At 71.0% G+C, this 53,846-nt stretch carries 60 protein-coding genes (1 of these 60 only partly in view); 20 read left to right on the forward strand and 40 right to left on the reverse strand.

The window, feature by feature from the left end; all coding sequences use genetic code 11:
• Nucleotides 1-569, reverse strand: the 5' portion of a protein-coding gene (locus AWB89_RS22110; RefSeq protein WP_241520563.1) for an S-methyl-5'-thioadenosine phosphorylase. Its footprint begins 208 nt before the window's first position; the window shows 569 of its 777 coding nt (coding positions 1-569); it begins with the start codon at nucleotides 567-569; the stop codon falls past the left edge of the window.
• Between the two features lie 34 nt (nucleotides 570-603).
• Between AWB89_RS22110 and AWB89_RS22115 the strand changes: the two genes are divergently transcribed.
• Nucleotides 604-1,476, forward strand: a complete 873-nt coding sequence (locus AWB89_RS22115; RefSeq protein WP_085176518.1) for a 1,4-dihydroxy-2-naphthoate polyprenyltransferase — start codon at nucleotides 604-606, stop codon at nucleotides 1,474-1,476.
• Between the two features lie 15 nt (nucleotides 1,477-1,491).
• On the opposite strand, the gene AWB89_RS22120 is transcribed toward AWB89_RS22115, so the two are convergent.
• Entirely contained in the window at nucleotides 1,492-1,845 is a 354-nt protein-coding gene (locus AWB89_RS22120) for a DUF4229 domain-containing protein (RefSeq protein ID WP_085176520.1), read from the reverse strand.
• A 47-nt stretch (nucleotides 1,846-1,892) separates the two neighbouring features.
• Here AWB89_RS22120 and AWB89_RS27120 point away from each other — a divergent pair, with 47 nt between their 5' ends.
• A complete protein-coding gene (locus tag AWB89_RS27120) occupies nucleotides 1,893-2,054 on the forward strand; it encodes a hypothetical protein (protein ID WP_096866246.1) in 162 nt (53 codons plus the stop codon).
• On the opposite strand, the gene AWB89_RS22125 is transcribed toward AWB89_RS27120, so the two are convergent.
• The 8 genes from AWB89_RS22125 to AWB89_RS22160 all read right to left on the reverse strand — a co-directional run bounded on the left by AWB89_RS22125 (nucleotide 2,051) and on the right by AWB89_RS22160 (nucleotide 9,792).
• Nucleotides 2,051-3,343 carry a MinD/ParA family ATP-binding protein gene (locus AWB89_RS22125; protein WP_085176611.1) on the reverse strand — a complete coding sequence of 431 codons (1,293 nt, stop codon included), beginning with the start codon at nucleotides 3,341-3,343 and terminating at the stop codon, nucleotides 2,051-2,053. The genes AWB89_RS27120 and AWB89_RS22125 overlap by 4 nt on opposite strands.
• A gap of 44 nt (nucleotides 3,344-3,387) precedes the next feature.
• A complete protein-coding gene (ccsB, locus tag AWB89_RS22130; RefSeq protein WP_085176522.1) occupies nucleotides 3,388-4,371 on the reverse strand; it encodes a c-type cytochrome biogenesis protein CcsB in 984 nt (327 codons plus the stop codon).
• Nucleotides 4,368-5,933 carry a cytochrome c biogenesis protein ResB gene (locus AWB89_RS22135; protein WP_142282607.1) on the reverse strand — a complete coding sequence of 522 codons (1,566 nt, stop codon included), beginning with the start codon at nucleotides 5,931-5,933 and terminating at the stop codon, nucleotides 4,368-4,370. Before AWB89_RS22135 ends, ccsB begins: the two co-directional genes overlap by 4 nt.
• A gap of 50 nt (nucleotides 5,934-5,983) precedes the next feature.
• On the reverse strand, nucleotides 5,984-6,775 hold the full coding sequence (locus AWB89_RS22140; RefSeq protein ID WP_085097491.1) for a cytochrome c biogenesis CcdA family protein: 792 nt from the start codon (nucleotides 6,773-6,775) through the stop codon (nucleotides 5,984-5,986).
• Nucleotides 6,772-7,371, reverse strand: a complete 600-nt coding sequence (locus AWB89_RS22145; protein ID WP_085176613.1) for a TlpA disulfide reductase family protein — start codon at nucleotides 7,369-7,371, stop codon at nucleotides 6,772-6,774. The genes AWB89_RS22140 and AWB89_RS22145 overlap by 4 nt, the downstream gene beginning before the upstream one ends.
• A 61-nt stretch (nucleotides 7,372-7,432) precedes the next feature.
• Nucleotides 7,433-8,038, reverse strand: a complete 606-nt coding sequence (locus AWB89_RS22150; protein ID WP_085097493.1) for a histidine phosphatase family protein — start codon at nucleotides 8,036-8,038, stop codon at nucleotides 7,433-7,435.
• Complete coding sequence (gene hemL / locus AWB89_RS22155) at nucleotides 8,038-9,390, reverse strand: glutamate-1-semialdehyde 2,1-aminomutase (RefSeq protein ID WP_085176524.1); 1,353 nt, start codon at nucleotides 9,388-9,390, stop codon at nucleotides 8,038-8,040. Before hemL ends, AWB89_RS22150 begins: the two co-directional genes overlap by 1 nt.
• A 60-nt stretch (nucleotides 9,391-9,450) precedes the next feature.
• The gene (locus AWB89_RS22160) at nucleotides 9,451-9,792 is read right to left on the reverse strand and encodes a hypothetical protein (protein WP_085097499.1); all 342 of its coding nucleotides are present in this window, start codon (nucleotides 9,790-9,792) and stop codon (nucleotides 9,451-9,453) included.
• A 78-nt stretch (nucleotides 9,793-9,870) separates the two neighbouring features.
• Here AWB89_RS22160 and AWB89_RS22165 point away from each other — a divergent pair, with 78 nt between their 5' ends.
• On the forward strand, nucleotides 9,871-10,266 hold the full coding sequence (locus AWB89_RS22165) for a nitroreductase family deazaflavin-dependent oxidoreductase (RefSeq protein WP_085176526.1): 396 nt from the start codon (nucleotides 9,871-9,873) through the stop codon (nucleotides 10,264-10,266).
• On the opposite strand, the gene AWB89_RS22170 is transcribed toward AWB89_RS22165, so the two are convergent.
• The 3 genes from AWB89_RS22170 to AWB89_RS22180 form a co-directional block, all read right to left on the reverse strand.
• Nucleotides 10,250-11,602, reverse strand: coding sequence for an amino acid permease (locus AWB89_RS22170; protein ID WP_085176528.1), 1,353 nt, complete (start codon nucleotides 11,600-11,602; stop codon nucleotides 10,250-10,252). The two genes, AWB89_RS22165 and AWB89_RS22170, sit on opposite strands and share 17 nt — an antisense overlap.
• A gap of 127 nt (nucleotides 11,603-11,729) precedes the next feature.
• A complete protein-coding gene (locus AWB89_RS22175; RefSeq protein WP_085097508.1) occupies nucleotides 11,730-13,070 on the reverse strand; it encodes an MFS transporter in 1,341 nt (446 codons plus the stop codon).
• Nucleotides 13,071-13,072: 2 nt separating this feature from the next.
• Nucleotides 13,073-14,218, reverse strand: coding sequence for an LLM class flavin-dependent oxidoreductase (locus tag AWB89_RS22180; protein WP_085176530.1), 1,146 nt, complete (start codon nucleotides 14,216-14,218; stop codon nucleotides 13,073-13,075).
• A gap of 213 nt (nucleotides 14,219-14,431) precedes the next feature.
• Here AWB89_RS22180 and AWB89_RS22185 point away from each other — a divergent pair, with 213 nt between their 5' ends.
• Together AWB89_RS22185 and AWB89_RS22190 are read left to right on the forward strand one after the other, a co-directional pair.
• Complete coding sequence (locus AWB89_RS22185) at nucleotides 14,432-15,292, forward strand: alpha/beta hydrolase (protein ID WP_193791122.1); 861 nt, start codon at nucleotides 14,432-14,434, stop codon at nucleotides 15,290-15,292.
• 10 nt (nucleotides 15,293-15,302) lie between these two features.
• A complete protein-coding gene (locus AWB89_RS22190) occupies nucleotides 15,303-17,462 on the forward strand; it encodes an acyltransferase family protein (RefSeq protein ID WP_085176532.1) in 2,160 nt (719 codons plus the stop codon).
• A gap of 227 nt (nucleotides 17,463-17,689) precedes the next feature.
• On the opposite strand, the gene AWB89_RS22195 is transcribed toward AWB89_RS22190, so the two are convergent.
• Nucleotides 17,690-18,379 (reverse strand): Rv0518 family GDSL lipase, encoded by a 690-nt coding sequence (locus AWB89_RS22195; RefSeq protein WP_085176534.1) that lies wholly within the window; start codon nucleotides 18,377-18,379, stop codon nucleotides 17,690-17,692.
• Nucleotides 18,380-18,538: 159 nt separating this feature from the next.
• Nucleotides 18,539-19,783, reverse strand: coding sequence for an acyltransferase family protein (locus AWB89_RS22200; protein ID WP_085176536.1), 1,245 nt, complete (start codon nucleotides 19,781-19,783; stop codon nucleotides 18,539-18,541).
• A gap of 286 nt (nucleotides 19,784-20,069) precedes the next feature.
• Here AWB89_RS22200 and AWB89_RS22205 point away from each other — a divergent pair, with 286 nt between their 5' ends.
• Nucleotides 20,070-20,501, forward strand: a complete 432-nt coding sequence (locus tag AWB89_RS22205; RefSeq protein ID WP_085176538.1) for an STAS domain-containing protein — start codon at nucleotides 20,070-20,072, stop codon at nucleotides 20,499-20,501.
• Here AWB89_RS22205 and AWB89_RS22210 read toward each other — a convergent pair.
• The 7 genes from AWB89_RS22210 to AWB89_RS22240 form a co-directional block, all read right to left on the reverse strand.
• Nucleotides 20,485-20,751, reverse strand: coding sequence for a hypothetical protein (locus AWB89_RS22210; protein WP_085176540.1), 267 nt, complete (start codon nucleotides 20,749-20,751; stop codon nucleotides 20,485-20,487). The two genes, AWB89_RS22205 and AWB89_RS22210, sit on opposite strands and share 17 nt — an antisense overlap.
• Nucleotides 20,748-21,266 (reverse strand): DUF3093 family protein, encoded by a 519-nt coding sequence (locus tag AWB89_RS22215; RefSeq protein ID WP_085176617.1) that lies wholly within the window; start codon nucleotides 21,264-21,266, stop codon nucleotides 20,748-20,750. Before AWB89_RS22215 ends, AWB89_RS22210 begins: the two co-directional genes overlap by 4 nt.
• Before the next feature lie 17 nt (nucleotides 21,267-21,283).
• Nucleotides 21,284-22,255 (reverse strand): porphobilinogen synthase, encoded by a 972-nt coding sequence (gene hemB / locus AWB89_RS22220; RefSeq protein WP_085097532.1) that lies wholly within the window; start codon nucleotides 22,253-22,255, stop codon nucleotides 21,284-21,286.
• A gap of 79 nt (nucleotides 22,256-22,334) precedes the next feature.
• Nucleotides 22,335-23,996, reverse strand: a complete 1,662-nt coding sequence (locus AWB89_RS22225; RefSeq protein ID WP_085097535.1) for a bifunctional uroporphyrinogen-III C-methyltransferase/uroporphyrinogen-III synthase — start codon at nucleotides 23,994-23,996, stop codon at nucleotides 22,335-22,337.
• A gap of 22 nt (nucleotides 23,997-24,018) precedes the next feature.
• Nucleotides 24,019-24,963: a hydroxymethylbilane synthase gene (hemC, locus tag AWB89_RS22230; protein WP_085097777.1), complete on the reverse strand. Its 945-nt coding sequence runs from the start codon at nucleotides 24,961-24,963 to the stop codon at nucleotides 24,019-24,021.
• Between the two features lie 13 nt (nucleotides 24,964-24,976).
• The gene (locus AWB89_RS22235) at nucleotides 24,977-26,347 is read right to left on the reverse strand and encodes a glutamyl-tRNA reductase (RefSeq protein ID WP_085176542.1); all 1,371 of its coding nucleotides are present in this window, start codon (nucleotides 26,345-26,347) and stop codon (nucleotides 24,977-24,979) included.
• A 98-nt stretch (nucleotides 26,348-26,445) separates the two neighbouring features.
• The gene (locus AWB89_RS22240; protein WP_085097541.1) at nucleotides 26,446-26,715 is read right to left on the reverse strand and encodes a glutaredoxin family protein; all 270 of its coding nucleotides are present in this window, start codon (nucleotides 26,713-26,715) and stop codon (nucleotides 26,446-26,448) included.
• Between the two features lie 71 nt (nucleotides 26,716-26,786).
• Between AWB89_RS22240 and AWB89_RS22245 the strand changes: the two genes are divergently transcribed.
• The 5 genes from AWB89_RS22245 to cmaA2 all read left to right on the forward strand — a co-directional run bounded on the left by AWB89_RS22245 (nucleotide 26,787) and on the right by cmaA2 (nucleotide 29,872).
• Complete coding sequence (locus tag AWB89_RS22245) at nucleotides 26,787-27,098, forward strand: WXG100 family type VII secretion target (protein ID WP_085176545.1); 312 nt, start codon at nucleotides 26,787-26,789, stop codon at nucleotides 27,096-27,098.
• Nucleotides 27,091-27,381: a WXG100 family type VII secretion target gene (locus AWB89_RS22250; RefSeq protein WP_085176547.1), complete on the forward strand. Its 291-nt coding sequence runs from the start codon at nucleotides 27,091-27,093 to the stop codon at nucleotides 27,379-27,381. Before AWB89_RS22245 ends, AWB89_RS22250 begins: the two co-directional genes overlap by 8 nt.
• Nucleotides 27,382-27,486: 105 nt before the next feature.
• Nucleotides 27,487-28,401, forward strand: a complete 915-nt coding sequence (locus tag AWB89_RS22255; RefSeq protein WP_085097550.1) for an HAD family hydrolase — start codon at nucleotides 27,487-27,489, stop codon at nucleotides 28,399-28,401.
• Nucleotides 28,402-28,445: 44 nt separating this feature from the next.
• Nucleotides 28,446-28,958, forward strand: coding sequence for an FAS1-like dehydratase domain-containing protein (locus AWB89_RS22260; RefSeq protein ID WP_085097553.1), 513 nt, complete (start codon nucleotides 28,446-28,448; stop codon nucleotides 28,956-28,958).
• Nucleotides 28,959-28,969: 11 nt separating this feature from the next.
• Nucleotides 28,970-29,872, forward strand: a complete 903-nt coding sequence (gene cmaA2, locus AWB89_RS22265; RefSeq protein WP_085097557.1) for a cyclopropane mycolic acid synthase CmaA2 — start codon at nucleotides 28,970-28,972, stop codon at nucleotides 29,870-29,872.
• 50 nt (nucleotides 29,873-29,922) lie between these two features.
• Here cmaA2 and AWB89_RS22270 read toward each other — a convergent pair whose 3' ends face one another.
• The 9 genes from AWB89_RS22270 to AWB89_RS22310 form a co-directional block, all read right to left on the reverse strand.
• Nucleotides 29,923-31,014, reverse strand: coding sequence for a lysophospholipid acyltransferase family protein (locus AWB89_RS22270; protein WP_139830665.1), 1,092 nt, complete (start codon nucleotides 31,012-31,014; stop codon nucleotides 29,923-29,925).
• Nucleotides 30,996-32,111 carry an SDR family oxidoreductase gene (locus tag AWB89_RS22275; protein ID WP_085097560.1) on the reverse strand — a complete coding sequence of 372 codons (1,116 nt, stop codon included), beginning with the start codon at nucleotides 32,109-32,111 and terminating at the stop codon, nucleotides 30,996-30,998. Before AWB89_RS22275 ends, AWB89_RS22270 begins: the two co-directional genes overlap by 19 nt.
• Before the next feature lie 71 nt (nucleotides 32,112-32,182).
• The gene (locus tag AWB89_RS22280) at nucleotides 32,183-32,284 is read right to left on the reverse strand and encodes a 30S ribosomal protein bS22 (protein WP_003402602.1); all 102 of its coding nucleotides are present in this window, start codon (nucleotides 32,282-32,284) and stop codon (nucleotides 32,183-32,185) included.
• Nucleotides 32,285-32,382: 98 nt separating this feature from the next.
• Nucleotides 32,383-32,640 (reverse strand): cell division/environmental response transcriptional regulator, encoded by a 258-nt coding sequence (locus AWB89_RS22285; protein WP_066966433.1) that lies wholly within the window; start codon nucleotides 32,638-32,640, stop codon nucleotides 32,383-32,385.
• A 140-nt stretch (nucleotides 32,641-32,780) separates the two neighbouring features.
• Complete coding sequence (proC, locus tag AWB89_RS22290) at nucleotides 32,781-33,653, reverse strand: pyrroline-5-carboxylate reductase (RefSeq protein ID WP_174627863.1); 873 nt, start codon at nucleotides 33,651-33,653, stop codon at nucleotides 32,781-32,783.
• 27 nt (nucleotides 33,654-33,680) lie between these two features.
• Nucleotides 33,681-34,508 carry a thioesterase family protein gene (locus AWB89_RS22295; RefSeq protein ID WP_085176551.1) on the reverse strand — a complete coding sequence of 276 codons (828 nt, stop codon included), beginning with the start codon at nucleotides 34,506-34,508 and terminating at the stop codon, nucleotides 33,681-33,683.
• A 30-nt stretch (nucleotides 34,509-34,538) separates the two neighbouring features.
• On the reverse strand, nucleotides 34,539-35,381 hold the full coding sequence (locus AWB89_RS22300) for a sugar phosphate isomerase/epimerase family protein (protein ID WP_085176552.1): 843 nt from the start codon (nucleotides 35,379-35,381) through the stop codon (nucleotides 34,539-34,541).
• A 30-nt stretch (nucleotides 35,382-35,411) separates the two neighbouring features.
• Entirely contained in the window at nucleotides 35,412-36,365 is a 954-nt protein-coding gene (locus AWB89_RS22305) for a hypothetical protein (protein ID WP_085176554.1), read from the reverse strand.
• The gene (locus AWB89_RS22310; protein WP_085097576.1) at nucleotides 36,362-37,378 is read right to left on the reverse strand and encodes a Ppx/GppA family phosphatase; all 1,017 of its coding nucleotides are present in this window, start codon (nucleotides 37,376-37,378) and stop codon (nucleotides 36,362-36,364) included. The genes AWB89_RS22305 and AWB89_RS22310 overlap by 4 nt, the downstream gene beginning before the upstream one ends.
• Before the next feature lie 18 nt (nucleotides 37,379-37,396).
• Here AWB89_RS22310 and AWB89_RS27355 point away from each other — a divergent pair, with 18 nt between their 5' ends.
• Both AWB89_RS27355 and AWB89_RS22315 read left to right on the forward strand, forming a co-directional pair.
• Complete coding sequence (locus AWB89_RS27355; RefSeq protein WP_158089845.1) at nucleotides 37,397-37,555, forward strand: hypothetical protein; 159 nt, start codon at nucleotides 37,397-37,399, stop codon at nucleotides 37,553-37,555.
• 10 nt (nucleotides 37,556-37,565) lie between these two features.
• Nucleotides 37,566-38,351, forward strand: a complete 786-nt coding sequence (locus tag AWB89_RS22315) for a DUF3109 family protein (RefSeq protein ID WP_085097579.1) — start codon at nucleotides 37,566-37,568, stop codon at nucleotides 38,349-38,351.
• Here AWB89_RS22315 and AWB89_RS22320 read toward each other — a convergent pair whose 3' ends face one another.
• Nucleotides 38,352-39,074 carry a FadR/GntR family transcriptional regulator gene (locus AWB89_RS22320; protein WP_085176556.1) on the reverse strand — a complete coding sequence of 241 codons (723 nt, stop codon included), beginning with the start codon at nucleotides 39,072-39,074 and terminating at the stop codon, nucleotides 38,352-38,354. It abuts the gene before it with no gap.
• 75 nt (nucleotides 39,075-39,149) lie between these two features.
• On the opposite strand from AWB89_RS22320, the gene AWB89_RS22325 reads away from it, so the two are divergent.
• The 4 genes from AWB89_RS22325 (at nucleotide 39,150) to AWB89_RS22340 (ending at nucleotide 42,860) form a co-directional block, all read left to right on the forward strand.
• A complete protein-coding gene (locus AWB89_RS22325; RefSeq protein WP_085176558.1) occupies nucleotides 39,150-40,106 on the forward strand; it encodes a hypothetical protein in 957 nt (318 codons plus the stop codon).
• Nucleotides 40,103-40,432 (forward strand): hypothetical protein, encoded by a 330-nt coding sequence (locus AWB89_RS22330; RefSeq protein WP_085097587.1) that lies wholly within the window; start codon nucleotides 40,103-40,105, stop codon nucleotides 40,430-40,432. Before AWB89_RS22325 ends, AWB89_RS22330 begins: the two co-directional genes overlap by 4 nt.
• Nucleotides 40,429-42,288, forward strand: a complete 1,860-nt coding sequence (locus AWB89_RS22335) for a GMC family oxidoreductase (RefSeq protein WP_085176560.1) — start codon at nucleotides 40,429-40,431, stop codon at nucleotides 42,286-42,288. The genes AWB89_RS22330 and AWB89_RS22335 overlap by 4 nt, the downstream gene beginning before the upstream one ends.
• A 98-nt stretch (nucleotides 42,289-42,386) precedes the next feature.
• The gene (locus tag AWB89_RS22340; RefSeq protein ID WP_085176562.1) at nucleotides 42,387-42,860 is read left to right on the forward strand and encodes an NUDIX hydrolase; all 474 of its coding nucleotides are present in this window, start codon (nucleotides 42,387-42,389) and stop codon (nucleotides 42,858-42,860) included.
• On the opposite strand, the gene regX is transcribed toward AWB89_RS22340, so the two are convergent.
• The 6 genes from regX to AWB89_RS22370 all read right to left on the reverse strand — a co-directional run bounded on the left by regX (nucleotide 42,857) and on the right by AWB89_RS22370 (nucleotide 48,888).
• Nucleotides 42,857-43,540 carry a two-component sensory transduction protein RegX gene (gene regX, locus AWB89_RS22345; protein ID WP_066917713.1) on the reverse strand — a complete coding sequence of 228 codons (684 nt, stop codon included), beginning with the start codon at nucleotides 43,538-43,540 and terminating at the stop codon, nucleotides 42,857-42,859. The two genes, AWB89_RS22340 and regX, sit on opposite strands and share 4 nt — an antisense overlap.
• Nucleotides 43,537-44,757 (reverse strand): sensor histidine kinase, encoded by a 1,221-nt coding sequence (locus AWB89_RS22350; protein WP_139830667.1) that lies wholly within the window; start codon nucleotides 44,755-44,757, stop codon nucleotides 43,537-43,539. Before AWB89_RS22350 ends, regX begins: the two co-directional genes overlap by 4 nt.
• A gap of 149 nt (nucleotides 44,758-44,906) precedes the next feature.
• Entirely contained in the window at nucleotides 44,907-45,656 is a 750-nt protein-coding gene (locus AWB89_RS22355; RefSeq protein ID WP_085097783.1) for a phosphoglyceromutase, read from the reverse strand.
• 13 nt (nucleotides 45,657-45,669) lie between these two features.
• A complete protein-coding gene (locus AWB89_RS22360) occupies nucleotides 45,670-46,188 on the reverse strand; it encodes a type III secretion system chaperone family protein (RefSeq protein ID WP_085097599.1) in 519 nt (172 codons plus the stop codon).
• Complete coding sequence (gene mshA / locus AWB89_RS22365; protein WP_085176564.1) at nucleotides 46,185-47,525, reverse strand: D-inositol-3-phosphate glycosyltransferase; 1,341 nt, start codon at nucleotides 47,523-47,525, stop codon at nucleotides 46,185-46,187. Before mshA ends, AWB89_RS22360 begins: the two co-directional genes overlap by 4 nt.
• A 52-nt stretch (nucleotides 47,526-47,577) precedes the next feature.
• Nucleotides 47,578-48,888 carry an ROK family transcriptional regulator gene (locus AWB89_RS22370; RefSeq protein ID WP_085097605.1) on the reverse strand — a complete coding sequence of 437 codons (1,311 nt, stop codon included), beginning with the start codon at nucleotides 48,886-48,888 and terminating at the stop codon, nucleotides 47,578-47,580.
• 175 nt (nucleotides 48,889-49,063) lie between these two features.
• Between AWB89_RS22370 and AWB89_RS22375 the strand changes: the two genes are divergently transcribed.
• Nucleotides 49,064-49,816: an SDR family NAD(P)-dependent oxidoreductase gene (locus tag AWB89_RS22375; protein ID WP_142280259.1), complete on the forward strand. Its 753-nt coding sequence runs from the start codon at nucleotides 49,064-49,066 to the stop codon at nucleotides 49,814-49,816.
• Here the strand turns inward: AWB89_RS22375 and AWB89_RS22380 are convergent.
• Both AWB89_RS22380 and AWB89_RS22385 read right to left on the reverse strand, forming a co-directional pair.
• A complete protein-coding gene (locus AWB89_RS22380; RefSeq protein ID WP_085176569.1) occupies nucleotides 49,797-51,164 on the reverse strand; it encodes a L,D-transpeptidase in 1,368 nt (455 codons plus the stop codon). The genes AWB89_RS22375 and AWB89_RS22380 overlap by 20 nt on opposite strands.
• 40 nt (nucleotides 51,165-51,204) lie before the next feature.
• Nucleotides 51,205-52,314, reverse strand: coding sequence for a UDP-N-acetylmuramate dehydrogenase (locus AWB89_RS22385; protein WP_085176571.1), 1,110 nt, complete (start codon nucleotides 52,312-52,314; stop codon nucleotides 51,205-51,207).
• Between the two features lie 26 nt (nucleotides 52,315-52,340).
• Here AWB89_RS22385 and AWB89_RS22390 point away from each other — a divergent pair, with 26 nt between their 5' ends.
• Nucleotides 52,341-52,865 carry a DUF2505 domain-containing protein gene (locus tag AWB89_RS22390; protein WP_085176573.1) on the forward strand — a complete coding sequence of 175 codons (525 nt, stop codon included), beginning with the start codon at nucleotides 52,341-52,343 and terminating at the stop codon, nucleotides 52,863-52,865.
• Between the two features lie 10 nt (nucleotides 52,866-52,875).
• On the forward strand, nucleotides 52,876-53,718 hold the full coding sequence (locus tag AWB89_RS22395; RefSeq protein ID WP_085176575.1) for a carbon-nitrogen hydrolase family protein: 843 nt from the start codon (nucleotides 52,876-52,878) through the stop codon (nucleotides 53,716-53,718).
• Nucleotides 53,719-53,846: the final 128 nt, after the last annotated feature.

The raw sequence follows: 53,846 nt of genomic DNA on the forward strand, positions 1-53,846 counted from the left end.
TAACATATTTCGAGTTCGCGGGCCAGCACCGCCTCCGGGTAGCCGGTCATGTTGACCAGGCTGAACCCGGCCGAGGCGAACCACCGGCTTTCGGCCCGGGTGGAAAATCGCGGGCCCTGGATCACCACCATGGTGCCGCCGTCGACCACGTCGGGCAGGCCGGTGGCCGCGGCCCGCAGGATCGGGCAGTACGGATCGGCGAAGTCGACGTGGACGGCGCCCGAGTCGAAGTAGGTGTCGGCCCGGCCGCTGGTGCGATCGACCAGCTGGTCGGGCACCACCACCGCGCCCGGGCCGTTGTCGGGGTTCAGGCTGCCGACGGCGCACGGGCCGAAGACCCGCCGCACGCCGAGCTTGCGCAGCGCCCACATGTTCGCCCGGTAGGGCACGGTGTGCGCCGAGAATTGGTGCGTCGCGCCGTGCCGGGGCAGAAAGGCGACCTCGTGGTCGCCGATGGCGCCCACCGTGACCGGCGCGCTCGGCGGGCCGTAGGGCGTGTCGACGTCGATGGTGCGGACCGACGATTCGAAGAACGTGTAGAAGCCGCTGCCGCCGATGACTCCGAGCATCCGCCCATTGTGGTGCATAGGGCAGGATGCCCTGGTGGCCAGTTTCGCGCAGTGGGTCGAAGGCGCCCGGCCCCGGACGCTGCCCAACGCGGTGGCGCCGGTGGTGGCGGGCACGGGCGCGGCCGCCTGGCTGGGCTCCGCGGTGTGGTGGAAGGCGCTGCTGGCGCTGGTCGTCGCGCTGGCACTGATCGTCGGCGTCAACTACGCCAACGACTACTCCGACGGGATCCGCGGCACCGACGACGACCGGGCCGGCCCGGTGCGGCTGGTGGGCTCGCGGCTGGCCACCCCGCGCTCGGTGCTGGCCGCGGCCGTCACGAGCCTGTCGGTGGGCGCGGCGGCCGGGCTGGTGCTGGCACTGCTGAGCGCGCCGTGGCTGATCGCCGTCGGCGCCGCCTGTATCGCCGGGGCGTGGCTCTACACCGGCGGGTCAAAACCCTACGGCTACGCGGGTTTTGGCGAGGTCGCGGTGTTCGTGTTCTTCGGGCTGGTCGCCGTGCTGGGCACCCAGTACACCCAGGCGCTGCGGGTGGACTGGGTCGGGCTGGTGTCGGCGGTGTCGATCGGGGCGCTGTCGTCGTCGGTGCTGGTGGCCAACAACCTGCGCGACATCCCGACCGACGCGCAGTCCCGGAAGATGACCCTGGCGGTGCGGCTGGGCGACGCCCGCACCCGGGTCCTCTACCAGGCGCTGCTGGCCACCGGCGCGGTCGCGACCCTGGCGCTCATGGCGGCGACCCCCTGGTGCGCCGTGGGATTCCTGGCGACGCCGCTGGCGTTGCGCGCGGTGGCGCCGGTGCGCTCGCGCCGCGGCGGGCGCGACCTGATCCCCGTGCTGCGCGACACCGGGCTGGCGATGGTCGTGTGGGCGATCGCGGTGGCGGCGGCGCTGGCGCTGGCCCGCTGACCGCACGCGGCGAAGCTAGGCCTCGGGCTGCTCCGGTCCGTCTTCCGGTACGGGCTCCCCGCGCAGCCGGGCCTGCAGCTGTTCGCGTTCCCGGCGCCGGCGCTCGCCGGCGACCGCCAGCCCGGCGGTGGCGCGCCGGCGCAGCGGGCCGAACAGCCAGATGCCCAGCGGCATCCCGATGATCAGAGCGAACAGCACCGCGACCACGACGGGGAACTGGGTGACCCCCAGCAACCGCGCGATCCCGTAGATCGCGCCGCTGAGCGCGGCGACGAGCGCCAACCGCGCCACCGCGTACAGCAACACGTCGGCCCATACGCGATTGCGTGACCGCTCCCCAGTGCTGTTGTCGCTAGGCCCTTCTGACACAAGCTCGAGCCTACGGCGCGGGTATATTCGCTCCAAGGAGGTGTTGAGTGCTCTACCTGCTGCTCGTCCTGATCCTGGGGACGCTGATCTACGTTGGCTGGCGCGCGGCGCGGTCACAGGCCCACCGACCCAAGACGCGCGTCATCGGACCCGACGACGATCCGGACTTTTTGCGGCGGCTAGGTCACGGGGACAACAACCCCCGCTAAGCCACTCCGGGGTTGCGCTGATCGCCGGGGAACCCATCGGCCACGACGGCCGCCAGCTCGGCGAGCGCCTCGCGGGTTCCGCGCCGCAACCGGTCCAGCTCGATCTCGGCGCCCTCTTCCAGGTGCGGGTCGAACGGGATCAGCCGCACCGCGCGGCAGCGCCGCGAGAAGTGATCGATCACCTTGTTCATGTCGACCTTGCCGGTGCGCGGCCGCACGGCGTTGATGACCGCGATCGAGTTGCGGACCAGCTCCTGGTGCCCGTGCGCGTCCAGCCAGTCCAGCGTGGCCGAGGCGCTGCGCGCGCCGTCGATGGACCCCGACGCCACCACCAGCAACACGTCGGCCTTGTCCAGCACCGACGACATCACCGAGTGCAGCAGCCCCGGGCCGCAGTCCGTGAGCACCAGGCCGTAGAACCGCTCCAGGATGTCCAGGACGCGGGCGTAGTCGTCGGCGCTGAAGGCCTCGGAGATGGCCGGGTCGGTTTCCGACGCCAGCACCTCCAGCCCGCTCGGGCCCTTCGACGTGTAGCGGCGCACGTCGCTGTAGCGCTCGACGGTCCCGGCGTCGTGCAGCAGCTGACGCACCGTCGCCGCCGTCTCCAGCGGGATCTTCTGGCTCAGGGTGCCGCGGTCGGGGTTGGCGTCGACGGCCACCACCCGGTCGCCGCGGATGGAGGCGAACGTCGACCCCAGCGTCGCGGTGATCGTGGTCTTGCCGACGCCGCCCTTCAGCGACAGCAGCGCCACCCGGTAGCAGCCCCGCAGGGGCCGGTTGACCTGGGCCACCAGGTTGTTATGGCGCAGGGCGCGCGGGCTCTCGCCGAGGTTGATCAGGTGACCGGACAGGTCGTAGACCAGCCGGCGCCAGCCCTCCGACGGCGGCGGCTTGACCGGCCGCAACAGCATCCCGGTGGACAGCTCCGGGTACGGCGTGTGCGGCAGGTGCTCGGGCCGGTACGGAGGCGCCTGGGCCTCCGCCGGCGGCGCCTCGGCGGGCCCGTTGTAGTAGGCGCCGTAGGCGGTCGGGTCGACGCGCGGGATGCCGGTGACCGGTGTGGAATCCCAGGGCGGCATCCCGCCGCGGGCGGGCGCGGGCCCCGCTGCCGTGGAGGCCGCCTCCCGCCGCTCGGCCGGGGGGACCCGCCGCTCGGTGCGGAACCCGGCGAAGGCGCGGGTGGGCGCGTCGCCCGAGTCCGCCGCCGGTTCAGTGGATTGCTGCGCCGGGGGCAGCTCCGTCGTCTGCGGCTCGGGCGCGCCCACGCCCGTCGTTGGATGGTCGGACACCTGCACTCCCCCTTGTTGCGATTATCTGGGTCGGTTGCTGTCTGTCAGCCCACGCCCGCATACGAATGCAGGCCCACGGTGACCAGGTTAACGAAGAACAGATTGAAGACCATGGCGACGAAACCCACGACGTTGATCCACGCCGCCTTCCTATCGCGCCATCCCGCCGTCGACCTGGCATGCAGATACGCGGCGTATACCACCCACGCGATAAACGAAACCGTCTCCTTGGGATCCCAGCCCCAGTACCGGCCCCAGGCTTCCTCGGCCCAGATGGCGCCGAAGATGACCCCGAACCCGAACACCGGAAACGCGAAGATCGTGGTGCGGTAGGCGACGCGGTCCAGGGTCTGCGCGTCGGGCAGGCGCTGCACCATCCGGGCCAGCGCGCTATCAGTGCCTTCCGGGTCTGGGTCCGCCCCTAGCCGCGACGTGCGCAGCAGGAACAGGATGCTGGAAATGCCGGCGACCATGAACACCCCGGAACCCAGGCTGACCACCGACACGTGGATGGGCAGCCAGTAGGACTGCAGCGCGGGCATCACCGGCGCGGCGTTGGTGTAGAGCCAGCGGCCGGAGACGGTCAGCAGGATCAGCACCGGCACCAGCAAGAACACCCACAGCGGGCGGTACTGCGGGCGGCGCAGCACGATCGCGCCGGCGACCAGGCCGCAGCAGCACGTCAGGTTGATGAACTCGTACATGTTGCCCCACGGCGGCCGCATGGTCGCCAGGCCGCGCAGCGCGATGCAGACCAGCAGCAGGCCGATGCCGAGGTAGACCACCGCCAGCCCGGCCCGCCCGACGCGCTCGTCGAACGGGCGCTCGTCGGCGTCGGCCACGATGCCGGGCACCGCGCTGTCGGCGGCCACCGAGCCGGCCAACACGCGCCGGTCCACGCGGCGGCTGCCGGCGTAGGCCAACTCGAACGCCAGCAGCATCATGGCGACCACCAGGGCCACCACCGCCGAGGTGAACGCCCAGTCGGAGTAGCGCGCCAGCCCGATGTTGACGTGCAGGGTGTTCATGTGACGTCCACCTGAGAACTCCTTCTGGACGCGGCGGACTCGCCCAGCCCGTCCAGTGTTTGCCCGGTCAACCGCTCGAACTCGTCGCCCCACCCGGAGTTGTCGGTGCGCGCCAGCCCGCCCAGTTCGACGTTCACCGTACCGGCCACCTCGCCGCCGGCCGCGGTGAGCCTGACCCACACCCGCCGGCGGCGCACCAGCAGCGACACCACCAGCCCCGCCATCATCGTGGCGGCGAAGACCAGCACCCACGTCTGGCCCGGGTCGTGGGAGACCTGCAGGTTGACGAACGGCACCGCCCCGTCGAAGCGCACGACCGTGCCGGCGGCCGGCCCCTGGTCGAGCCGGACCTCCTGGCCGGCGCGCAGGTTGACCCGCTTCTCCTTGGTCAGCCGGCCCTGCTCGATCAGCCGGTGATCCAGCGAGAACAACGACTGGGGCCGCCCGGTGTCCAGGCCGGTGTCGCCGCGGTAGATGTCGACGGCCACCGCGGGGGCGTTCAGCGCCGGGAAGCGCGACGACAGCAGCGTCCCGTCGAGTTGCTCGGTGGGCGCCAGCAGGCCCTGGATCGCGATCTCGTGCTGGCGGCGCTCCGCCGCGTTGGGATAGCTGCCGGCGGGCGGGTCGATCCGCGCCACCCCCGAGCTGAGCAGCGTCTGCGGGTTGTCGGGCCGCCATTGCACGGTCGACGTGCGCGTCTGGCCGTCCGGGAAGGTCACGGTGAACGTGGGCGCATAGCCGTGGCCCTGCAGGTACACCCGGTCGCCGCCGACGCGCAGCGGGTGGTTGACCTCGAGCAGGTAATGCCGCCAGCTGTTCGCGGCCAGGTCCCTGCCGGCCTGGTAGTCGATGTCGGCGGCGAACGAGGTGGCCTGCCCGGACGGCAGGTAGTGGGCCTGGAAGTCGTTGACGCGGATGCAGATCGGGTGCAGCGACGTGCCGTCGACGGTGTTGCCGGCGCGGAACGAGTCGAAGGCGGCCGGCGAGGCCGAGCAGAAGCCGGGGCCGCCGTCGGCGATGACGATGACGTTGCCCTCGTAGCCGAAGAGCTTGCCGACGGCCACGGCGACCAGCAGGCCCAGCAACGAGAAGTGGAAGACGATGTTGCCGAACTCGCGCAGGTAGCCCTTCTCCGCCGAGACCTCGACGACTTCGCCCTCGTGCCGGATGGCCGTGCGCCAGCCACGCAGTCGGCCGGTGATCGTGTTCGCCAGGGCGTTGAGGTCGGCCGGGTCGCCGGCCACCTCGGCGCTGGCGTGCTTGGGCAGCCGGGACAGGTTGCGCGGGGCGGGCACCGGGGTGGCGCGCAGGCTGCGCGCGTGCTCGATCATCCGCGGGGTCAGGCAGCCGACCAGCGAGACGAACAGCAGCACGTAGATGGCGGTGAACCAGAAGCTGGAGAACACGTCGAAGGCCTGCAGCCGGTTCAGCCAGGGTCCGATCACCCGATGGGTCGCCAGGTACTCGTCCACCTTGCCGGCGTTGAGGCTGCGCTGCGGCAGCAGCGCGCCCGGTATCGCGCCCAGCGCGAGCAGGAACAGCAGCACCAGCGCGGTGCCCATCGAGGTCAGCGCGCGCCAGGTGTTGCGGGCCCAGGCGGTGGCCTTCGCGATCAAATCGGCAGCCTCACGTCGGACACGAACGCGTCGCGCAGCCAGGAGATGAAGTCGTTCCACACGCCGGTCACCAGCAGGGCGCCGACGGCGATCAGCAGCGCGCCGCCGAAGACCTGGATGGCCCGGGTGTGCCGCCGCAGCCAGCCCAGCGCCCCCACCGCCCCCGCCGAGCCGAACGCCAGCAGCACGAACGGGATGCCCAGCCCCAGGCAGTAGGCGATCACCAACGCGACGCCGCGCGCGACGTTCGCGCCGTCGGTGGCCGAGGCGACGGTGATCACCCCGGTCAGCGTCGGCCCCAGGCACGGGGTCCAGCCCAGCGCGAACACCGCGCCCAGCACCGGCGCGCCGGCGACCGTCGTCAGCTGCCGCGGGCTGAACCGGGCCTGGCGCTGCAGCGCCGGAATCAGGCCCACGAACACCAGCCCCATCACGATGGTCAGCACGCCGCCGGCCCGCTGCAGGGCCAGCTGGTTGGTGATCAGCGTGGTGGTCATGCCGAGCACCGCGACGGTGCCGAGCACGAACACCGCGGTGAACCCGGCGACGAACAAGGCCGCCGACCCGGCCACCCGCCACCGGGCCGACCTCGCGGGGCGCCAAAAGGCGGAGTGCGCGCCGGGGGGCGGCTGCTCGTCGACCCCGACGACCGCCGCCAGATACGACAGGTAGCCCGGCACCAGCGGCACCACGCACGGCGAGGCGAACGACACCAGGCCCGCCAGCAGGCACGCCCCCAGCGCCAACAGCAGCGGGCCGGCGGCGGCGATGTGGGTGAAGCCGTTCACTCCTTGGCCACCCGTTGCACCACGGGCTGCAGGTCAGAGGCGAGCAGCTCGCGCAGGAACACCGCCGCGACCCGGTGCTGGCGGTCCAGCACCAGCGTGGACGGGATGACGGTGGTGGGGTACTTGCCGCCGAACGCGATCAGGGTCCGCATCGCCGGGTCGTAGAGGGACGGGTAGCTGACGTGGTGGTCGTCGACGAAGTCCAGGGCGGCCTGGCGGTTGTTGTCCCGGACGTCGATGCCCAAAAACGCCACCCCGGCGGCGCGGGTGGCGTCATACACCTGCTGCAGCTGGCTGACCTCGGCGCGGCACGGCCCGCACCACTGCCCCCAGACGTTGATGACGACGACCTGGCCGGCGAAGTCGTCGAGCGATCGCGTGTGCGCCGGATCGGCCAGGTCGGGTCCCGACAGCGGTCCCGGGCGCCCGCGGCTGGCGGGCGGGTCGTAGTAGATGTCGGTCTTGCCGCCCGGCGACACGAATTCGAAGGTGCCGCCCTGGGCCACGGCGTCGCGACCGGTGCAGCCGGCCACCAGGGTCGTCAGCACGACCCCGGCCATCGCCAGCCGCCACCCGGTTCCTGCGCCGCTCCTCATCGCTTCGTCCCCCTCGCCGCTGCGCGGCTGGGGGTGCCCCCACTGCATCGTCGCGGCGCCGTCATGGCGCGGGTTCGGAGTACTCGATGTCGACCAGCCGGTCGCCGTCGTAGATCAGCGTGGTGATCGAGCAGAGCCCGCATTCGCGCCGCCGCGGGTCGTGCCAGAGCCGCTTGCCGCTCAGGTGCAGCCGCAGCGTCCACACCGGCAGTTGGTGGCTGACGCACACCGCCTCCTGGCCGGTGGCGCGGGCGCGCGCCTTGTCGACCGCGGTGGTCATCCGGTTCGCGATGTCGGCGTAGGGCTCGCCCCACGACGGGGTGAACGGGTTGCGCAGCTGCCACCAGAACCGCGGGTCGCGCCACGCGCCGTCGCCGGGCCCCACGCGGCGACCCTCGAAGAAGTTGGCCGATTCGATCAGGTCGGGGTCGGTGTCGACTGCGAGGCCGTGCCTGGCGGCGATGGGCCCGGCGGTCTCCTGGGCCCGCTGCAGCGGGGACGCGACGACGGCGACGATGTCGCGCCCGGCGAGCGCCTCGGCGACCGCGTCGGCCTGCGCCCTGCCCTTCTCGGACAGGTGGAACCCGGGCAGCCGCCCGTAGAGGACGCCGCTCGGGTTGTGCACCTCGCCGTGGCGCACGACGTGCACCCTGGTCTCGTCGGCCATCAGCGCTTGCCCTCCGCGACGGCTTGGGCGGCGCGGCGGGCCGCGTCCAGCAGCGCCGCCGCGATCCGGTCGAATGCGGCGTCGTCCAGGGCGGTCGAGACGAACCACGCCTCGAAGGCGCTGCACGGCGGGTACACGCCCGCGTCCAACAGGGCGTGGAAGAAGGGCGGGTAGCGCCACGTCTGACTGGCCCGCGCGGACGCGAAATCGGTCACCGGCGTTTCCGAGAAGAACACGCTGAGCATGTTGCCGCCGCGCGGAATCTGATGGGGCACACCGGCTTTGGTGAGCTCCTCAGACAGCAGCCCGGCCAGCCGGTCCGCGTTGGCGTCCAGCGTGGCGTAGGCCGCGTCGTCGGCGGCGCGCAGCGTGGCCAGCCCGGCGGCCATCGCCACGGGGTTCCCCGACAACGTGCCGGCCTGATACACCGGGCCCAGCGGCGCCAGCCGCTCCATCACCTCGGCCCGCCCGCCGAACGCGGCGGCCGGCAGCCCGCCGCTCATCACCTTGCCGAAGGTGAACAGGTCGGCGGCGACGGGATCGATTCCGTACCAACCACTTCGGCTGACGCGGAAGCCCGTCATCACCTCGTCGACGATCAGCAGCGCGCCGTGCTCGGCGGTGATCGCGCGCAGCGCCGCGTTGTAGCCGGGCGCGGGCGGGACGACGCCCATGTTGCCCGGGCTGGCCTCGGTGATCACCGCGGCGATCTGGTCGCCGAGGCTCGCGAACGTCTGGCGCACGGCCTCGATGTCGTTGTAGGGCAACACGATCGTGTCCGCCGCGGCCGCACCGGTCACGCCCGGCGAGGACGGCAGGCCCAGGGTCGCCACGCCGGAGCCCGCGTCGGCGAGCAACGCGTCGGCGTGGCCGTGGTAGCAGCCGGAGAACTTGACGATCTTGGCCCTGCCGGTGAACCCGCGGGCCAGCCGGACCGCGCTCATGGTGGCCTCGGTGCCGGAGTTCACCAGCCGGATCCGCTCGACCGGGGGCATGCGCCCGATGATTTCGTGGGCGAGTTCGCTCTCCGCCGGCGTCGGCGCCCCGAAGGACAGCCCGGACGCGGCGGCCGTGGCGACGGCGTCGACGACGGCCGGGTGGGCATGGCCCAGGATCATCGGCCCCCAGGAGCAGACCAGGTCGACGTAGCGGTTGCCGTCGGCGTCGGTCAGCCAGCACCCGCGCGCCTCGGTGATGAACCGCGGGGTGCCTCCGACCGCCGTAAACGCGCGCACCGGAGAGTTCACCCCGCCGGGAATCACCGCGCAGGCGTCCTCGAACAACCGCGCCGACGCCGCCGTGACCCCGGTCGCGGCCGGGGCAGGCGCGGTCGCCTGGTCACTGCTACCCATGCCGACCAGTGTCCCAGCCTCCGCGAATCCTTCAACTACAGGGTGTAGCAGACCTGCTTATCAGGCGTCTTGCTGGTCGGCTTCCTGGGCGGCCCGCAGGTCACGCCGCGCGGCATCGCGCTCCCGTTCGGCGGCCCGCCGGTGCGCGTCCACGTCGCCGAGGCCCTCGACGACCGCGAGTTCCTCGATTTCCGCCGCCCTCTCGTGGGCGGCGCCGGCCTCGTAGTGCCGATACACCGCGCGGTCACGGGCCGCCTGGTCGCGCACGTGCGCGCGGTCGCTGCGCTCGGCGGCACGCTTGACGTCCTCCTCCGTGACGGCCTTCCCGGCGGCGAGTTCCGCCCCCCGAAGCAGCAGCTCCTGCGCCCGCTGGGCGGCCTCTTCACCTGGCGAAACGGCCATGAAGTGACAGTACGCCGGTTGCGCCCGATCGGCGGGGCATCTTGATGGCGGGTGGCCCGGACGCGTTGGATGGGAGGCATGGAACTTCCGCAGGGGCTCGCACGGTTCAATCGGCACGTCACCAATCCGGTCCAGCGGCTGTGGGCAGGCTGGGCCCCGACCTTCTGCATTCTCGAACACGTCGGGCGGCGCTCCGGAAAGCCATACCGCACACCGGTGACCGTGTTCACCGCCGAGGTCGACGGCAAACCGGGGGTGGCGATCCTGCTGACCTATGGCCCGGACCGCGACTGGCTGAAGAACCTCACCGCGGCCGGCGGCGGGCGGATGCGCCGCTACGGCAAGACATTCGGCGTCACCAACCCGCGGGTGGTCAGCAAGGCCGACGCGGCGGTCCACGTCGCGCGCCGATGGCGGCCGATCTTCGCCAGGCTGCCCTTCGAGCAAGCCGTGCTGCTCAGCAAGACCGACTGACCTCGCGCCGGGCCCGGGCGATGAAGTAGAGCCCGATCACCACCGCCCAGGACAACAAGCTGAGCCAGAGCTGGCTGCGCGCGGAGCGGTCGAACGCCATCTGCACGAGCACGACGGTGATTCCGGCGAGGGTGAGGATCGACAGCACGGGGAAGAACCACATCTTGACCCGGAGCTTTTCCTCGGGCGTGCGCCTGCGCAGGACGATCTGCGACAGCGCGATCAACCAGTAGACGAACAAGATGACCGCACCCGACGAGTTGAGCAGGAAGAGGAACACGGAGCCGGGGGCGACCCACGCCATGATGACGCAACCGAAGCCGACCGCCGACGAGCACAGGATGGCCAGATGGGGGACGCCGCGCCGGCTGAGCGTGACCAGCCGGGCCGGGGCCTCGTGTCGGTCGGCGAGCACGAACAGCATGCGCGACGCCGTGTACAGGCCCGAGTTGAGGCAGGACAGCACCGCGGTGAGCACGACGGCATTCATCACCTGATCGGCGCCGCGCAGGCCCATGTGCCTCAGCGCGGCGACGTAGGGCGAGGCGCCCAGTTCGACCGAATTCCACGGCTGGATCACCACGAGCAAAAACACCGACCCGACGAAAAAGATCCCGATGCGCGCGACGACCGATCGCGTCGCGCGCTGCACGGCGAGTTCGGGATCCCGGCTTTCGGCAGCGGCCACGGTGACGATCTCCGCGCCGACCATCGAGAAGATCACCACGACGATGGCGGCGAAGACCGCCCCCACGCCCTTCGGGAAGAAGCCGCCGTGCGCCGTGAGGTTCGAGAAATCCGCGTGCCGGCCGGGCCACAGCCCCAGCGCGAACAACGAGCCGACGACGAGGAAGACGGCGATGGTGGCGACTTTGATTCCGGCGAACCAGAATTCGAATTCGCCGAAGGATGACACCGAGAACAGATTCGTCGCGGTCATCAGCACCATCAGGCACAGCGACAGCAGCCACAGCGGCGCATGGAACCAGTAGCCCAGGACCTTGCCCCCGGCGACGGCCTCGAACCCGACCACGATCACCCAGAAGTACCAATACAGCCAGGCGACCGAGAATCCCGCCCAGTCGCCCAGCGCCCGCGCCGCGTAATCGGCGAACGACCCCGTCGAGGGGTTGGCGGCCGCCATCTCGCCCAGCATCCGCATCACCAACACGATCAGCAGGCCGCACAGGGCGTACGTCAGGAACGCGGCCGGCCCGGTGTCCTTGATCACCACACCGGAACCGACGAACAGGCCGGCGCCGATCACCCCGCCCAGGGCGATCATGCTGAGCTGCCGCTGCGACAGTCCCTGGCGCAGTTGGGTGGTGGCGGCCATGCCTAACCACAGCACAACGGCAGGCGCGACGCGACCGGTTGGCGCGCCGAGACTGCGCACAGCGCGCGAATCGAGCGGAAATCACGCGCTGAGCGCAGTCTCGATGACTGCGCCGCGGGCGGGCGTCCTAGAGGTGCAGGTCTTGATCGCGGATCAGCGCCGTGGCGAACACGCTGATCACCGCCGTCGCCACCAAGTAGCCGCACGCCAGCCACGGCGCTCCCCCGACGGCGGCGATCAGCGCGGTCAGGATCATCGGGGTGACCCCGGAGGCGTACACCCCGGAGAACTGGTAGACGAACGACAAACCGGTGTAACGGGTTCCGGTGGGATACAGCGCGGAGTACAGCGTGCCCTGCGCGCCGTAGAGCACGGCGTGCACGACGCCGAAGACGACGACCATGGCCAGCCCGAACCAGACGAGGTTGCGGGTGCCGAACAACGCGAAGGCGGGGAACGCCGCGAGGCCGTAGCAGGCCACGCCGGCCAGATACACCCGCCGCGCGCCGAAGCGGTCGGCCAGGATTCCGGACACCGGCAGCAGCGCGGCCATCAGCAGGGCGGCGACGGTCACCACCAGGAGCACCGACACCTTGCTGAATCCCAGTGCGCCGGTGGCGTAGCTGATCGCGAAGACGCCCCAGGTGTTGAACGCCGAGCCCTCGGCCCAGCGCGACAGCAGCCCCAGCACGGTGTTGCGCCGGGACCGGGGCTCGCCCACGATGTCGCGGATGGGCACCGTGGCGGTGGCCCGAAGCTCCGCCAGCTCCCGGAAAGCCGGCGTCTCGTCGACCCGCAACCGCACCACGATGCCGATCGCAACGAGCACCAGGCTGAGCAGGAACCCGATCCGCCAGCCGTAGGCCAGGAACCGGGCCTGGCCCAGCGCGACCTGCAAGCCCGCGAATATGCCTGTGCCCAAGGCCAATCCGAGCGCCAGCCCGACCTGCGGGATCGCCCCGAAGCGGCCGCGCCGGTCCACGGGGCTGTGTTCGACGGCCAGCAGCACCGCGCCGGCCCACTCGCCGCCGAGCGCGAACCCCTGCAGGATGCGCAGCGTCAGCAGCAGCACGGGCGCCCACACTCCGATCTGGGCGGCGGTCGGCAGCACACCGATCAGCGCCGTGGCGACGCCCATGATCAGCATCGTCAGGGCCAGGCTGCGCTTGCGGCCGATCCGGTCCCCGATGTGGCCGAACACCAGCCCGCCGATGGGCCGCATGAGAAAGCCGACGGCAAACGTCGCGAACGCCAATAGCGTTCCCACCAAGGAGCTTTCGCTCGGGAAGAAGACCCGGTGGAACACCAGGCCGGCCGCGGTGGCGTACAGGAAGAAGTCGTACCACTCCACGGTGGTGCCGAGCAGGCTGGCCGCCACCACGACGCGCAGGCGCCGACGGCGTTCGGCGCCGGATTCGCGGTGATCTTCCGGCGCGGCGGGGGCCGCGGCCGGCAGCGTCGTCGCCACAGCTAGTGCGCGGACGAGATCGCGAACGGCGTCGCCGGTGCCGGCTGCGTCTGGCGGTTGGGGTGCTGCCACAACCCCTTTCGCTCGAGCAGCGGCAGCACGCCTTCACCGAACCAGTAGGCCTCCTCCAGGTGCGGATAGCCCGACAGGATGAAGTGGCTGATGCCCAGCCGCGAATACTCGGCCAACCGTTCGGCCACCTCGGCGTGCGAGCCGACCAGCGCGGTGCCCGCCCCGCCGCGCACCAGGCCGACCCCGGCCCACAGGTTGGGACCGACCAACAGTCGGCCGCTGTCGCCGCCGTGCAGCTGCAGCATGCGGCGCTGGCCCTCCGACTCGCTGCGCGCCAGGCTGGCCTGCACGCGCTCGACATCGGCCGGGTCGACGGCCGCGAGCAACCGGTCGGCCTCGGCCCATGCCTGCTCGGAGGTATCCCGGCTGATCACGTGAATCCGCAAGCCGTACTGCAGGATCCGCCCCCTGTCGACGGCCAGGCCGCGAACCCAGTCGAGCTTCTTGGCGACCGCCGCCGGCGGCTCACCCCAGGTGAGGTAGACGTCGGAGTGGCTGGCCGCGACCGGGCCGGCGGCCGCCGACGAACCGCCGAAGAACACCGCAGGTGTGGGGTCGGGCGGGTTGTTCAGCTGCGCGCCCTCGATGCGGATGTGGTCCCCGGCGAAGGTGACCGGCTCCCGGGACGTCCACAGCTGGCGCACCACGTGCAGGAACTCGGCGGTGCGGGCGTACCGCGACTCCTTGTCCAGAAAATCCCCGTAGGCCCGTTGCTCGTGCGGCTCCCCGCCGGTGACGACGTTGAGCAGCAGCCGGCCGCCCGAGTGCCGCTGGAAGGTCCCGGCCATCTGCGCCGCCAGGGTGGGGCTGAGCAGCCCGGGCCGGAACGCGACGAGGAACTTCAGCGTCTCGGTGCCCTCGATCAGCATCGCCGTCGTCAGCCACGCGTCCTCACACCACAGCCCGGTCGGTGTGAGCACCGCCTCGAAGCCGTTGTCCTCGGCGGCCGCGCAGATCTGGTGCAGGTAGCGCAAACTCGCGGGCCGGTCGCCGTGCATCGCCGTGCCGTGCCCGCCCGCGACCAGGTTTCGCGAGTCCCCGTACGTCGGCAAAAACCAATGAAACGCCAGGCTCATTCAATCTCCCCTTGTAGGCCCCTCGTCGACCAAACCTGCATCGTCCCCGAGATCGGCGGGGGTCGCGAGGGTTGAAATTCTCGAGATTGCATCCGGGCGTCAGGTGCCGAAGGTCACCTCTTCGTGACCGAGAGATCACGCCAGATCACGCAATGCTTCCAATACGGCGTGGCTCGGCAGGTGACACGCGCTCAGCACGGCATCATTGCGATCATGCCTGACCTGACACGCCGGGCGGTGCTCCGGATGGGCGCCGGTGCCAGCCTGGGAGCCGCTGGCGTGTTCGCCTTAGGCGCCCTGCTGGACCCCGTTACCACGCACGCGGCCCCCGCGCCGTTCGAGCCGTCGGCGGCCGGCAGCACCCTGCCGAACAGGTTGACCGGATCCTTCGTGTCCAAGGCGCGCGGCGGCGTCAAGACCAACTGGGTGATCGCCCTGCCTCCCGGGCAGAAGGCCGAATCCGGGACGCTGCGCCCGGTCATCGCGCTGCACGGCAAGGACGGCGACGCGAACATGATGCTCGACTGCGGCGTCGAAAACGGGCTGGCCCAACTGGTCAAGCAGGGCAAGCCGCCGTTCGCGGTGGTGGGCGTCGACGGCGGCGCCAACAGCTACTGGCACCGCAGGGCGTCGGGCGAGGACCCCGGCGCGATGGTGCTCGAAGAGCTGCTGCCGATGCTCTCGACGATGGGTTTCGACACCTCGCGGGTCGGCTTCATGGGGTGGTCGATGGGCGGCTACGGGGCGCTGCACCTGGGCGCCAAGCTGGGCCCGTCGCGCACCGCCGGGATCTGCGCGATCAGCCCGGCGCTGTACACCTCCTTCACCGCCAGCGAGCAGGGGGCGTTCGACAGCTACGACGACTGGGTGCAGAACAGCGTGGTGGGGCTGCCGGCGCTGAATTCGATTCCGCTGCGGGTGGACTGCGGTACCTTCGACCGCTTCTATTTCGCCACAAGGCAATTCGTCAGCCAGCTGAAGACCAAGCCGGCGGGCAGCTTCTCCCTGGGCGGACACGACATCGGCTACTGGCGGACGCAATTGCCGGGCGAGCTGGCCTGGATGGCGACCTAGCGAGGACCAGATGACGCTCCGGCCGGAAGACACCGCCAGCCCGCCCCGTAAAGTGGGGCGGCGCATGAAGGGGACGGGTTTCCGACCGGACATCGAGGGCCTGCGCGCGGTCGCGGTCATCGCGGTCGTGCTCTACCACGCGGGCATACCCGGCGTCACCGGCGGTTTCATCGGGGTGGACGTCTTCTTCGTCATCTCCGGCTTCCTCATCACCGGGCTGCTCTGGCGCGAGGCCACCGCCACCAACACCGTTCGGCTGGGTCGCTTCTACGGCGCAAGGGCCCGGCGCCTGCTGCCGGCGGCGGCGACGGTCGGCGTCGTCACCGCCGCCGTTGCGGCCGTCGCACTGCCGCCGCTGCAGGCGCGCAGCGTCTTCGTCGACGGCATCGCCAGCGCGCTGTACGTGGGCAATTACCGGTTCGCCGCGCAGGGCACCGACTACCTGGCCGCCGACGCCCCGTCGCCGTTCCAGCATTACTGGTCGCTGGGCGTGGAGGAGCAGTTCTACCTGGTGTGGCCGCTGCTGATCATCGGCACGGCGTGGCTGATCGGGCGGGTGCGCCGCGGCGCCGCCGGAGGCGCGCGGCCGTACGCGGTGGTCCTGGCGGTGGTGGCGGCCGCGTCGCTGGCGTCGGACGTGGTGTGGACCCGCACGTCGCCCGCCTGGGCGTTCTTCTCGCTGCCCACCCGGGCGTGGGAGCTGGCGGCCGGCGGCCTGGTGGCCCTGTCGATTCAGCACTGGCGCCGGCTGCCGCTGCGGCCCGCGGCGGTCGTCGGATGGGGCGGCCTGGCGCTGATCGTGCTCACCACCACCCAGCTGGGCGCCGCCACCCCCTACCCCGGCACCGCGGCGTTGCTGCCGGTGCTGGGCACCGCGCTGGTGATCGGCGGCGGCTGCGTGACGGGCGGGCTGGGCGTCGGCCGCGTGCTGTGCCTGCCGGCGATGCGGGCGATCGGTCGGGTCTCCTACTCGTGGTACCTGTGGCACTGGCCGGTGCTGCTGCTCATGCCGCTGCTGCTGGGGGAGCCGGCGGGGCTGCCGGCCAGGCTGACCGCCACCGCCGTGTCCGGCGGCCTCGCGGTGATCACCTTGCACCTCGTCGAGAACCCGGGCCGGTTCGCGGCCGCGCTGCGCCGATCGGTGAAGGCCAGCCTCGCGGTGGCCGCCGGCGCCAGCGCCGTGGCGGCGTGCGCATGCGTGGTGTTGCTGACGGTGATACCGGCGCCCGCGGGCCACGGAGTCGCGGCACCCAAGGCCAACATCGTCGCGCTGCCGCCGGCGAGCGTGCCCGCCGTCAGCCCCGAGGAGGCGACGGTCCGCGAGACGTTCGCCCAGGTGCGCGACGCCCTCGCGGCGTCGGCCGGCCTGCGCGCCGTCCCGTCCAACCTGGACCCGCCGCTCGCGCAGGCGCCGGCCGACAAGGCGCCCGTGTTCGTCAACGGTTGCGTGCGCTCGTGGCGCGATGTCGGTCAAAGCGAGTGCGCGACGGGCGATACCGCGTCGCCGACGACGGTGGCCCTGGTCGGCGACTCGCACGCCGCCATGTGGGAGCCGGCGTTCCGCCGGGTCGCCGAGCAGCGCCACTGGCGGCTGGAGACGCTGGCCAAGGTGACGTGCCCGCTGCAGGACCTTCCCATCCGCAGCCCGTATCTGGGCCGCGACTACACGGAGTGCGTGCAGTGGCGCGCCCAGATCTCCGACCGGCTGAAGGCCGAGCGCCCGCGCCTGGTGGTGCTCGACATGAGCCGGCGTTACGGCGCGGATTTCGGCTTCACGTCCTACGACCCGGCGTGGATCGACACCCTGGGCCGCACCGTGGCGACGCTGCGGGGCACCGGCGCGACCGTCCTGGTCCTGGGGCCCGCCCCGGACCCACACGGATCGGTGCCCGCCTGCCTGTCGGCGCACCTCGACGACGCCACCGCGTGCGCACAGGCGCGGTCGGCCGCGCTCGACGGCGACGGTATCGGCGCCGAGCGGGCGGTGAGCGCCGGCGGCGGCGGGCAGTACGCCGACCTCACCGATTTGTTCTGCACCCCCGACCGCTGCCCGGTGATCGTCGGCAACACCCTAATTTTTCGCGACGACAACCACGTGACGACCGAGTACGCGCAACTGCTGGCGCCCGTCATGGGGGCGCTGGCCGACCGCGCGCTGGCGGGCGGTTGACCCGCAATGAACTTCTTCCCGTGGACGAACGTCTAATGATTGAAAGGGTTTTGGAGGTTGTGAGATGACTTCGCTGCTGCTGGTTTGCATTGCAGCCATCGCACCCGTCGCCGGCATCGGCCTGATGCAGTTGCAGGCCCGCCTGGAGCGGTGGGACTACGAGCGGCACGCCGAGGACTGAGCGCGCTAAAGCCTTGTGCCGCTGAGCACTGGGCTCATCTCCGAGATCACCGAGACAACTGCATGCCGATCAGGGGCGCGATCCTGTCCGCGAGATACTGATGCCCCGCGTCGTTGGGATGCACGCCGTCGGGGCCGATCAGGTCGGGCCTGTCGACGAACCAGCGGTCGCCCAGCGGATCGACGAACGCCGCCCCGGCGGCCCGCGCGGCCGCGTTGAGCGCGTCGCGAATCTGCAGGATCGACTCGGGCACGTCGGCGGTCGGCCACGGCGGGCCGATCACCAGGAACCTGGCGGAGGGTGCGAACCTGCGCGCCAAGCTGAAGGCCTCGCGCGCCTTTTCGCCGACCAGCACGGGATCCACGCCCTGGTCGTTGCGCGAGCCGAAGAACACCACCAGCGCGTCGCCCTGCTTGACGGCCCTGGCGGTCAAATCCTCGAAGATGCTGCCGTGGTCGCCGGGGACGACGTAGCCCGCCCTGCCCTCGGCCGCCACGTCGCCGGCGATCCGCACCCCGCGCTGGGCGAGCGCGTGCCAGGCCAGCGCGGTCCAGGAGTTCGGCCCGAGGCCGCCCTCGTCGGTGCCGGTGGTGTACGAGTCGCCCACGACGGCGACGTGGTTGACGCGCGAGTCCACCGTCAGCGGTTCGTAGGCCCGCACCGGGTGCGCCAAGGCGCCGTAGAACAGACCCAGCACGAGGGCGAGGCCGACGATGGCCGTGGACAGACGGCTCACTGGTACCTCCCCCGGGAATCGCATCGTCACGCGCCGCATCCAAATCAACGGAATCGTACGGGGAAACGGCGTGAACTGGCGTCAAATCGCGGCTAGCCGCTCCGGCCATGCTATTCGAGGAATGCGGCCCGCCGCACCAATCCCGCGGGGAGGCGAATCTCACACCGCGCGGGCCGAAACCGCTTCCAGCCCACCGTCGATGGGGTGCAGCTTGGTGCCCGCCGGCTCGTCGTCCGCCGTCCGCGTGTCGGCGGGCCGGACGTCGACCATCCGGCGCATCCAGCGGCGGGCGGGCTCTTCGACGAAGTGGTACATCAGGGCCGAAAGGCCGACGGCGATCGCGAGCAGTCCGATGATGTTCCATTTCCACGGGTTGTCCTGCTGCCATGGGGTGAGCTCGAACTGGGTCACGGCCCAGCCCCACGACGTGTGCACCAGCTCGTGAACCATGTACAGGCAGAACGAGATCTGCCCCCCGTAGACCATCACCCGGGTGGACAGCACCCGCGGCAGGCTGCCCACGCCGATCGCGAGGGTGATCACCAGCGGAACGAAGAGCACGTCGACCACCCCGCCGCTGTCGTTCTCGACGATTCCGGATATCGGGTGCGCGTGAAACCAGTACAGGACGCCCACCATCGCGGCCAGCAGCAGCAGGGAGACGTACCCCGCGACGCGGCGGCCACGATCGGTCAGCCGCAGCCTGCGCACGGCGGCGCAGGCCAGGGCGCCGGCGGTGAACTGCGTGACGATCCGCGGCAGCCAGCTCCACGGCGTGTAGAAGTGGCCGCTGGTCAGCAGCATCGCCACGGGCGGCAGCGACGCCGCGAACGCCAGCAACATCAGGCTGCGCGCCCTCGTGGCCTGCTTCATCCGCAGGATCACCAGCACCAGGACGCCGAACAGCAGGTAGGCCAGCCATTCGGCGCTGATCGACCAGGCCGGGCCGTCCCAGCTGGAGTCGTCGAAGAACGGCACGAACCACAGCTGCACCAGCAGGATCTGGCGCACGTAGCTGATCGCGGTGAGCTGACCGGCGTCGGGCGACGGCACGTGACCGACGTGCAGGGTGAAGATCACCCACAGCGCGGCCAGGTGCAGGGTGACCAGGTACACCGGCCACACCCTGGCCAGCCGCAGCCACAGGAAGTGCAACGTGGCGCGCGTCGACCACGAGCGCCCCATCCGGTCGAGATAGTTCCAGGTCAGCACGAATCCGCTGAGGATGAAGAACAGGTCGACGCCTTGGGCCCCGCAGTTCAGCACCGGCGCGAGGGCGTCGCGGAAGTCCGGCGAAACGTCGCTCACCATCGGGCGGAAGTGAAACAGCACCACCCACACCGCGGCGATGATGCGGAGTCCCGTCAGGGCCTTGATCTCTCCCCTGATCTCTGCGCCGCGCACGATGCTCTTTCCGTCTGGACTCACGTTTCGTATCCGATAGGTCCGGCTGACCGGGCGATCACAAGCCCCCCGACTGGCAACCGGCAGCCCACGAAGCCTAGCAGCGAAAGGCTCGCGATGGCGTGATGGGCCGTGGCGTGGCCCGGGCACAAATCGGCAACGACGTTGCTTGAAACCCCGCCGAACCCCCCGAAATCCGCTTCTTAGCAAAGAGTTAGAGGCGGCTTTCGGTCCCCTTACTTTTGGCGGGCACCTTTAGAGGACAGGTCGAAGGAATGGGGACGCTATGACAATCACGGCCGTCGCGACTCGGCACGGTTACGGCACCTTCGACTGCGATGGTGCTCAGATCCGCGCCCACTGCCGTCACCTGGCGACCGTGGTGACCGTCCGTGGCGACATCAACGCCGCCAACGTCGACCGGGTCAGCGAGCACCTCTGGCGTCTCACCCTGGGGAGCAACCCGGTGGTCCTCGACCTCACCGAGGTGACCCACTTTGCTGCGGCGGGCGTCTCGCTCGTGCAGCGGCTCGACGAGGACTGCCGCGCCGCCGGGGTGGAATGGACCTTGGTAGCCAGCCCCGCGGTGCTGGGCCTGCTGGGGGGCGACGGCGAGCTTCCGGTCGCCCGCTCGGTGCGCGAGGCGCTCCGCAACCTGGCCGAGGCCATCGTGAGCCGCCGTCAGCTCGTGCTGCCGCTGATCAAGAAGACGGCGTAGCTTTTTCGGCGCCCCGGACGCGTAACAGCCGGGCGATTCCGACCACCGCGAGCACGCCGGCGGCCGTCACCAGCACCAGCGTCAGCAACAGCAGCTGAGGCTCGTACACCAGCGACGTGGTGACGGGCTGCCCGTCGGCGATCGGCGCGACACTGACTGTGTGGCGCGCTTGCACCCAGGTGAAGCCCGCGCCCACCAGCGCGGCGCAGGCCAGGACCAGCTCCACGAACGCCCGGTACCGGCCGATCACGGCAGCCGCCCGTCGCCGAAGTCGTCAAAGTCGTCGGCGACGTCGGATCCGGCGGGCTCCACCCGCTCCTGGACCAGCGGGGTCAGCGCCGCCCGAAGGTGGCGGTGACGACGGGCCCACGCCTGGGCGGTGCGGTCGCCGGTGAGCTTGAGGCCGATGCCTATCCGGCGGCGCGGCACCCCGACCAGCTCGCCGAGCGCCCGCGACGACTGCCATTTCGCCAGCTCCTTGCCCGACGCCTCGTGGTGCTCGGGCTCGGGGTACACCTTGACGATCTCGCGCACCAGGACGGTCTCGGTGCCCTGCCGCAGCGCGTCCTCGGTCAACTCGACCGAGACGTGGATCCGCGCCGCGTGCACCTGCAGCGCCACGAAGGCCGACACCAGCACCAGGAAGATCGCCGGGACGACGAGCGACACCGGGGCCCCGCTCCAGATTTCGATGAGGACCATGGCCACCGCCGACGCCGGGCCCAGCGCCACCCACCACCAGCTGGCGCCAGGCTCGTAGAACAACGGCTTCGGTTCGGCTGTCACGACAGCCAGCCTGCCGCATCCACGGCCCAATAGGTGAGCACGATGTCGGCCCCGGCGCGCCGGATGCTCGTCAACGATTCCAGCGCCGCGGCGCGCTCGTCGATCCAGTTGTTCGCGGCGGCGGCGCAGATCATCGCGTACTCCCCCGACACCTGGTACGCGGCGACCGGCACCGGCGAGATCTCCGCCGCGGCCGCCAGCACGTCGAGGTAACCCAGGGCGGGCTTGACCATCACGATGTCGGCGCCCTCGTCCAGGTCCAGCCGGACCTCGCGCAGCGCCTCCCGGAAGTTGCCGGGCTCCTGCTGGTAGGTGCGCCGGTCCCCGGACAGGCTCGAGCTCACCGCCTCGCGGAACGGGCCGTAGAACGCCGAGGCGAACTTGGCGGCGTAGGCCAGGATCACCGCGTCGGTGTGGCCGGCCGCGTCCAGGCCGTCTCGGATCGCGGCCACCTGGCCGTCCATCATGCCGCTCGGCCCGACCACGTGGGCGCCCGATTCCGCCTGCGCCACAGCCAGTTCGACGTAGCGGGCCAGGGTGGCGTCGTTGTCCACCCGGCCCCGGGCGTCCAGGACCCCGCAGTGCCCGTGGTCGGTGAATTCGTCCAGGCAGGTGTCGGCCATCAACACCGTGGCGTCACCGAGATCTTTGGCCAGGTCGCGCAGCGCGACGTTGAGGATGCCGTCCGGGTCGGTGCCGGCCGAGCCGGTCGCGTCCTTGTCCGGCTCGCGGGGCACGCCGAACAGCATCACCCCGCCGACCCCGGCGGCGACGGCCTCTTCGGCGGCCCGGCGCAGCGAATCCCGGGTGTGCTGAACCACGTTGGGCATCGACGCGATCGGCCGCGGTTCGTCGATGCCGTCGGCGACAAACATCGGCAGCACCAAATGCCTTGGCTCCAAAGACGTTTGCGCGACCAATCGGCGCAACGCGGGGGTCGAGCGGAGCCGGCGCGGGCGCTGCCTCATTCTCGTTCGTTGACTCTGCGGTGAGGGCGGAGCTTACTCGCACTTTTGCGCCACTGGCGCAGAGTCAACGCGAGATGAGTCATCGCCTGCGGCTCTTCTTACGCGGCGGCGGCAGCGCACCCTCGGCGCGCAGCCGCGCGGCGTGCTCGGCCAACGCGTCGACCAGCGGGCCGACGGCGGCGGTGTCGGGCTGGACGTCCACCCGCAGGCCGAATTCCGCGGCGGTCTCGGCGGTCTTGGGGCCGATGCAGGCGATGATCGTCCGCGCGTGCGGCTTGCCGGCGATGCCGACCAGGTTGCGCACGGTCGAGCTGGAGGTGAAGCACACCGCGTCGAAGCCGCCCGTCTTGATCATCTCGCGGGTGGCCGCCGGCGGCGGCGCGGCGCGCACGGTCCGGTAGGCGGTGACGTCCTCGATCTCCCAGCCGCGCTCGCGCAGCCCCTCGGCCAACGTCTCGGTGGCGATGTCGGCCCGGGGCAGCAGGACCCGGTTGACCGGGTCGAAAATGCTGTCGTAGGGCGGGAAGTCGTCGAGCAGGCCGAGCGAGGACTGCTCGCCGGCCGGCACCAGCTCGGGGCTGATCCCGAAGGCGCGGACCCGGTCGGCCGTCGACTCGCCGACGCAGGCGATCTTCACCCCGGAGAACGCGCGGGCGTCCAGGCCGAACTCGCCGAACTTCTCCCACACGGCGCGCACCGCGTTGGTGGAGGTGAACACCACCCACTGGAAGCGGCCGTCCACCAGGCCCTTGACCGCCCGCTCCATCTGGGCGGGGCTGCGCGGCGGCTCGACGGCGATGGTCGGCACCTCGATCGGCAGCGCGCCGTACGACGTCAACCGCTCGCTCATCTCGCCGGCCTGGTCCTTGGTGCGGGGCACCAACACGGTCCAGCCGTAGAGCGCGCGGCTCTCCCACCAGTTCAGCTTCGCCCGGCTGGCGACCGTCTTGCCGATCGTCACCACCAGCGGCCCGGTCAGGGGGCCGGCCGGGTCGTTGCCGCCCAGGACGGCCGAGTCGGTCAGGCCGCCCAGCGTGGTCTCGACCGAGCGCTGCTGGCAGGTGGTGCCCTGCGCGGTCACCACGCAGGGCGTGGTCTCGGCCAGCTCGTGCTCGATCAGGGCGCGGGCCGCGTCGGCCAGGTGCGAGGCGGTGGCCTGCAGGATCAGCGGGCCGGGGGCCGCGGCCAGCGCCTCCCAGTCGACGTCGCCGCGGACGTCGGCGACCGTGTGCGACGAGCCCAGCGGCAGCCCCGCGTAGGTCGGGACGGCACTGGTGGCGGCCAGCCCGGGCACGATCTCGATGTGCAGGTGGCTGCGCGCGACGGCGTTCACCTCGGTAATGACCGCGTCCAGCGTCAGCGGGTCGCCGGCCACCAGGCGCACCACGTCGACCCCCGAACGGGCCTCGGCGACAAGCGTTTTCGCGACCTCGGCGGGCTCGCCCAGCGCCGGGCGGATGTCCGGGCCACCGGAGATGACCGCCGGTGCGGCCTGGCCGTTGTCGGCTTCGGGGCTGCCGTCGGCGGTGCCGTCCGGGCCGGCGGGCGCGGGTCCGGAGACCGGCGGCAGGTCCTTGCCGATCAGCGCGAGCACGGGTTCGGGCACGTCGGGGTCGGTGAACACCAGGGCGGCGTTGGCCAGCACCGTGGCCGCCCGCGTCGTCAACAGTCCCGGGTCGCCGGGGCCCGAGCCCACGAACGTGATGTGGCCCGGTCTCGGCTTACGCCCTCGCGTCGTCATTGTCGCTCCCAAGTGACTCTCTTCAGTTTCCTCGCGCGGGGTCTTGCCGCGCTCCCCCGATCAGCTCTCCGGCCCCCAGCTCGAGCAGCTCGGCGGCGACCGAGAGCCCCAGCTCCCGTGCCCGACCGGGGGTGCCGATGCCGGACGCGCGGATCACGTCAGACCCGTCCAGCGCCGCCACGCAGCCGCGCAGCGACAGTTCTTCGAAGACCCGGCCCTCCTCATCGATGGACTCGACCACCTCGGCGATCGCGCCCACCGGTGCCGAGCAACCGGCCTCCAGTTCGGCCAGCAGAGCCCGCTCCGCGGTGACCGCCGCGCGCGTGTCGGCGTCGTCCAACTCCGCCAGCACCGAAACCAGCTCGGCGCCGGCGCGGCACTCGACGGCGAGCGCGCCCTGAGCCGGTGCTGGCAACATCTGCACCGGCTCTAGCGTCTCGGTGACGTCGTCGAGGCGGCCCAGCCGGGCGAGACCGGCCCTGGCCACCACGATCGCGTCAAGATCACCACTGCTTACCCTGTTCAACCTGGTATCTAGGTTGCCTCGTAGGGGGCGGATTTCCAAACCGAGACCCAATGCTCTAAGCTGTGCCGCCCGCCGCGGCGATGACGTCCCCACCAGCGAACCTGCCGGCAACTCCCCCAGCACCAGCCCGTCGCGGGCGACCAGCGCGTCCCGGGGGTCGTTGCGCGGCGGTATCGCGGCGATGGTGAACCGCGGGTCGTCGGCCGTGGGCAAATCCTTGTGCGAGTGCACGGCGGCGTCGACGCGGCCGTCGACGATGGCCTCCCGCAGCGCGGTGGTGAAGGCGCCCACGCCCAGGCTCTGGATGGGCGCCGACGACCGGTCGCCGGCCGTGCTGATGGTCACCAGTTCGGCCGGATGGCCGTTGGCGATCAAGGCGTCTCTGACGACACCGGCCTGGGTGGTGGCCAACAGGCTGCCCCGGGTGCCTATCCGGATCACGTGCGGCAATCGGCTACTCGCCGGACTGTTGAGGTGTGCCGGCATCGAATCCGCTTGGCGCGACTGGCAATTCGCCAGCGGCGACGGCATCGACGGCGGTCTGGTCAAGTTCGAAGAGTTCGCGCAGCGCCTCGGCGTAGCTGTCGCCGCCCGGGGCGCTGGCGAGCTGTTTGATCCGCACGGTGGGGGCGTGCAGCAGCTTGTCGACGACGCGGCGCACGGTGCGCGCCACCTCCTCGCGGTGGGCGCTTTCCAGGCCCGGCAGCCGGTTGTCGAGGCGCAGCAGCTCGGCCTCGACGACGTCGGCGGCGCGCTGGCGCAGCGCCGTCACCGTCGGGGTGACCTCGGCCATCCGCTGCCCCGCCAGGTAGGTGGCGACCTCGGCCGCCACGATGTGGCGCGCGGCGTCGACGTCGGCGGCCGCGGCGTGGGCCGACGGCTCGCGTTGCACGCGGTCCACGTCGACGACCCAAACCCCGGGCAGCCCGGCCACCGCCGGGTCGACGTCGCGCGGCATGCCCAGGTCGCAGATCACCAGCGGGTGGGTCGCCTCGTCACGGCGGGCCGCCGCCAGCGCGTGGTGCACGTCGGCCAGCGAGACGACGGGCCTGACCGCGCCCGTGCAGCTGACCACGACGTCGGCGTCCGCCAGCGCGTCGGGCAGCCGGTCCAGGGTGAGCGCCTCGGCCCGCACGCCGGATTCGCGGATCTTGCGGGCCAGCCGCTGCGCGCGGGACGCCGACCGGTTGACCACCACGACGTGGTCGATGCCGGCCCGGATGAGGTGCGCCGAGGACAGCGCGCCCATCGCCCCGGCGCCGATGACCACGGCGGTCTTGCCCGCCAGCCCGCCCAGCCTGCGCTCGGCCATGCCGAGTGCGACCGACACCACCGAGGCGCCGGCGGCGTCGATGGCGGTTTCGGAGTGCACCCGCTTGCCCACCGACAGCGCCCGCTGGGCCAACTCGTGCAGCACCCGGCCGACGGTGCGGTTGGCCTCGGCGGTCCCGTAGGCGCGGCGCACCTGGCCCAGCACCTGCTGCTCGCCGATCACCGCGGAATCCAGGCCGCTGGCCACCGCGAACAGGTGCTCGACGGCGGCCTCGCTGTAGCGCACGTAGGCGTACTTGGTCAGGTCGCCCATCGACATGCCGGAGTGCTCCGACAGCACCTGCCCGACCACCGCCAACCCGCCGTGGAACGCCTCGACGACGGCGTAGACCTCGACCCGGTTGCAGGTCGAGAGCACCATCGCCTCGGTCACCAGCGGCGACTGCAACACCCGATCGACGATCTTGACCTGATCGGACTCGTCGATGCTGAGTTGCTCCAAGACGGAGACCGGCGCACTGCGGTGCGAAACCCCGAAGAGCAGGACGCTCACGGCAGCATCACCTGGCCAGCTCCCTTGCTTCCCCAGTAACTGAACTGGTGTCCACGGTAATCGTTAATCAGCTGGGCTACCAAATAAGTGGTCGCGGGCTACCGGGCGAGGTCGGCGCGCAGCCGCGGCTCGTCCACCTCCCAGTAACTGTGCTCCCGGCCGTCCAGCAGCACCACCGGGAGGCGATCGCCGAACTCCGCCCGCAGTGCCGGGTCGCCCGCCGCCGCGGCGGCGTCGACGTCGGTCGTGGCCAGCTCGAAGCCCAGCTCGTCGGCCAGTTCGACCAGCCGGGCGTGGACCCGCTCGCAGATCGTGCAGCCGTCGCGGGTCAGCAGCTCCACCCGCGGTCGGCGTGCGCCCTGGGTCATGGCGACCAGTGTCGCAGCGGGTGACCCCAGACTGAATTGTGGGGCCGCGCCGCGGCGGTTACGTTGCCGCTGTGGCTGCCGAGAACGCGGTGCGGGTCGACCCGGAGGTGATGCGGGGCTTCGCCGAGGCGCTGTCCGGTCGCGCCGAGGAGCTGCGGCACCAGTTCGCGGAGCTCAACGCTTCGGTCGGCGACATGCTGGGCGGCTGGCGCGGAACGTCGGGCAGCGCCTACGCCGCCGCCTGGGAGCTGTGGCACCGCGGCGCCGGCGAGGTCGAGGTCGGGCTGTCGATGCTGGCGCGGCTGGTGGGCCAGGCCGGCGGGCTCTACCAGCACAACGAGGCGGCATCCGCCCACGCGCTGCGCGGGGTGCACCGTGGCTGAGGCGTTTCGGGTGGATCCGCAGGCGCTGGCCGATGCGGTGCGACGGATGGCGGAGTTCGCCCGCTACGCCGAAAGCACGCTGGCCGAAATCGATTCCCTGGTAGGGACTTTGCACTCGACATGGACCGGAAGCGGCGCGGCGGCGCACGCCGAGGCGCATCGGCACTGGGCCCGCGGCGAGGCGATGATGCGCGAGGCCCTGGCCCAATTGCGGGCCGCGGGTGAGACGACCCACGGCAACTACACCGGCGCGATGTCGACGAATGTGGCCATGTGGCCCTGACCTGACGCCTCAGCCGCGCAGACCGTCCCGGGCATCCGCCGGATAGGGTTGATAACGGTCATCCCACGGATTACCGGGCGGCACGGCGAGCTAGGAGGTTGGGCCTTGGTTTCATCGGCTTCCTCTGAGTCGGGCGGCGCCGACGCCGGCCGCGCCGACCTGGACGCGCTGGTCGACAACGCGAGCGCCGAACGCGCGCTGGAGGACTTGCAGGCCAGCGCCCCCGAAGAAGGTCACCCGCAGCCGCCGGTCGACCTCACCGCGGCCGCGTTCTTCGACGTGGACAACACGCTGGTGCAGGGCTCCTCGGCGGTGCACTTCGGGCGGGGGCTGGCCGCGCGCAACTACTTCACCTATCGCGACGTGCTCGGATTCATCTACGCGCAGGCCAAGTTCCAGCTGCTGGGCACCGAGAACAGCGACGACGTCGCCGCCGGCCGGCGCAAGGCGCTCGCGTTCATCGAGGGCCGCTCGGTCGAGCAACTGGTGGCCCTCGGCGAGGAGATCTACGACGAGATCATCGCCGACAAGATCTGGGCCGGCACCCGCGCGCTGACGCAGATGCACCTCGACGCCGGCCAGCAGGTGTGGCTGATCACCGCCACGCCGTACGAGCTGGCGGCGACGATCGCGCGGCGGCTGGGGCTGACCGGCGCGCTGGGCACGGTCGCCGAGTCCGTCGACGGCGTTTTCACGGGCAGGCTGGTCGGCGAGATCCTGCACGGCCCCGGCAAGGCCCACGCCGTGCGGTCGCTGGCCATCCGCGAGGGCCTCAACCTCAAGCGCTGCACCGCCTATTCGGACAGCTACAACGACGTGCCCATGCTGTCGCTGGTCGGCACGGCCGTCGCGATCAACCCCGACGCACGCCTGCGGGCCCTGGCCCGCGAACGTGGTTGGGAGATCCGCGACTTTCGCACCGCCCGCAAGGCCGCGCGGATCGGGGTGCCGTCGGCCCTGGCCCTGGGCGCGGCCGGTGGCGCGCTGGCGGCGCTGGCGTCACGGCGGCAATCGCGCTGATAGGCTGCGCCGCTGAGACGTATTCGAGCGGGGAGCACAGCGGCATGACAGTCCCAGAATCAGCGCAAGGACTCATCGGCAGCCATTACCGGGCGCCGGATTATTTCCAGGTCGGGCGCGAAAAGATTCGGGAGTTCGCACAGTCGATCAAGGACGAGCACCCGACGCATTACAACGAGGCCGACGCCGCCGCCGCCGGCTATCCCGCGCTGGTGGCGCCGCTGACCTTCCTGGCCATCGCGGGCCGAAAAGTGCAATTGGAGATTTTCACCAAGTTCAGCATTCCGATCAACATCGCGCGGATCATGCACCGCGACCAGAAGTTTCAGTATCACCGCCCGATCCTGGCCCACGATAAGCTGTACTTCGACACGTATTTAGACTCGGTGATCGAATCCCACGGCGCGGTGATCGTCGAAATCCGCAGCGAAGTCACAGACGCCGAGGGCAAGCCGGTGGTCACCAGCGTCGTTACGATGCTGGGGGAAGCCGCACACCAGGACGCTGGCGCTGAAGAAACCGTCGCCGCGGTCGCATCAATATCAGCCGGAAAGTAGGGGCGATTCCAATGTCACAGGGCGAATCGGGTGGTACCCAGCTGAAGCCGCCGGTCGAGGCGGTCCGATCCCACTACGACAAATCCAACGAGTTCTTCAAGCTGTGGCTCGACCCGTCGATGACCTACAGCTGCGCGTACTGGGAAGACGGCGCCAAGACGCTGGAAGAGGCCCAGTACGCCAAGCGCAAGCTCGCCCTGGACAAGCTCAACCTCGAGCCGGGCATGACGCTGCTCGACATCGGCTGCGGCTGGGGTGCGACCATGCGGCACGCCGTGCAGGAGTACGACGTCAACGTGATCGGCCTGACGCTGAGCGAAAACCAGTACGCCCACGACGTCGAGAAGTTCAAGGAGGTCGACAGCCCCCGCCGCAAAGAGGTGCGGATCCAGGGCTGGGAGGAGTTCGACGAGCCGATCGACCGCATCGTGTCACTCGGCGCCTTCGAGCACTTCGCCGACGGCGCGGGCGACGCCGGGTTCGAGCGCTACGCCACCTTCTTCAAGAAGTTCTACGACCTGACGCCCGAAGACGGCCGGATGCTGCTGCACACCATCACCATCCCCGAGCCCGAAGAGGCCAAGGAGTGGGGCCTGACGTCGCCGATGAGCCTGCTTCGGTTCATCAAGTTCATCCTGACCGAGATCTTCCCCGGCGGTCGGTTGCCGCGGATCTCGCAGGTCGACCACTACTCGTCGGAGGCGGGCTGGAAGGTCGAGCGTTACCACAAGATCGGCCACAACTACGTTCCCACCCTGAACGCCTGGGCCGACGCGCTGGAGGCGCACAAGGACGAGGCGATCGCCCTGAAGGGGCAGGACACTTACGACATCTACATGCACTACCTGCGTGGCTGCTCGGACCTGTTCCGCGACCGCTACACCGGCGTGTGCCAGTTCACGCTCGTCAAGTAAGCCGCACACACGCAAAGCGCCCCGGATGCCATCGGCGCCGGGGCGTTTTGCTAGCCGAAGAAGATGTTGCGGCGCCCGGCCAGCAGCCGGTACAGCGTCTGCTGGATCGTCTCGCGGACCTGATCGGTCAGCTCGAAGGTGACCATCGGGTCCTCGGCGTCGGACGCGGCGTAGTCATTCGTGTAGATCGGCTCACCAAAAGCGATGCGCCACTTCGACGGAAGCGGCACCAGCCCCGCGGGCCCGGCCAGCGGGAACAGCGGGGTGACCGGGAAGTACGGCAGACCGAACAGCCGCGCCAGCAGCTTGACGTCGGTGAGCATCGGGTAGATCTCTTCGGAACCGACGATCGAGCACGGCACGATCGGGGCCTTGGTGCGCAGCGCCGCCGTCACAAACCCGCCGCGCCCGAACCGCTGCAACCGGTAGCGGTCCTCGAAGCGCTTGCCCAGCCCTTTGTAGCCCTCGGGGAACACGGCGGTGAGCTCGCCCGCGGCCAGCAGGCGATGCGCGTCCGTCGTGCAGGCCATGGTGTGGCCCGCCTTGCGGGCGGCCTCGCCCACCACGGGCAGGTCGAAAACCATGTCGGCGGCCAGCAGTCGCAGGTCGCGCTGCGCGGGGTGTTCGTCGTGCACCGCGACCGACAGCATCAGCCCGTCGAACGGCAGCACCCCGGCGTGGTTGGCCACCACCAGCGCGGCGCCGTCGCTCGGCAGGTTCTCGATGCCGCTGACCTCGACCCGGAACCACGACCGGAAGAAGAAACGCAGCAAAGGCCGAACGATCGCGCTGTTGAAGTGCGGATCGAAGCCGAACTCGTCGACGGTGTAGTCGCCCATGAACCGCTGCCGCAGGAAGCCCGCGACCGCGGCGACCTTCTGCGCGAGATCGTTGAGCGGCGCCTCGGGCGTGGCCGTCGCGCCGGCGGCGCGGCGGTGTTCGTCGATTTCGCGAACGACCGCGGCGATCTGTTCGGCCGACGCCCGACCGCGCGGATCCGAGAGGAGGGAGGGATGTTGACGGGACGACTCAGCCCGCTGATCGGCTCTGCGCCGCGCTGCTACCCGACCCCGATTCGTATGCAGTGGAATGACGTTCGCTCTGGTTTCGCCAGCCACGATACCTACCTGCCCCCACCCCATGGAATTGCATTTCGGCTTCCCCAGCGCTGCGCTAACGCTATGGCGCGACCCTCCAGGGAGCGTACCCGATCAGGGTCGATTATGGGAGTCAGGCCACGGCCGCGGACGTAGTCGTCGAACGCCTCGGCCGTCGTCCATTTCGGCTGGTAGCCGAGCTCCGTCCGCATCCTGGTGGTGTCCATGACGCGCCCGTAACTCAAATACTCGAACTGATCGCGAGTGATTTCGGTATAGCGGTTAGCCCGTCTCAGCGAATCGAGCGCCCACACGCCAAAACCGGGCACCGGCACCGGGATTCGGCCCGCCCGCCGGATCGCCTGCGACAGCATGATGATCCCGTCGGCGCCGATGTTGAACGTGCCGGCCTTGCCCGCCATCGCCGCGCGCTCCAGGGCGCCCAGCGCGTCCTGCTCGTGCAGCAGCTGCAACCGCGCGTCGCGGCCGAACATGGTCGGCACCAGCGGGCCGGCCAGATACCGCGACAGCGAGGTGTCCATCGCCGGGCCGATCATGTTGGCCAGCCGCAGGATCGTCACCGCGATGTCGGGGCGGCGCCGCCCCAGCCCGCGCGCGTAGCCCTCGATGTCGAGGCTGTCCTTGGCGAACCCGTCGCGGAAGGGCCGGCGGCTGCTGCTGTCCTCGGTGAACATGACGGGATCGTGCGCGCTGGACCCGTACACCTCGGACGTCGACTTGAGGATGACCCGGCGCACCGAGGGCGCCTTCTGGCAGGCCGCGAACAGCTGCATCGCGCCCATCACGTTGATTTCCTTCAACGCCGCGCTGCCGCCGGATCGCGGGGCGTAGGACGCCGCGGCGGCGTGCACCACGGTGTCGACCTCGCCGTTGCGAATCACCTTGGCGATGAAGGGATTCCGGATGTCGGCGCGGACGAACTCGGCGCGCCCCATGCGGCGCAGCATGTCCTTGCTCGGGGCGATCGCGTCCACCGCGATGACCCCCTTGATCAAGGGGTTCTGCGCGAGCCGGGCAGTCAGGTAGCCGCCCAGAAACCGGCACGCACCGGTGACGAGCACAACTTTGGGGTAGTGCACGGTGCCGGAAGTTCCGGCACCTTCCCCACTCGACTGATCCACCCAAACAGCCTAACGGGCGGGCGAGACGGCGGCGTTACGGCGACGCGACGGTCGGCTGGGCTTACTTGGGCTTACTTGCCAAGTTTTCTGCGCTGCACCCGGGTGCGACGCAGCAGCTTGCGGTGCTTCTTCTTCGACATGCGCTTGCGCCGCTTCTTGATTACTGAACCCATGAACTCCGCTATCTGACCGGTGACCTGCTCCTACTTGACCCGGATACTTTACCCGGCCGTCAGCTCGGAACACCAAACCGGTGGCGCAGGGCGGCAGGTCAGCCGGCGTCGAAGTACGACGTCTCCAGCATGTCGTGGACGGCCTTGGCGTGCACCCGGAAGGACCGCCCAACGCGAACCGCTGGCAGCTCGCCGTTGTGCACCAACCGGTAGACCGTCATCTTGGAGACCCGCATCAGTGCTGCCACCTCCGCGACGGTCAAAAATTGTGTCCTGGCCTGCTGGCCATCGCCGGAACCGGAGTCCCGCCCCTTACCAGCGGAATCTCGTGCCGATGGCCCGTTCGTAGACGTCATCGCAACCCAATCGTGTCAGGCCCGCGCAATGCCAGCGGCTTCCCCTCCGCTGGCACCCACACGTGCATACAAAGAGGAGAATAGCGGGACTAGTGGGGTTAATGGTACTGGTGAGGGACAATCAGTCCGGAAATCGTGAATTATTCCGATGTAATTCTTAGCTGCTCAGAGCGCCTTTTTGCGGCCTGAACGGCCGCGTCGACGGCCACCCGCAATCCGCCCCGTTCCAGTTCGCGCAGCGCAGCGGCGGTGGTCCCCCCGGGCGACGTGACCGTGGCGCGCAGCTGCGCCGCCGTGGCGTCCGGGCGCGCGCCCAGCGCCTCCCGCTCGGCCGACGAATCGGCATCCAGGCGCTCGAGCAGCATCGCCGCCGAGCCGGCCATCGTCTGCGCCGTCAGGTCGGTGGCGACCGAGCGGCTCAGCCCCGCCGCCACGCCGGCGTCGACCAGGGCCTCGACCATCAGGAAGAAATAGGCCGGACCGGAGCCCGACAGCGCGGTCACCGCGTCCATTTGGGATTCGGGGACGGTCAGCACGCCGCCGACGGAGTCGAACAGGGCCGACACCTCTTCCAGCTGCGGTTCGGTCACGAAGCGGCCCCTGGCCAGCGCGGTCACCCCGGCGCCCACCAACGCCGCTGCGTTGGGCATCGCCCGGACCACCGGCGTTCCGGCCGGCAGCTTCGATTCGAAGTAGCCGATCGTGATGCCCGCCGCGACGGTGACGAAAACCTGCTCGGCGCTGTCGGTTTCGGCTTCGGTGGCCGCGCGGGCGAGTTCGCCCATCACGGCGTCGACGTCGGCCGGCTTGACCGCGACGACGACGAAGGTCGCGTTGTCCACCGCGTCGCTCACCGATGCCACGCGCACCGAGTAGGTCTCGGCCAGGTACTCGGCGCGCTCGGGCATCCGTTCGGCCACCACCAGGTCTTTGACCTGCCGGCCCGCGCGCAGCAGGCCCGACAGCAATGCCTCGCCGATGCTGCCGCCGCCGATGATCGCGATTCTTGCCATGGCGGAAAGCATTCCAGACACCCCCCGCTAGCGGGCGGCGGGCACCATCGCCAGCTGCCGCGCCTGCACCACCAGGCGGCCGAGGTGATCGACGACGATGTGATCCTCGTCGAACCAGTCGTGACCGATCTCCACGCAGGTCGCGATGATCCGCAGCCAGCCGTCGGCGGGCAGGGCGCGCAGGAACGCCGTCAGCTGGATGGTGGGCGCCCAGCCGGTGCGGTCCACGGCGAAGGTCACCGGCGCCGACAGATCGCCGCACATGAGCGCGAACAGCGCGTCGGGTGCCACGCCGCGGGGGCGCGCCCACATCTGGATCATGGGCGGGTGCCCGTCGCGGGGCCGCATCGTCGACAGCAGCGGCCGGACGTCGCATCCCTCGCCCAGGTGCACCAGGCCGGCCATGGGGTGGCCGGGCCCGATCGGCTCGACGTCGTCGGGCGGTTCGGGGGCCATCAGGTCCAGCACCGGGTTCGCCGACAGCAGCGGCGCGTGCGAGCCGTCGGGCGGGAAGTGCTCCGGCCGACCGAGGTTGACCACGGCGTGCACCGCCGTGCGCTCGCCCTGCATGAGTTCGACGTCGACGACACTGATCCGGCGGCCGCGCTTGCGGAACGAGGTCAGCAGCCGCATCGGCCCCGGGTCGGGCGCCGACAGGAAGCTCGCCGACACGGCCACCGGCTCGGGTCCGCCCGGCTGCGCGCCGCAGGCGGTGCGCGCGGCGTTGGCGCACAGCGCCAGCATCGCGCCACCGTGCACCTTCGCTCCGATGGTCCAGCGCTTGTCGAGCTCGCCCTCGTAGACGCCCGGGCCGACCTCCCGCAGGGCCATCGCGGTGGTGAATAACGCGTTCAAGGTTCTCCCCAAGTTGGTGTTGGTGGCCGCTCAGCGCAGCAGGTGGGTGCGCGCGAACTGCAGCGATTCGGCGAGCATGCTTTCGCGCTCGCTGGCGCTGCGCGCGCTCGACGTGGACACCTCCAAGATCACATGCCCGGAGAAGCGGCCGCCGGCCAGCATCTGGCACACCTCGGCGGTGGGCTGGTTGCCGCGCCCGGGCACCAGGTGCTCGTCGGCGGGCAGGCCGCTGCCGTCGCACAGGTGCAGGTGGGTCAGGCCCTCGCCCATCCGCTCGGCCATGTCCAGGGAGTCGGAGCCCGCGGTCGCGGTGTGGGACAGATCCAGCGTGTAGTTCGCGTGGTTGCCGTCCAGCGGGTCATAGGACGGCGCGAACGCCGAGATCGCCGGGCCCGGCCCGCCGCCGCGCTTGCGCATTCGCTCCCGGGACTGGCCCGCGCCGAAGAACCGGTCGGCCCGGAACGGGAACATGTTCTCCACGGCGACCTTCACTTCGCTGGAGGCCTCCAAGGCCGCGACCTGGTCGCTGAACCCGTCGGCGTAGCGCCGCTGCCAGCGAAACGGCGGATGCACCACGACGGTCTGCGCGTCGAGCTGTTCGGCGGCCCGCACGCTGCGGTCCAGCTTGAGAATCGGGTTGGCGCCCCACACCCGCTGCGAGATCAGCAGGCAGGGCGCGTGCACGGAGAGCACCGGGACGCGATAGCGCCGGGACAGCTTCTTGACGGCGTCGATGTCCTGGCTGACCGACTCGCTCCACACCATCAGCTCGACGCCGTCGTAACCGAGCCGGTCCGCGTACTCGAAGGCGGCCTCGGCGCGCAACGGGTACACGGAGGCGGTCGACAGGCCGACTTTGATTGCTGGGCGCAATGGTCTGTGGGGGCTCTTCGGTGGATTCGGCTAGCCCGACTGTAGCGACAGGACCAGCGGCCCCAGGGTGATCAGCGCCCCCACCGCGACGGCGATCAACGTGCTGGCGATGTCCTCGGTTTTGCGCACCACGCGCACCCCCACCACCAGCCCGAGGATGACCAGCACCGTGAGCACCAGTGCCACGATGCTGTTCCAGCGCCACAGCTCGTCGAACGCGACGAACAGGCCGGCACCGAACGCGACCGCCAGGATCGACTGGAACACGACCAGGCAGCCGCGCCACAGCCCGCCGAGCCGGCCGGGCGCCTCGTGCGGCGCCTCGCCGGTGCGCTCGGCCACCGCGGCGGGGTGGTCGTCGTCGAGCTCCTCCACCGCGGACCGCTCCGCGCCGCGCCGCCGGGCCACCTCGTCGGCGAGCGTCTGGCCGCCGAACAGCGTGGAATCCGACTGTAGGAAGGACCGCACGAAGGCGGAATCCTCGGACGCGGGTTCGGCTTCGCGCACCTCCGAGTCCGTGACGTCCACCGGGAGGTCGGCGTAATGGTCCAGCGGGTCCGGGCTCATGTCCTCGGCGCCGGACTGGGCTGCGTCTACGGCGGCGTCGGCGTGCGGCAGCGGCCGTGGGTAGGCGCTGCGCTCCGGGCCGGACAGACGTTGGGGTTGGGGCGGCGACTTGGGCCAACGCGGCTCGGGTTCGGACCAGTACGCGGACGCGGACCGGTCCTCGGGCGCCTGCTCGGGGGCCGGCTCGGCGACCCGGACCGGCCCGCTGGCCGCCTCTTCGGCGTCGTGGTCGTCCTCGTCGCGGATGACCGGAATCTCACCGGTGAGCTCGGCGACCGTGACGGCGTCGCTGTCGCCGCGCCGCCGGCGGCGCCGCCGGGTGACTGCGGGGGCGCCGATGGTTCCGTTCCTGGCCAGCAATTCGGCCACCGAGATGGGCCGGGTGCCGGGGCTCTCGGTCTCGTGTGGTCCGGTCATGATTTGTCGCCTCTCGATCGGTTGGCGTTCCGATCAGCTTTCTGGCCTCCAGCATCGCGCACCGAGCTCCCGAAGAGCGCGGTTCCATCGGCTTCGCTGTCGAGTTTGCGCAAGATGAGACCTTCCCGTAACGCCCACGGGCAGATATCCACGGCTTCGATCGACAGCGCTCGCATGCTTGCCTCGGCCACCAGGGCGCCCGCCACGATCTGCGGTGCCCGTTCGGCGCTCACTCCTTCCAGTTCTGCCCGGTCAGCGGTGGTCATCCTAGAGATGAAAGCTATGAGTTGCCTGAGGCCGTTTTCGGTCAGCGTCCTCTTGACCCGCGGCCCCGCCGCCGAGGGCGCAGCTCCGGTGAGCCGTGCCAGCGAACGGAACGTCTTGGACGTGGCGACCGCGAGGTCGGGGGCGCCGGCTTCCAGGACCGCCACGGCCGATTCCGCCAGCTCGGCGTCCAGCCAGTCGCGCAGCATCGCCACCCGTCGCCGCCCGGGCGGGTCGTCGGGCAGCCATTCGCGGGTCAATCGCCCCGCACCCAGCGGCAACGACAACGCGACCTCGGGCTCCTCGTCGACGCCGCTGGACAATTCCAGCGAGCCGCCGCCGATGTCCAGGTTGATGATCCGCCCGGCACTCCACCCGTACCAGCGGCGCACCGCGAGGAAGGTCAGCCGCGACTCGTCGACCCCGGTCAGCACCTGCAGCTCGACGCCGGCTTCTTTTCGCACCCGGGACAACACGTCGTCGGAATTCTCGGCGTCGCGGACGGCCGAGGTGGCGAAGGCCATCAGCTCCTTGCAGCCGGAGCTGTCCGCGATCTTGGCGAACTCGTCGATCGTCGAAACCAACTTGTCGGCGCCGCGCTTGGTGATCTTGCCGGAGCTGTCGATCGACTCGGAGAGCCGCAGCGTGGCCTTCGTCGAACTCATCGGCGTCGGGTGCCCACCGCGGTGGGCATCGACCACCAACAGGTGGACCGTGTTGCTACCCACGTCGAGCACGCCTAACCGCACAGCAATCAACCTAGCCGGGTGACGATGCGCGCCGCGCAGCGGCGCGAGGAGAAGGCCGGCAATCAACCCAGCCGGGTGACGATGCGCGCCGCGCAGCGGCGCGAGGAGAAGGCCGGCAATCAACCCAGCGGCAGTCGCGTCGCGTCAAAGTGCCAGGCAAGCGAAATCGTGGTCTAACGTTGGCGACGTGGCGGATTCACACCCGGAACCGGGTCAAGAGGTCGAGTTGGACTTCGCCCGCGAGTGGGTGGAGTTCTACGACCCGGACAACCCGGAGCACCTGATCGCGGCCGACCTCACCTGGCTGCTGTCCCGCTGGACCTGCGTGTTCGGCACTCCCGCCTGCCGCGGCACGGTCGAGGGCCGGCCGGACGACGGGTGCTGCTCGCACGGCGCGTTCCTGTCCGACGACGACGACCGGGCCCGGCTGGACGACGCGGTCACGAAGCTGACCGACGAGGATTGGCAGTTCCGCGAAAAAGGCTTGGGCCGCAAGGGTTACCTGGAGCTCGACGAGCACGACGGCCAACCGCAACACCGCACGCGCAAGTACAAGGACGCCTGCATCTTTCTCAACCGGCCGGGCTTTGCCGGCGGCGCCGGGTGCGCCTTGCACACCAAGGCCCTCAAGCTGGGCGTGCCGCCGCTGACCATGAAGCCCGACGTCTGCTGGCAGCTGCCGATTCGGCGCAGCCAGGAGTGGGTGACCCGGCCCGACGGCACCGAAATACTCAAGACGTGGGTCACCGAATTCGATCGCCGCGGCTGGGGTTCCGGCGGCGCGGACCTGCACTGGTATTGCACCGGCGACCCGGCCGCGCACGTCGGCGCCAAGCAGGTCTGGGAGAGCATGGCGGACGAGCTGACCGAGTTGCTCGGCGCGAAGGCCTACGCCGAGCTGGCGGCAATGTGCAAGCGGCGCAGCAAGTTAGGGCTGATCGCCGTGCACCCGGCCACCCGGGTCGCCGAGTAATCACGTTCCCTGAGTCTTCTTGTAGGACAACACCATTCGCAGCGCGCTGGCGTTGAGGTAGTACTCGACCGCGGTGGCGGCCGGCTCCGTCTCGCGCGCCAGCACGGCGTCGGTGATGGCCTGCAGGTCGGCCACCACCGGGGCGGCGTCGTCGTAGGCCCCGGTGAGTTCGTGCTCCCGCCCGCCGAAGGCGTGCTCGACCCAGCGGTACAGCAACCCCAGCGCCCGGTTGCGGGTGGCGTGGATGAGCACCCGGAAGTAGGCGAGGTCGGCGGCCTGGCGTGCCGACGCGCCGTCGGCCTCGCGCACGGCCTGCAGCGCCGCGCGCAACGACTCGGCGTCCTCCGGCGTGCTGCGCACGGCCGCCAGCCGGCCGATCAACGGGCCCAGCGCCGCCCGGATCTCCAGCAGCTCGGCCAGGAACTCCGGTCCGAGCTTGCGAACCAGCGCCTCGACGACGGCGGGGTGGGTGAGCGCCTCGGGGTCGCGGACCACGTTGCCGCTGCCGTGGCGGGCCTCGATGAGGCCCATCTGCTGCAGGCGGGCCAGCCCCTGGCGCAGCGACGTGCGGTTCACGCCGAGGTGCTCGGCCAGCTCCCGCTCGGGCGGCAGGGTCGACCCGGGCGGAAAGGCGCCGTCGAGGATGGCGTCGGCGATCGACGCGGCGATCTGCTCGTCGACCCGTTGGCGATCCGGCGGCTGCAGCGCACTTGACTGGTTCATTGGCTCAACCAATATAGTGGACCGACCGGGCACCGCGCAGCATCGCGCGGCCGTGTCGCGACCGGAGGTGAGCACATGGACGACGAGCTGCGCTCGGCCGCCGCCCCGCGCTGGCGCGGCAAGGCCGGCCGCCTGGAGGTCTGGTACGCCACCTTGTCGGATCCGCTGACCCGCGCCGGGCTGTGGATCCACTGCGAGACGGTGGCCCCCGAGCACGCGGCCGACTCCCCCTACGCCCACGGCTGGGCGACCTGGTTCGCGCCCGACGGCCCGCCACGCACCGAGCGGTTCGGCCCCGAACCGGCCGGGCCGGCGTCGGGAACCGCCTGGTTCGACGCGGCGGGGGTGCGGGTGGCGCCGGAAAAGCTGGCCGGGCGCGCCGGACCGTTCGCGTGGGACCTGTCCTGGAAGGACGCCGGCACGCCGCTGTGGACGTTCCCCCGGGCGGCGTGGGAACGCGAGCTGTTGCCGGGCGCCCAGGTGGTGCTGGCGCCCACCGCGGATTTCACCGGCGCACTGACCGTCGCCGACGCGGCGGTCCGCGTCGACGGGTGGCGCGGCGGGGTCGCGCACATCTACGGGCACGGCAACGCCAGGCGCTGGGCCTGGGTCCACGCCGACCTCGGCGACGGCGACGTCGCGGAAGTCGTCGCGGCGGTCTCCAACAAGCCGGGCCTGCGCCGGCTGGCACCGCTGGCGTTCGTGCGGTTCCGCATCGACGGAAGGGACTGGCCCGCAAGCCCGTTGCCGTCGGTGCGGATGAAAACGACGCTGGGCCTGCGGCACTGGCAGCTGGAGGGCCGTATCGGCGGTCGCCGGGTGCTCATCCGGGTCGACCAGCCGCCGGAGCGGTGCGTGAGCCTCGGGTACACCGACCCCGACGGCGGCCGCGCGGTGTGCACCAACACCGAACAGGCCGACGTCCACATCGACATCGACGACCGGCACTGGTCGGTGCTGGGGACCGGGCATGCCGAGGTCGGCCTGCGCGGTGCCGACGCGCCCGACATCAACGAAAGGATCCCGTCGTGAGCTTCGTTCTCGACCCACCGCTGCTGTTCGCCGCCGGCGTGCTGATCGAGCGCCGGCTGCCCGCGGACCAGCGGGACGTCGCCGAGGCCGCCACGCTCGGCGTCTTCTTCGGCGGTTCGTTCGGTCTCTACAACAACGTGCCCGGCCTGGGCGTGCTGTGGCGGCCCTTCCGCGCCGCCAACGGGCGCGACTTCATGTGGAACAGCGGCGTTTTCGGCGTCGACACCGCGGAGGCGGGCCCGCGGCTGCACGCCGCGGCGGGCGCCATCTTCGCGACGTATCCGTTCTTCATCAAACTGGGACGCCGGCTCGGACGCCGCGGATGAGCCGTCTCGCCGCGTCGTTCGGCGCCGCGCTGCTGCCCGAGGAGTGCGGCGGCCCGGCGCCGGCCCAGCTCGCCGCGCGCGTCGACCGCTACGTCAAGCGGCTGCCCCCGGTATCGCGGACGGCCCTGCGCGCCGGGTTACTGTCGCTGGCCGCGGCGAGCTACCTCACCACCGGCCGCTCGCTGGCGCGGCTCGAACCTGGCGAACGGGAGCGGGTGCTGCGACGCGTCGCCGCGCTCGGGCCCGACGCCGGCGCGGCCGTCGAGGCCATGAAGGCCATCGTGTTGCTGGCCAACGGCGCCGAATCCTATGCGCCGGAGCTGCTTTCGCGCGCGCGGGCAGCGGACATGGCGCGCCCGGATGCGCCCCTGACCGTCACGCCCGCCGCCGAGAGCGGCTCGGTCGTCACCGCCGACGCGGTCGTCGTGGGGTCCGGCGCCGGCGGGGCGATGGTGGCCCGCACGCTGGCGCGGGCCGGCCTGGACACCGTCGTGATCGAGGAGGGCCGGCGCTGGACGGTCGGCGAATTCCGCAGCACCCACCCCATCGACCGCTACGCCGGGCTGTACCGCGGCGCGGGGGCCACCGTGGCGCTGGGCCGCCCGTCGGTGGTGCTGCCCATCGGTCGAGCGGTCGGCGGCACCACCGTGGTGAACTCCGGCACCTGCTACCGGCCTCCGCCCGCCGTGATGCGGCGCTGGCGCGACGATTTCGGCCTCGCCCTGGCCGATCCGGACCGGCTGAACGAGCGCCTCGACGACGTGGAGCGCACCCTGCGGGTGGCGCCGGTCCCGCTGCAGATCATGGGCCGCAACGGGCGGCTGCTGCTGGATGCCGCCGCGACGCTGGGCTGGCGGGCGGCGCCCATCCCGCGCAACGCGCCGGGTTGTCGGGGTTGCTGCCAGTGCGCGATCGGCTGCCCGCGCAACGCCAAGTTCGGCGTGCACCTCAACGCGTTGCCGCAGGCGTGCGAGGCGGGCGCGCGGATCATCTCGGAGGCCCGCGTCGAGCGGGTGCTGCACCGGCAAGGGCGCGCTCGCGGGGTGCGCGCCCGCCGGCCGGACGGCACCGCGCTCGACGTCCTCGCCGACACCGTCGTCGTCGCGGCCGGCGCCACCGAGACGCCGGGGCTGTTGCGGCGCAGCGGTTTTGGCGAGCACCCGCGCCTCGGCCGAAACCTCGCGCTGCACCCGGCGACGATGCTGGCCGGCCGGTTCGACGAGGACGTGGTTGCTTGGCACGGCGTGCTGCAAAGCGCGGCCGTGCACGAGTTCCACGAGTCCGACGGTGTGCTGATCGAAGCGACCTCCACGCCGCCGGGGATGGGGTCGATGGTCTTTCCCGGCTACGGCGCCGAGCTGCTCGGCTGGCTCGACGGCGCGCACCGGGTCGCGACGTTCGGCGCCATGGTGGCCGACCGCGGCGTCGGCTCGGTGTCGTCGGTGCGCGGCGAGACGCTGGTGCGGTACGACATCGCGCGGGCCGACGTCGCCAGGCTGCGGGTCGCGATCGAGGCCATGGGCCGGCTGCTGTTCGCCGCGGGCGCCGTGGAGGTGCTCACCGGTCTGCCCGGCGCGATGACGGTGACGTCGCTGCCCGCGCTGCGGGATGCGCTGAGCCGCAGCGACGCGCGCAGCCTGCACCTGGCCGCCTTCCACCCCACCGGCACCGCGGCGGCGGGCGCCGACGAGCAGCTTTGTCCGGTCGACGAAACCGGGCGGCTGCGCGGCGCCGACGGCGTGTGGGTGGCCGACGCGTCGATCCTGCCGAGCTGCCCGGAGGTGAACCCGCAGCTGTCGATCATGGCGATGGCGCTGGGCGTGGCCGACGAGATCGTCGGCGCCCGCGGACATTGACTGTGAATCCCCGGCGCCCAGTGTGCGTCCAGGGCGGCGACACGCCGGTGGGGGCGGCCGTCAGTGCACACTCGAGGCCCGCAACGCACACTCGATGCGTGCCGATCCCCGACTTCATCGTTGAGCTTCGTCGTGCCGTTGGCACCGCGCCGTTATGGCTGCCCGGCGTCACGGCGGTCACGATCCGCGACCGGGAAGTGTTGCTGGTCAAGCGCGCCGATAACGGCGCCTGGACGGCGGTGACGGGGATCGTCGAGCCCGGCGAGAATCCGGCGGATTGCGCGGCGCGCGAAGTGCGCGAAGAAACCGGGGTCGACGCGCGGGCCACCCGCCTGGCGTGGGTGCACGTGACCCACCCGACCGTGCACGCCAACGGCGATCGGGCCCAGTATCTCGATCACGTCTTCCGCATGCAGTGGCTGGCCGGCGAGCCTTTCGCGGCCGACGACGAATGCACGGAGGCGGCGTGGTTCGGCCTCGACGAGCTGCCGCCGATGACGGAAAACATGCGCCGGCGCATCGCGCTCAGCGCGAGCGACGACGCCCGGACCGTCTTCGACGCGAGCGACTAACCCTCGAGCTTGTAGCCCAGCCCCCGCACCGTCACCAGGTGCACCGGGTTGGCCGGGTCCGCCTCGATCTTGGAGCGCAGCCGCTTGACGTGAACGTCCAGCGTCTTGGTGTCACCGACGTAATCGGCACCCCAGACCCGGTCGATCAGCTGCCCGCGCGTCAGCACCCGCCCACTGTTGCGCATCAGGTACTCGAGCAGGTCGAATTCCTTGAGCGGCAACGTGATCGTGTCGCCGTTGACCGAGACGACGTGGCGCTCGACGTCCATCCGGACCGGGCCGGACTCCAGGACGCCGTCGCTGATCTCGGAGTCGTCGTCGCCGCCCCGGCGCAGCACCGCGCGGATGCGGGCGATCAACTCGCGCGCCGAATACGGCTTCGTGACATAGTCATCCGCGCCCAGCTCGAGGCCGACCACCTTGTCGATCTCGCTGTCGCGCGCGGTCACCATGATCACCGGCACGCTGGAGCGGGCGCGCAGCTGCTTGCACACGTCGGTGCCGGACATGCCCGGCAGCATCAAGTCCAGGAGCACGATGTCCGCGCCGGCGCGATCGAATTCGGCAAGCGCCGCGGGGCCGTCGGTCATCACCGTGGCCTCAAAGCCCTCCTTGCGCAACAGGAATGCCAGCGGATCGGCCAGCGACTCCTCGTCTTCCACGATCAAGACACTGGTCATCGACTTAGTTCTTCCTCTCGTTGTGACCTGTTGGGCCGCACCTCACGGCCCAGCGGTTGGTCGGGTTGTTCGTCGTTGTCCTTGTAGGCCGGGATCGACAGCGTGAACGTCGACCCGGTGCCCGGCTTGCTCCACACGCCGATGCTGCCGTTGTGGTTGGCCGCAACGTGTTTGACGATGGCCAGGCCCAACCCGCTGCCGCCGGTGGCCCGCGAACGCGCCTTGTCCCCGCGGAAGAACCGCTCGAAGACGCGCTCCTGGTCTTCCAGGGGGATGCCGATGCCGCGGTCGGTCACGGCGATCTCGATGTTGTCGCCGCGGCGGCGGCGGCTGATCGAAACCGGCGATCCCGGAGGGGAATACGCGATCGCGTTGGACACCAGGTTTGCCAGCGCGGTCACCAGCAGCGTTTCGTCGCCCAGCACTCGCAGGCCGCTGGGGGCGTCGGTGCGGACCTCGATGTCGGCGTTGTCGGCCGCCACCTTGTGCCGCGCGATCGCTTCGGACACAACGGTGTCCACCTCGACCTCGGTCACGTTGGGCAACGGGTCGGCGCCCTGCAGCCGGGACAGCTCGATCAGCTCGGCGACCATGTCCCCCAGCCGGTTGGCCTCGACGAGAACCTTTTCGGCGAACCGGCGCACGGTTTCGGAGTCATCGGCCGACGCCAGCAGCGCCTCGGCCAGCAGGGCCATCGCCCCCACCGGGGTCTTGAGCTCGTGGCTGACGTTGGCGACGAAGTCGCGGCGGGTCGCCTCCATGCGGGCGTAGTCGGACTGGTCGTGGACGAACACCACCGCGAACCGGCGGTCCTCCTCGCTCAGCAGCCGCGCCTGGCCGTGCACCGACAGCCCCGACCGGCCGGGTCCGCGCTTGGACGGCCGCAGGTCGAACTCGACGTCGACGCCGGTGAGCGCCTGCTGGGCGGCCTGCCAGGCCTGGTTGTCGAGCTGGCGGTCGCGGACCAGGCCCAGTTCCTTGGCCCGTTCGTTGAGGTAGACGACATCGCGGTGGGAATCCACCACCGCGGCGCCCAGCGGCATCAGCGCGACGATGCGTTGCAGCATCTGCGCGACGGTGATCCCCGTCCATTCGGTGGTGGATTGCTGGCGGCGTTCGACCGCCCGCGGCGCCAGCCGGGCCCCGACCGCAACCCCTGCGGCCAACGCCAGCACTGACAAGACCCCGGCCAGCAACAGCGCCGAGAACACAGTCACAACAAAATCCTACAAATTTGGTGAACGCCGCCCTAGCGGAGCGCGGCCAAAATCGGACAAGTCACACCTTACGCAGCAGGTGTTCCGCTCCCGTTCACTCGATGTTTGGCGAACGGGCCTTTAAAAGCGGTCTTGGACCTGGACCGGGCTCAGGCCCTGCCCTGGCTGGCAACGGCCGCGGCGCCCGCCGCGGCGGCCTCCGGGTCGAGGTAGGTGCCGCCCGGCAGCACCGGCCGCAGGTCGGCGTCCAGGTCGTAGCGCAGCGGAATGCCGGTCGGGATGTTGAGGCCGACGACCTCGTCGTCGGACATCCCGTCCAGGTGCTTGACCAGGGCGCGCAGCGAGTTGCCGTGCGCGACGATCAGCACGGTCTTGCCGGCCCGCAGGTCCGGGACGATGACGTCGGTGAAATACGGCAGGAACCGCACCACCACGTCGGCCAGGCATTCGGTCAGCGGGCCGCCGCCGATGTTGGCGTAGCGGGGATCGGTGTCCTGGCTGTACTCGCTGCCCCGCTCGATCGGGGGCGGCGGCGTGTCGTAGCTGCGCCGCCAGGCCATGAACTGCTCCTCGCCGTAGCGCTCCTTCGTTTCGGCCTTGTTGAGGCCCTGCAGGGCGCCGTAGTGGCGTTCGTTGAGCCGCCAGCTGCGCCGCACCGGGATCCACAACCGGTCGGCGGTGTCCAGCGCCAGGTGCGCGGTGGTGATCGCCCGGCGCAGCAGCGAGGTGTAGAGGACGTCGGGCAGCAGGCCGTGTTCGGTCATCAGCTCGCCGCTGCGCACCGCCTCGGCCCGTCCCTTTTCGGTCAGCCCCACGTCGACCCAGCCCGTGAACAGGTTGAGGGCATTCCAGTCGCTCTCGCCGTGGCGCAGCAGCACCAGCGTGGCCGTTTCACCCATGCCGGTCAGTCTCTCACGCAGGCTCGTCGTCATCGTCGTCGATCAGATGCGCGAACGCCTGCAGGTTCTTCAGCGACTCGCCGCGGGACACCCGCCACTCCCACTCTTTCTGAATCGACGACCGAAAGCCCAACTCCAGCAACGTATTAAAGTCGGAATCCACCGCTTCGAGCACCTGCCCGAGCACCCGGTCGATCTCGTCGGCGTCGACCGACGCCAGCGACATGCGGCCCACGAGGTAGATGTCGCCGACGTTGTCCAGCGTGTAGGCCACCCCGTACAGCCGGCGGTTGCGCCTGAGCAGGAACCGGTAGACGCCCTCGTGGTTCTCGTCGGGCTTGCGGCACACGAACGCCTCCACCCGCACCGAATGCTCGCCGATGCTCAGGATGGTGTTGGTCTTGAGCTTGCGCTCGCCGGGCAGTTCCACCACCAGGCCGGGCAGCCCGCCGTGCGCCCCGGGGAATTCCGAGTAGGTCAGCCCGCTGGCCTGCAGCGTGTGCTCGATCACGGCCTGCACGGTCGTATTCACGCGCCCACCCCGCGACGGGTGGTCCAGCGGCGCGGCTTGCGCATCGCGGCCCGGTCCGATTTCATGCCGTACCGGCGCTGGCGCAGGGCGGTGAAGTCGCCGATCGCGCGCCGGTAGCTGGCCAGCAGCGCGTCGGTGGTGTTGTCCCACGAGAAGGTGGCCGCGTGCGCGGCGGCCGCGCGGCTCATCGCGTCGGCCTGCGGCGGGGGTAGGCGCAGCAACCGATCCAGGGCGTCCGCCCAGTCGCCGACGTCGTGCCCGGACACCAAGCTGCCCGAGACCCCGTCGCGCACCGCCACCGGCAGGCCACCGACCGACGCGGCCACCACGGGGGTGCCGCACGCCTGCGCCTCGACGGCGACGAGCCCGAACGACTCCGAATAGCTGGGCACCGCAACAAGATTGGCGGCCTGGAACAGGGTGGCCAGGTCCGGGCGGGACTGCGGCGGCAGGAACGTCACCCGGTCGGCGATGCCGAGTTCGGCTGCCAGCCTTACCAATCCGTCCGGCGAGGCCAGGCCGCTGCCCGACGGGCCGCCGGCCACCACGATGCGCAGCCCGGGCAGTTTCGCCGCGGCGCGCAGGACGATGTCGGGGGCCTTCAGCGGCTGGATCCGCCCGACGAAGGCCACCAGGTCGCCGTCGAGCGGCAGCCCCAGCGCGGCCCGGGCCGCCCGGCGATCGCCCGGCGAGAACACGTCCAGGTCCACCCCCGGGTGGACCACATCGATGCGCGCCGGGTCGGCGTGGTGCAGCGAAATCAGTTGCGTGGCTTCGTCATCGGTGTTGACGATCAGCCGGTCCGCTTCGTCGACGACCTGCTGCTCCCCCACCGTGCGCAGCGGCGGCTCGGGCGCGTCCCCGTCGGCCAGGGCCGCGTTCTTCACCGCCGCGAGGGTGTGGGCGGTGTGCACCAACGGCACCGCCCAGCGGTCCCGGGCCAGCCAGCCGACCTGCCCGGACAGCCAGTAGTGGGAGTGCACGATGTCGTAGTGGCCCGGCTCGTGCGACGCCTCGGCGCGCAGCACCGCGGCCGCGAACGCGCACAGCTGCGTGGGCAGGTCGTATTTGTCCAGACCCTCGAAGGGCCCCGCCACCACGTTGCGGACCAGCACGCCCGGCGCCACGTTGGCCACCGGCGGATCGGCCGACGCGGTGGCCCGGGTGAAGATCTCCACCTCGATGCCCCGCCGCGCCAGGTGCAACGCGGTTTGCAGCACGTAGACGTTCATGCCTCCGGCGTCGCCCGTTCCCGGCTGGGCCAACGGCGAGGTGTGCACCGCCAGGACCGCTACCCGGCGCGGGTCGCTGCGCCGGAGAAGGTCGTCGTGCCGCACTCCTTCATCTTTACAGGACCGGCCGCGGCCCGGACGACGGGCGCTGTTCGCGCTAAGCGGACGACTCGTCGGCCGCGACCTCCCGCAGCCGGGACTGCAGCGCCCCGGCGCGACGCATCGCGCCCAGCGGGTCCGCGTACAGCCCGCCCAGCGACACCGTCCCGGCACCGGCCTCCTGGACCCGGTTGCCGAAGGCGGTGACGCGGATATCGCGCGGGGGCAGCACCGAGCGCCCGGCGAACGCCTCCTCCACCTGGCCCATCGCCTCGGGGTATTCGGTGAAGGCCTGGCCGCCGACCACCAGCTCGTCGGGGTTGAGCATGTCGCGCAGCAAGGCGACCGCCTCGCCGAGCACCCGGGCCCGCTCGGCGAGCAAGTCCTTGGCCGGCTGATTGCCGGCCCGGGCGCCCCGCAGCAGGTCGGTCATCGCGGTGGTGGCCCCGGCGGTGCGGGTCGCGGCGGCGACGTCGGGCAGGATCTTCAGTCGCCGCGCGGCGGCCAGCACCGCTTCGTCGCTGACGGTGGACTCCAGCTGGCCGGTGCCGCCGAGCAGCTCGGAGTGGGCGGGCAGCGCCGCGATGGTGCCCGGCCCGCTGGCCGGGCAGTGCACCCGCCCGCCGATCACCAGCGCGTAGCCCACGGTCTCGCGGGCGTAGACGTACAGGCTGGTCGGCGAGCTCGGCGCGAACCGGCGCAGGCCGAGCAGCAGCTCGGCGCCGGCCATCGCGTCGACGTGCGAGGCCACCGACAGCGGCAGGCCCAGCGCGTCGGCCAGCACCGGGCCGACGGGCGCCTGCCGCCAGCCGAGCCGGGGGTGGTCGACGAGGCCGGTGGCGCCGTCGACGGTGCCGCCGATCGCCACCCCGACCCACAGCGGGCGGCGCCGGTGCCAGCGCTGCAGGTACCGCGAGGCGCTCTCGGCCAGCGACGCCAGCGCCGGCCCGGCGGGGGACAGCGGCGTCGGGGTCTCGACGGTGTCCAGCGTGCGGCCGAACAGGTCGGTGGCCACGATGCTGGTGGTGCGCGCACCGATGTGGATGCCGAGCGTGACGAACGGTTCGTGGTTGATCTCCACCGGCACCCGCGGACGCCCGATGGCGCCGGAAACGGCCAGGTCGGCGCGTTCCCGCAGCAGGCCCGCGTCCAGCAGCGCGATGACCTGCCGGTTGACCGTGGCGATGCTCAGCGAGGTGACGGCCGCGATGACGTCGCGGCCGACGGGGCCGCGCAGCCGGACCGCGCGGAAGACGGAGGCCGCCGCCGAATCCGAGATGTGTAGCGCCGGAGGCAGGATCTGGCGGTGCATCCGCGGAAGGCCTTTGCGGCTGAGGGAATGGTGGCTACGGGTAAGGGTAGTGCGCATGGGTGTCCTTTTGTGCGAGTTCCTGATGGCCGGCTGCGGCCACACCTGAAAGTCAGGAGCGGCAGAGTGCGCGGCAACAACACGCACCCGCCGCGCACAGACACGCGGCGGTGTTGTTGATCAGGGCGCCAAGGAGCACCCCGAGAACTTAGCACGTTCACTAGAGTTGTTCCGTGTGAACGCAGCTGGGGGACAACAACGGGTCGCGGTGGTTACCGGCGCCAGTTCGGGCATCGGTGCGGCGACCGCGAAAACCCTTGCGGCACAGGGCTTTCACGTGGTCGTGGTGGCGCGTCGCGCGGACCGGCTCCAGGCGCTGGCCGACGAGATCGGCGGCACCGCAATTGTGGCCGACGTCACAGACGACCGCGCGGTGGCCGCGCTGGCCGCCGAGTTGAGCCGGGTCGACGTGCTGGTGAACAACGCCGGTGGCGCCTGGGGGCTGGAATCCGTCGCCGACGCCGACCTCGAGCACTGGCAATGGATGTGGGAGACGAACGTGGTGGGCACGCTGCGGGTCACCCGCGCGCTGCTGCCCAAGCTGATCGAATCCGGCGACGGCCTCATCGTCACCGTCACCTCGGTCGCGGCCCTGGAGACCTACGATGGCGGCGCCGGGTACACGGCGGCCAAGCACGCGCAGGGCGCGCTGCACCGCACGCTGCGCGGCGAGCTATTGGGAAAACCCGTGCGGCTCACCGAGATTGCGCCGGGGGCCGTCGAAACCGAGTTCTCGCTGGTGCGCTTCGACGGCGACCAACAGCGCGCCGACGCCGTCTACCGCGGGCTGACGCCGTTGGTGGCGGCGGACGTCGCCGAGGTGATCGGGTTCGTGGCCTCGCGGCCGTCCCACGTGGACCTGGACCTGATCGTCATCAAGCCGCGCGATCAGGCCAGCGCGACGCGGTTCAACCGCCGGGACGAGTAGTCGTCGTCGTGGTGGTGGTCGTGGGCGTGCCCGACAGGGTCGGGGCGTCTGTCGGCGTGACCGGCGCGGTGACGGGTATCTGCGACGCCGGCGGGTGCGCCGTCGGGGGCGGCAGCGCCGACATCGCCACCCAGGTGTCCCAGTCCACGGCCCAGTCCCAGATGTCGCCGTCGGAGTACGACAGCTGGATCGAGCTGCCGGTCACCTCGACCGGGTCGCCGTACATCGCGGTGCGGTAGTACTGCTCGGCGTCGGACGTCGACAGGTTGATGCAGCCGTTGGTGACGTTGCTGTTGCCCTGCGCCCCCGAGCTGGCCGGGTTGGCGTGGATGAACTCGCCGTTATTGGAGATCCGCACCGCCCACCGCTCGTGGGCGTTGGTGTAGCCGGCGGCCGGGTTCGACATGTAGAAGTCGGCGTACTTCTCGGTGACCACGTGGATGCCGTTGCGGGTGACGTTGCGCGCCTTGTCGGCCTCGCCGTAGCTGCACGGGAAGTCCATGATGACGCCGGCGTCGGTGACGACCTGGATGCGGTGCGAGGAGACCTCGGCCTTGACCACCTGCCGGCGGCCGATCTGGATGTGCAGGGAGATGTCGTCGGCGCCGAAGGCGCCGTCACCGAACGGGCGCCCGTAGAACTTGGCGTCGACGTTCACCGTGGTGCCGGCCGGGTAGTACTCGCGGGTCCGGTAGTGCACGCGCGCGCCCTGCGCCTCGTCGGGCAGCCAGGCCCAGCTGCCCTCGACGGGCGGGTCGGTGGTGACCGTGAGCGCCTTCTCGACGGCGGCCTTGTCGCTGATGGGCGAATCGAACTGGATGATGATCGGCGCGGCGACGCCGACGGTCTGCCCGTCGGCCAGCTGGAACGCCCCGCTGATCTTCTTGGTCGGCGACACGGTGGTGAACTTGCCGGTCACCGGGATCGCCTTGCCGTTGTGGCCGACGGCCGACCCGCTCCACGTGTAGGTGGCGTCATAGCCCAGCGGCTCGGTGGTGGTGTAGACGGTGCGGTCGGAGTTGAAGGCGCCGGCGACCACCTTGCCCGACGAGTTGGTCAGTGCGACCTTCTGGAACCAGCCGTCGGTCACCTGGACGCTGATCGGCGCGATCGGGACGACGTCGGCCGCGGCGTCGGCCGGCGCGAACTTCAGCTGCGGCGCCGGCGGCTCCTTCTTCTTCTCGGCCTCTTTGTTGGCCACGGTGCTGGCGCAGGCGGCCAATACGCTGGGGGCAAACACGCCGAGTCCCAGGGCCGCCAAGGCCAGGCGCCGGTTGACCGGCGGAGGGGAACTGGATGTGCTCACGACAATTAAAGATACCGTGAGAGAACACCCCAACCCCGCCATGACAATTCGCGCCCGGGGCGCCGACTCACGGGATTTGCGGCTACAGCCTGCAACCGAGCAGGACAGGCTCCGGTTCCAGTGTGATACCAAACACAGCGCGGACTCCGTCACGTACCGTGCGGGCCAGCGCGATGACGTCCCCGGCGGTGGCGTCGCCGCGGTTGGTGAGCGCGAGCGCGTGCTTGGTCGACAGCCGGCAGGGCGCTTGGGTGCCGCCCGGATCGGGCTGCGGATACCCCTTCCCGAAGCCCGCCCGCTCCACCAGCCAGCCCGCCGCCAGCTTGATACCGTCCGGCGCCGGGTAGTGCGGAACCGGTCCCTCGACGCGACCGGCCAGCCGCTCGTACTCCTGCGGGGAGACCACCGGGTTGGTGAAGAACGAGCCCACGCTCCAGGTGTCGTGGTCCGCGGCGTCGAGCACCATGCCCTTGCGGCCCCGCAGCCTCAGCACCGCCTCGCGGACGGCTTTCGGGTCGGCGCGCTCGCCGCTGGTCGCGTTCAGCGCGCCGGTCAGCTCGCCGTAGCGCAACGGCGCGCTGCGGCCCGAGGCGTCCAGGGCGAACTCGACTTCGAGTACCACGGAAGGGATTTCGCGTCCCGACCGGTTGGCCCGCTTGAACGCGCTGGTGCGGTAGCCGAACCCGAGTTCCTCGCCGGGCACCCAGCGCACCGCCCCGCTGGCGCGGTCCAGCACCCGCACCCGGGTGATGGTGTCGGAGACCTCCGCCCCGTAGGCCCCGACGTTCTGCACCGGGGTGGCGCCGGCCGACCCGGGGATGCCGGACAGGCATTCCAGCCCGCCCAGACCGCGCTCGATCGCCGTGAGCACCACGTCGTCCCAGACGGCGCCCGCCTCGGCGCGCACCACGTTGCCGTCGACGGTGATCGCGTCGTTGGCGAGGCGCACCGCGGTCAGCTCGGTCAGCGTGTCGGCGACCACGAGGTTGGAGCCGCCGGCAAACACCAGCACCGGCCCACCGCCGGATTCGGCGTCCAGCTGGCCCAGCACGGCAACCACCTGCTCGGTGCTGGTGCAGGTGATCAGGCGCCGCGCGACGGGCCCGACCCGCAAGGTCGTCAACGGCGCCAGCGGCACCGCCTCGGCGACATGCGCACCGGCGAAGAGCGAACCGGCACCGGTCGGTTTCATGGCCCGTAACGGTAGCCTGGCCAGCTATGCCGCGTTCATTCGACTTGTCGGCCGACTACGAGCAGACCGTCGAGGAGATTCACCGGGCTTTCCAGGTGGAGGGCTATTGGGAGGCCCGGCTGGCCGACATCCCCGTCGACGAGGCCCGGCTGGAGTCGATGCGGCGCGGCGGTGAGTCCGGGGACGCCGGCAGCGTCGAGGTGGTGACCGTGCAGGTGGTGCGCAGCCACAACCTGCACGCCCTCGTCAAGCAACTGCACCGGGGCGACCTGTGCGTGCGGCGCGAGGAATCCTGGGGGCCGCTGCGCGACGGCTCCGCGACGGCGGCCATCGCCGGCTCGATCGAGGGCACCCCGGTGCACGTGTCGGGCACCGGCGAACTGTCGCCCATCGCGGAGTCCGGCGGCGCGCGGCTCACCTACCGGATCGCCGTCAAGGTCCGGGTGCCGCTCATCGGCGGCAAGGTGGAGCGGCTCATCGGCACCCACCTGGCCGAACTGGTGAGCCGCGAACAGCGCCTGACCGCGGAGTGGATCGCGGACAACGCCTAGGCTGGCGCCCATGCGAATCGCCTTGGCGCAGATCCTCAGCGGCAGCGATCCGGCGGCGAACCTGCAGCTGGTGGGCGAGTACGCGCGCCGCGCCGCCGACGCCGGCGCCGCGCTGGTGGTCTTCCCGGAGGCGACCATGTGCCGGTTCGGCGTTCCGCTGGCACCGGTCGCCGAGCCGATCGACGGGCCGTGGGCGGACGGCGTGCGCGGGATCGCGGCGGACGCCGGGATCACCGTGATCGCCGGCATGTTCACCCCGGCCGGCGACGGGCGGGTGACGAACACGCTGATCGCGGCCGGGCCCGGCGCCCCCAACCGGCCGGACGCCCACTACGACAAGATCCACCTCTACGACGCGTTCGGCTTCGCCGAGTCGCGCACCGTCGCGCCCGGCCGCGAGCCGGTGGTGGTGGACGTCGACGGGGTGCGGGTGGGACTGAGCGTTTGCTACGACATCCGCTTTCCGGCGCTCTACACCGAGCTGGCCGCGCGCGGCGCCCAGCTGATCGTCGTCTGCGCGTCCTGGGGCTCGGGGCCGGGCAAGCTCGAGCAGTGGACGCTGCTGGCCCGGGCCCGGGCGCTGGATTCGATGAGCTACGTCGCCGCCGTCGGTCAGGCCGACCCCGGCGACACCCTGTCCACGTCGGGCTCCGGCGCGGGCGCACCCACAGGTGTGGGCGGCAGCCTGGTGGTGTCGCCGCTGGGCGAGGTGGTCGCCTCCGCCGGCGCGAACCCGCAGCTCGTGGTGGCCGACATCGACGTCGACAAGGTGGCCAAGGCCCGCGAAACCATCGCGGTGCTGCGAAACCGCTCCGACTTTGCTCGGATGGATAGGGCAGAATCGGTTGGGTGACGAACCCACAAGGCCCCCAGGGACCACCAAACGAGGGCCCGTCCACCTGGGCCCGCCCCGGCAACCAGCCCTTCGGCCAGCCCCCGACCGAGCGGCCCACCGAGCGGATCAGCACCGGCGGCCCGGCC

It is taken from the genome of Mycobacterium paraense (genome assembly GCF_002101815.1).
GTDB lineage: Bacteria > Actinomycetota > Actinomycetes > Mycobacteriales > Mycobacteriaceae > Mycobacterium > Mycobacterium paraense.

Coding starts and splice junctions, on each gene's coding strand:
- ccsB (WP_085176522.1), bottom strand. CDS start 4,371: ATGAACACCCTGCACGTCAACATCGGGCTGGCGCGCTACTCCGACTGG.
- AWB89_RS22135 (WP_142282607.1), bottom strand. CDS start 5,933: ATGGGCACCGCGCTGGTGCTGCTGTTCCTGCTCGCGCTGGGCGCGATA.
- AWB89_RS22145 (WP_085176613.1), bottom strand. CDS start 7,371: ATGAGGAGCGGCGCAGGAACCGGGTGGCGGCTGGCGATGGCCGGGGTC.
- AWB89_RS22150 (WP_085097493.1), bottom strand. CDS start 8,038: ATGGCCGACGAGACCAGGGTGCACGTCGTGCGCCACGGCGAGGTGCAC.
- hemL (WP_085176524.1), bottom strand. CDS start 9,390: ATGGGTAGCAGTGACCAGGCGACCGCGCCTGCCCCGGCCGCGACCGGG.
- AWB89_RS22160 (WP_085097499.1), bottom strand. CDS start 9,792: ATGGCCGTTTCGCCAGGTGAAGAGGCCGCCCAGCGGGCGCAGGAGCTG.
- AWB89_RS22165 (WP_085176526.1), top strand. CDS start 9,871: ATGGAACTTCCGCAGGGGCTCGCACGGTTCAATCGGCACGTCACCAAT.
- AWB89_RS22170 (WP_085176528.1), bottom strand. CDS start 11,602: ATGGCCGCCACCACCCAACTGCGCCAGGGACTGTCGCAGCGGCAGCTC.
- AWB89_RS22180 (WP_085176530.1), bottom strand. CDS start 14,218: ATGAGCCTGGCGTTTCATTGGTTTTTGCCGACGTACGGGGACTCGCGA.
- AWB89_RS22185 (WP_193791122.1), top strand. CDS start 14,432: ATGCCTGACCTGACACGCCGGGCGGTGCTCCGGATGGGCGCCGGTGCC.
- AWB89_RS22190 (WP_085176532.1), top strand. CDS start 15,303: ATGACGCTCCGGCCGGAAGACACCGCCAGCCCGCCCCGTAAAGTGGGG.
- AWB89_RS22205 (WP_085176538.1), top strand. CDS start 20,070: ATGACAATCACGGCCGTCGCGACTCGGCACGGTTACGGCACCTTCGAC.
- hemB (WP_085097532.1), bottom strand. CDS start 22,255: ATGAGGCAGCGCCCGCGCCGGCTCCGCTCGACCCCCGCGTTGCGCCGA.
- AWB89_RS22225 (WP_085097535.1), bottom strand. CDS start 23,996: ATGACGACGCGAGGGCGTAAGCCGAGACCGGGCCACATCACGTTCGTG.
- AWB89_RS22240 (WP_085097541.1), bottom strand. CDS start 26,715: ATGACCCAGGGCGCACGCCGACCGCGGGTGGAGCTGCTGACCCGCGAC.
- AWB89_RS22260 (WP_085097553.1), top strand. CDS start 28,446: ATGACAGTCCCAGAATCAGCGCAAGGACTCATCGGCAGCCATTACCGG.
- cmaA2 (WP_085097557.1), top strand. CDS start 28,970: ATGTCACAGGGCGAATCGGGTGGTACCCAGCTGAAGCCGCCGGTCGAG.
- AWB89_RS22270 (WP_139830665.1), bottom strand. CDS start 31,014: ATGGGGTGGGGGCAGGTAGGTATCGTGGCTGGCGAAACCAGAGCGAAC.
- AWB89_RS22280 (WP_003402602.1), bottom strand. CDS start 32,284: ATGGGTTCAGTAATCAAGAAGCGGCGCAAGCGCATGTCGAAGAAGAAG.
- AWB89_RS22285 (WP_066966433.1), bottom strand. CDS start 32,640: ATGACGTCTACGAACGGGCCATCGGCACGAGATTCCGCTGGTAAGGGG.
- proC (WP_174627863.1), bottom strand. CDS start 33,653: ATGGCAAGAATCGCGATCATCGGCGGCGGCAGCATCGGCGAGGCATTG.
- AWB89_RS22305 (WP_085176554.1), bottom strand. CDS start 36,365: ATGACCGGACCACACGAGACCGAGAGCCCCGGCACCCGGCCCATCTCG.
- AWB89_RS22320 (WP_085176556.1), bottom strand. CDS start 39,074: ATGAACCAGTCAAGTGCGCTGCAGCCGCCGGATCGCCAACGGGTCGAC.
- AWB89_RS22325 (WP_085176558.1), top strand. CDS start 39,150: ATGGACGACGAGCTGCGCTCGGCCGCCGCCCCGCGCTGGCGCGGCAAG.
- AWB89_RS22335 (WP_085176560.1), top strand. CDS start 40,429: ATGAGCCGTCTCGCCGCGTCGTTCGGCGCCGCGCTGCTGCCCGAGGAG.
- regX (WP_066917713.1), bottom strand. CDS start 43,540: ATGACCAGTGTCTTGATCGTGGAAGACGAGGAGTCGCTGGCCGATCCG.
- AWB89_RS22355 (WP_085097783.1), bottom strand. CDS start 45,656: ATGGGTGAAACGGCCACGCTGGTGCTGCTGCGCCACGGCGAGAGCGAC.
- AWB89_RS22370 (WP_085097605.1), bottom strand. CDS start 48,888: ATGCGCACTACCCTTACCCGTAGCCACCATTCCCTCAGCCGCAAAGGC.
- AWB89_RS22380 (WP_085176569.1), bottom strand. CDS start 51,164: ATGGCGGGGTTGGGGTGTTCTCTCACGGTATCTTTAATTGTCGTGAGC.
- AWB89_RS22385 (WP_085176571.1), bottom strand. CDS start 52,314: ATGAAACCGACCGGTGCCGGTTCGCTCTTCGCCGGTGCGCATGTCGCC.
- AWB89_RS22390 (WP_085176573.1), top strand. CDS start 52,341: ATGCCGCGTTCATTCGACTTGTCGGCCGACTACGAGCAGACCGTCGAG.
- AWB89_RS22395 (WP_085176575.1), top strand. CDS start 52,876: ATGCGAATCGCCTTGGCGCAGATCCTCAGCGGCAGCGATCCGGCGGCG.